The organism is Streptomyces sp. PH10-H1, assembly GCF_030063355.1.
In the GTDB taxonomy this organism is placed as follows: Bacteria; Actinomycetota; Actinomycetes; order Streptomycetales; family Streptomycetaceae; genus Actinacidiphila.
Genome location: NZ_JASISZ010000004.1, coordinates 56,358 through 112,952 on the forward strand (window position 1 = coordinate 56,358; position 56,595 = coordinate 112,952).

At 71.0% G+C, this 56,595-nt stretch carries 49 protein-coding genes and 3 pseudogenes (2 of these 52 running past the window's edge); 28 read left to right on the top strand and 24 right to left on the bottom strand.

Features of this window, described 5'->3' with window-relative positions; all coding sequences use genetic code 11:
- On the top strand, positions 1-966 hold the 3' portion of the coding sequence (locus QMK24_RS04060) for a bifunctional transcriptional activator/DNA repair enzyme AdaA (RefSeq protein WP_283463695.1). Its footprint begins 510 nt before the window's first position; only the last 966 of its 1,476 coding nucleotides appear in the window; its start codon lies off the left edge, out of view; its stop codon occupies positions 964-966.
- Positions 966-1,463, top strand: coding sequence for a methylated-DNA--[protein]-cysteine S-methyltransferase (locus tag QMK24_RS04065; RefSeq protein ID WP_283463696.1), 498 nt, complete (start codon positions 966-968; stop codon positions 1,461-1,463). Before QMK24_RS04060 ends, QMK24_RS04065 begins: the two co-directional genes overlap by 1 nt.
- On the opposite strand, the gene QMK24_RS04070 is transcribed toward QMK24_RS04065, so the two are convergent.
- From QMK24_RS04070 to QMK24_RS04080, 3 genes are all read right to left on the bottom strand, one after another.
- Positions 1,446-1,859: a PPOX class F420-dependent oxidoreductase gene (locus tag QMK24_RS04070; RefSeq protein ID WP_283463697.1), complete on the bottom strand. Its 414-nt coding sequence runs from the start codon at positions 1,857-1,859 to the stop codon at positions 1,446-1,448. The two genes, QMK24_RS04065 and QMK24_RS04070, sit on opposite strands and share 18 nt — an antisense overlap.
- A 155-nt stretch (positions 1,860-2,014) precedes the next feature.
- A complete protein-coding gene (locus tag QMK24_RS04075; RefSeq protein WP_283463698.1) occupies positions 2,015-2,497 on the bottom strand; it encodes a DUF456 domain-containing protein in 483 nt (160 codons plus the stop codon).
- Between the two features lie 108 nt (positions 2,498-2,605).
- Positions 2,606-3,589: a helix-turn-helix domain-containing protein gene (locus QMK24_RS04080; RefSeq protein ID WP_283463699.1), complete on the bottom strand. Its 984-nt coding sequence runs from the start codon at positions 3,587-3,589 to the stop codon at positions 2,606-2,608.
- A 241-nt stretch (positions 3,590-3,830) separates the two neighbouring features.
- On the opposite strand from QMK24_RS04080, the gene QMK24_RS04085 reads away from it, so the two are divergent.
- Both QMK24_RS04085 and QMK24_RS04090 read left to right on the top strand, forming a co-directional pair.
- Positions 3,831-5,264 carry a protein phosphatase 2C domain-containing protein gene (locus QMK24_RS04085; protein WP_283463700.1) on the top strand — a complete coding sequence of 478 codons (1,434 nt, stop codon included), beginning with the start codon at positions 3,831-3,833 and terminating at the stop codon, positions 5,262-5,264.
- A 223-nt stretch (positions 5,265-5,487) separates the two neighbouring features.
- Positions 5,488-6,635, top strand: a pseudogene (locus tag QMK24_RS04090) (thiamine pyrophosphate-dependent enzyme); the annotation flags it as partial.
- A 19-nt stretch (positions 6,636-6,654) separates the two neighbouring features.
- Here the strand turns inward: QMK24_RS04090 and QMK24_RS04095 are convergent.
- On the bottom strand, positions 6,655-9,774 hold the full coding sequence (locus QMK24_RS04095; RefSeq protein ID WP_283463701.1) for an alpha-mannosidase: 3,120 nt from the start codon (positions 9,772-9,774) through the stop codon (positions 6,655-6,657).
- A 186-nt stretch (positions 9,775-9,960) separates the two neighbouring features.
- On the opposite strand from QMK24_RS04095, the gene QMK24_RS04100 reads away from it, so the two are divergent.
- Positions 9,961-10,407: an ATP-binding protein gene (locus QMK24_RS04100; protein WP_283463868.1), complete on the top strand. Its 447-nt coding sequence runs from the start codon at positions 9,961-9,963 to the stop codon at positions 10,405-10,407.
- A 33-nt stretch (positions 10,408-10,440) separates the two neighbouring features.
- Here the strand turns inward: QMK24_RS04100 and QMK24_RS04105 are convergent, their stop codons facing one another.
- Together QMK24_RS04105 and QMK24_RS04110 are read right to left on the bottom strand one after the other, a co-directional pair.
- On the bottom strand, positions 10,441-11,505 hold the full coding sequence (locus QMK24_RS04105) for a DUF2637 domain-containing protein (RefSeq protein WP_283463702.1): 1,065 nt from the start codon (positions 11,503-11,505) through the stop codon (positions 10,441-10,443).
- Between the two features lie 133 nt (positions 11,506-11,638).
- Positions 11,639-12,475, bottom strand: a complete 837-nt coding sequence (locus QMK24_RS04110) for a (2Fe-2S)-binding protein (RefSeq protein WP_283463703.1) — start codon at positions 12,473-12,475, stop codon at positions 11,639-11,641.
- 119 nt (positions 12,476-12,594) lie between these two features.
- On the opposite strand from QMK24_RS04110, the gene QMK24_RS04115 reads away from it, so the two are divergent.
- The gene (locus tag QMK24_RS04115) at positions 12,595-13,374 is read left to right on the top strand and encodes a GntR family transcriptional regulator (protein WP_283463704.1); all 780 of its coding nucleotides are present in this window, start codon (positions 12,595-12,597) and stop codon (positions 13,372-13,374) included.
- Positions 13,375-13,530: 156 nt separating this feature from the next.
- Here QMK24_RS04115 and QMK24_RS04120 read toward each other — a convergent pair whose 3' ends face one another.
- Together QMK24_RS04120 and QMK24_RS04125 are read right to left on the bottom strand one after the other, a co-directional pair.
- Positions 13,531-14,286 carry a hypothetical protein gene (locus QMK24_RS04120; RefSeq protein ID WP_283463705.1) on the bottom strand — a complete coding sequence of 252 codons (756 nt, stop codon included), beginning with the start codon at positions 14,284-14,286 and terminating at the stop codon, positions 13,531-13,533.
- Positions 14,287-14,422: 136 nt separating this feature from the next.
- A complete protein-coding gene (locus QMK24_RS04125; RefSeq protein ID WP_283463706.1) occupies positions 14,423-16,093 on the bottom strand; it encodes a PucR family transcriptional regulator in 1,671 nt (556 codons plus the stop codon).
- Between the two features lie 264 nt (positions 16,094-16,357).
- Between QMK24_RS04125 and QMK24_RS04130 the strand changes: the two genes are divergently transcribed.
- The 6 genes from QMK24_RS04130 to QMK24_RS04155 all read left to right on the top strand — a co-directional run bounded on the left by QMK24_RS04130 (position 16,358) and on the right by QMK24_RS04155 (position 24,382).
- A complete protein-coding gene (locus QMK24_RS04130) occupies positions 16,358-17,245 on the top strand; it encodes an FAD binding domain-containing protein (RefSeq protein WP_283463707.1) in 888 nt (295 codons plus the stop codon).
- A complete protein-coding gene (locus tag QMK24_RS04135) occupies positions 17,236-17,859 on the top strand; it encodes a (2Fe-2S)-binding protein (RefSeq protein ID WP_283463708.1) in 624 nt (207 codons plus the stop codon). The genes QMK24_RS04130 and QMK24_RS04135 overlap by 10 nt, the downstream gene beginning before the upstream one ends.
- 1 nt (position 17,860) lies before the next feature.
- Positions 17,861-20,248, top strand: coding sequence for a xanthine dehydrogenase family protein molybdopterin-binding subunit (locus QMK24_RS04140; RefSeq protein WP_283463709.1), 2,388 nt, complete (start codon positions 17,861-17,863; stop codon positions 20,246-20,248).
- 281 nt (positions 20,249-20,529) lie between these two features.
- A complete protein-coding gene (locus QMK24_RS04145) occupies positions 20,530-21,996 on the top strand; it encodes an NCS2 family permease (protein WP_283463710.1) in 1,467 nt (488 codons plus the stop codon).
- Between the two features lie 15 nt (positions 21,997-22,011).
- Positions 22,012-23,178 (top strand): XdhC family protein, encoded by a 1,167-nt coding sequence (locus tag QMK24_RS04150; protein ID WP_283463711.1) that lies wholly within the window; start codon positions 22,012-22,014, stop codon positions 23,176-23,178.
- Between the two features lie 100 nt (positions 23,179-23,278).
- Positions 23,279-24,382, top strand: a complete 1,104-nt coding sequence (locus QMK24_RS04155) for a winged helix DNA-binding domain-containing protein (protein ID WP_283463712.1) — start codon at positions 23,279-23,281, stop codon at positions 24,380-24,382.
- A gap of 38 nt (positions 24,383-24,420) precedes the next feature.
- Here the strand turns inward: QMK24_RS04155 and QMK24_RS04160 are convergent, their stop codons facing one another.
- Together QMK24_RS04160 and QMK24_RS04165 are read right to left on the bottom strand one after the other, a co-directional pair.
- Positions 24,421-24,750, bottom strand: a complete 330-nt coding sequence (locus QMK24_RS04160; RefSeq protein WP_283463713.1) for an SAV_915 family protein — start codon at positions 24,748-24,750, stop codon at positions 24,421-24,423.
- A gap of 205 nt (positions 24,751-24,955) precedes the next feature.
- The gene (locus QMK24_RS04165; RefSeq protein WP_283463714.1) at positions 24,956-25,495 is read right to left on the bottom strand and encodes a flavoprotein; all 540 of its coding nucleotides are present in this window, start codon (positions 25,493-25,495) and stop codon (positions 24,956-24,958) included.
- 129 nt (positions 25,496-25,624) lie between these two features.
- Here QMK24_RS04165 and QMK24_RS04170 point away from each other — a divergent pair.
- From QMK24_RS04170 to QMK24_RS04180, 3 genes and pseudogenes are all read left to right on the top strand, one after another.
- A pseudogene (locus QMK24_RS04170) lies at positions 25,625-26,056 on the top strand (helix-turn-helix domain-containing protein); the annotation flags it as partial.
- Between the two features lie 130 nt (positions 26,057-26,186).
- Entirely contained in the window at positions 26,187-26,606 is a 420-nt protein-coding gene (locus tag QMK24_RS04175; RefSeq protein WP_283463715.1) for a recombinase family protein, read from the top strand.
- Positions 26,603-26,785 (top strand): hypothetical protein, encoded by a 183-nt coding sequence (locus QMK24_RS04180; RefSeq protein WP_283463716.1) that lies wholly within the window; start codon positions 26,603-26,605, stop codon positions 26,783-26,785. The genes QMK24_RS04175 and QMK24_RS04180 overlap by 4 nt, the downstream gene beginning before the upstream one ends.
- A 138-nt stretch (positions 26,786-26,923) precedes the next feature.
- Here the strand turns inward: QMK24_RS04180 and QMK24_RS04185 are convergent, their stop codons facing one another.
- Positions 26,924-27,385, bottom strand: a complete 462-nt coding sequence (locus QMK24_RS04185; RefSeq protein ID WP_283463717.1) for a hypothetical protein — start codon at positions 27,383-27,385, stop codon at positions 26,924-26,926.
- A gap of 456 nt (positions 27,386-27,841) precedes the next feature.
- On the opposite strand from QMK24_RS04185, the gene QMK24_RS04190 reads away from it, so the two are divergent.
- The 3 genes and pseudogenes from QMK24_RS04190 to QMK24_RS04200 all read left to right on the top strand — a co-directional run bounded on the left by QMK24_RS04190 (position 27,842) and on the right by QMK24_RS04200 (position 30,679).
- Complete coding sequence (locus QMK24_RS04190) at positions 27,842-28,192, top strand: MBL fold metallo-hydrolase (RefSeq protein WP_502989139.1); 351 nt, start codon at positions 27,842-27,844, stop codon at positions 28,190-28,192.
- Positions 28,099-28,833: pseudogene (locus tag QMK24_RS04195) on the top strand (SPASM domain-containing protein); the annotation flags it as partial. The gene QMK24_RS04190 and the pseudogene QMK24_RS04195, both read left to right, overlap by 94 nt.
- Positions 28,834-28,993: 160 nt before the next feature.
- A complete protein-coding gene (locus QMK24_RS04200) occupies positions 28,994-30,679 on the top strand; it encodes an AMP-binding protein (RefSeq protein WP_283463718.1) in 1,686 nt (561 codons plus the stop codon).
- Positions 30,680-30,717: 38 nt separating this feature from the next.
- Here QMK24_RS04200 and QMK24_RS04205 read toward each other — a convergent pair whose 3' ends face one another.
- Positions 30,718-31,374, bottom strand: a complete 657-nt coding sequence (locus QMK24_RS04205) for a TetR/AcrR family transcriptional regulator (RefSeq protein ID WP_283463719.1) — start codon at positions 31,372-31,374, stop codon at positions 30,718-30,720.
- 111 nt (positions 31,375-31,485) lie between these two features.
- On the opposite strand from QMK24_RS04205, the gene QMK24_RS04210 reads away from it, so the two are divergent.
- Positions 31,486-33,039 (top strand): FAD-dependent monooxygenase, encoded by a 1,554-nt coding sequence (locus tag QMK24_RS04210; RefSeq protein ID WP_283463720.1) that lies wholly within the window; start codon positions 31,486-31,488, stop codon positions 33,037-33,039.
- An 81-nt stretch (positions 33,040-33,120) separates the two neighbouring features.
- Here the strand turns inward: QMK24_RS04210 and gcl are convergent, their stop codons facing one another.
- The 5 genes from gcl to QMK24_RS04235 form a co-directional block, all read right to left on the bottom strand.
- Positions 33,121-34,902, bottom strand: a complete 1,782-nt coding sequence (gcl, locus tag QMK24_RS04215; protein WP_283463722.1) for a glyoxylate carboligase — start codon at positions 34,900-34,902, stop codon at positions 33,121-33,123.
- Positions 34,903-35,162: 260 nt separating this feature from the next.
- Positions 35,163-35,906, bottom strand: a complete 744-nt coding sequence (locus tag QMK24_RS04220) for a hypothetical protein (RefSeq protein ID WP_283463723.1) — start codon at positions 35,904-35,906, stop codon at positions 35,163-35,165.
- A 180-nt stretch (positions 35,907-36,086) separates the two neighbouring features.
- The gene (locus QMK24_RS04225; protein WP_283463724.1) at positions 36,087-37,544 is read right to left on the bottom strand and encodes a catalase; all 1,458 of its coding nucleotides are present in this window, start codon (positions 37,542-37,544) and stop codon (positions 36,087-36,089) included.
- Positions 37,545-37,773: 229 nt separating this feature from the next.
- Positions 37,774-38,694 (bottom strand): 2-hydroxy-3-oxopropionate reductase, encoded by a 921-nt coding sequence (locus tag QMK24_RS04230; RefSeq protein WP_283463725.1) that lies wholly within the window; start codon positions 38,692-38,694, stop codon positions 37,774-37,776.
- Between the two features lie 18 nt (positions 38,695-38,712).
- On the bottom strand, positions 38,713-39,534 hold the full coding sequence (locus QMK24_RS04235) for a TIM barrel protein (protein ID WP_283463726.1): 822 nt from the start codon (positions 39,532-39,534) through the stop codon (positions 38,713-38,715).
- Positions 39,535-39,656: 122 nt separating this feature from the next.
- On the opposite strand from QMK24_RS04235, the gene QMK24_RS04240 reads away from it, so the two are divergent.
- The 8 genes from QMK24_RS04240 to QMK24_RS04275 all read left to right on the top strand — a co-directional run bounded on the left by QMK24_RS04240 (position 39,657) and on the right by QMK24_RS04275 (position 46,180).
- Positions 39,657-39,908, top strand: coding sequence for a hypothetical protein (locus QMK24_RS04240; protein ID WP_283463727.1), 252 nt, complete (start codon positions 39,657-39,659; stop codon positions 39,906-39,908).
- Between the two features lie 53 nt (positions 39,909-39,961).
- Positions 39,962-40,282: a helix-turn-helix domain-containing protein gene (locus QMK24_RS04245; RefSeq protein ID WP_283463869.1), complete on the top strand. Its 321-nt coding sequence runs from the start codon at positions 39,962-39,964 to the stop codon at positions 40,280-40,282.
- Positions 40,283-40,383: 101 nt separating this feature from the next.
- Positions 40,384-40,890 (top strand): 2-oxo-4-hydroxy-4-carboxy-5-ureidoimidazoline decarboxylase, encoded by a 507-nt coding sequence (gene uraD / locus QMK24_RS04250; protein WP_283463729.1) that lies wholly within the window; start codon positions 40,384-40,386, stop codon positions 40,888-40,890.
- A complete protein-coding gene (gene uraH / locus QMK24_RS04255) occupies positions 40,887-41,297 on the top strand; it encodes a hydroxyisourate hydrolase (RefSeq protein WP_283463731.1) in 411 nt (136 codons plus the stop codon). The genes uraD and uraH overlap by 4 nt, the downstream gene beginning before the upstream one ends.
- A gap of 7 nt (positions 41,298-41,304) precedes the next feature.
- Entirely contained in the window at positions 41,305-42,228 is a 924-nt protein-coding gene (gene pucL / locus QMK24_RS04260) for a factor-independent urate hydroxylase (RefSeq protein WP_283463733.1), read from the top strand.
- Between the two features lie 167 nt (positions 42,229-42,395).
- Positions 42,396-43,769: an 8-oxoguanine deaminase gene (locus tag QMK24_RS04265; RefSeq protein ID WP_283463734.1), complete on the top strand. Its 1,374-nt coding sequence runs from the start codon at positions 42,396-42,398 to the stop codon at positions 43,767-43,769.
- Positions 43,770-44,040: 271 nt separating this feature from the next.
- On the top strand, positions 44,041-45,477 hold the full coding sequence (locus tag QMK24_RS04270; RefSeq protein WP_283463870.1) for a nucleobase:cation symporter-2 family protein: 1,437 nt from the start codon (positions 44,041-44,043) through the stop codon (positions 45,475-45,477).
- A gap of 94 nt (positions 45,478-45,571) precedes the next feature.
- Positions 45,572-46,180: a TMEM175 family protein gene (locus tag QMK24_RS04275; RefSeq protein ID WP_283463735.1), complete on the top strand. Its 609-nt coding sequence runs from the start codon at positions 45,572-45,574 to the stop codon at positions 46,178-46,180.
- A gap of 46 nt (positions 46,181-46,226) precedes the next feature.
- On the opposite strand, the gene QMK24_RS04280 is transcribed toward QMK24_RS04275, so the two are convergent.
- The 7 genes from QMK24_RS04280 to QMK24_RS04310 all read right to left on the bottom strand — a co-directional run bounded on the left by QMK24_RS04280 (position 46,227) and on the right by QMK24_RS04310 (position 54,970).
- Complete coding sequence (locus tag QMK24_RS04280; RefSeq protein ID WP_283463736.1) at positions 46,227-47,723, bottom strand: peptide MFS transporter; 1,497 nt, start codon at positions 47,721-47,723, stop codon at positions 46,227-46,229.
- Positions 47,724-47,886: 163 nt separating this feature from the next.
- Entirely contained in the window at positions 47,887-48,375 is a 489-nt protein-coding gene (locus QMK24_RS04285) for a GNAT family N-acetyltransferase (protein ID WP_283463737.1), read from the bottom strand.
- Between the two features lie 71 nt (positions 48,376-48,446).
- Positions 48,447-50,462, bottom strand: coding sequence for a phosphocholine-specific phospholipase C (locus QMK24_RS04290; protein WP_283463738.1), 2,016 nt, complete (start codon positions 50,460-50,462; stop codon positions 48,447-48,449).
- A complete protein-coding gene (locus QMK24_RS04295; RefSeq protein WP_283463739.1) occupies positions 50,459-51,919 on the bottom strand; it encodes an endonuclease/exonuclease/phosphatase family protein in 1,461 nt (486 codons plus the stop codon). Before QMK24_RS04295 ends, QMK24_RS04290 begins: the two co-directional genes overlap by 4 nt.
- Positions 51,920-52,081: 162 nt before the next feature.
- Positions 52,082-52,384: an SCO5918 family protein gene (locus QMK24_RS04300; protein ID WP_285369838.1), complete on the bottom strand. Its 303-nt coding sequence runs from the start codon at positions 52,382-52,384 to the stop codon at positions 52,082-52,084.
- A gap of 170 nt (positions 52,385-52,554) precedes the next feature.
- On the bottom strand, positions 52,555-54,183 hold the full coding sequence (aceB, locus tag QMK24_RS04305) for a malate synthase A (protein WP_283463740.1): 1,629 nt from the start codon (positions 54,181-54,183) through the stop codon (positions 52,555-52,557).
- Between the two features lie 127 nt (positions 54,184-54,310).
- On the bottom strand, positions 54,311-54,970 hold the full coding sequence (locus QMK24_RS04310; RefSeq protein WP_283463741.1) for a nucleotidyltransferase family protein: 660 nt from the start codon (positions 54,968-54,970) through the stop codon (positions 54,311-54,313).
- Positions 54,971-55,144: 174 nt separating this feature from the next.
- On the opposite strand from QMK24_RS04310, the gene QMK24_RS04315 reads away from it, so the two are divergent.
- On the top strand, positions 55,145-56,595 hold the 5' portion of the coding sequence (locus QMK24_RS04315; protein WP_283463871.1) for a serine/threonine-protein kinase. The gene runs 334 nt beyond the window's last position; only the first 1,451 of its 1,785 coding nucleotides appear in the window; its start codon is at positions 55,145-55,147; its stop codon lies beyond the right edge, outside the window.

Below are 56,595 nucleotides of genomic sequence, written 5' to 3' on the forward strand. Positions count from 1 at the left end.
CGCGAGGTCTACGCCCGCACCCCGAGCGAACTGCGCGCCGCCGCGCGCGCCACCAAGACCGGCAGTGCCACCAAGACCGGCAACGCCACCAAGGAAGGCAGTGCCACCAAGGCCGGCAGTGCCGCCGCCCGTGCGGCGGAGCCCGGCGGCCTGGCGCCCGGTTCGGCCCCGGGTTCCGGCGTGCCCCTGCGGCTCGCCTACCGGGGCCCGTACGACGCGGCAGGAGTCTTCGACTTCCTGCGCGCGGACCTGGTGCCCGGGATCGAGGAGATCACCGGTCAGCCCGGCCGGCGCACCTACCGGCGGACCCTGCGGCTGCCGCACGGCCCCGGCGTGGCCGAGGTCGACGAGCGAGGCCGATCCGGCTGGCTCGACTGCCGGCTCCGCCTCGCCGACCTGCGGGACCTGACGACCGCCGTACAGCGGGTGCGCCGGCTGTTCGACCTGGACGCCGACCCGTACGCCATCGCGGACTCGCTGCGCGGCGATCCCCTCCTCGGCCCGCTGGTCGCCGCCCGCCCCGGGCTCCGCTCACCGGGCGCGGCCGATCCCGACGAGCTGGCGGTCCGCGCCGTACTCGGCGGCCCGGCCGCCGCCGGGGCGCTCGTCACGGCGTACGGCGAGCCGCTCCCCGTCGCCGACGGCGGGCTCACCCACCTCTTCCCCGAACCCGCCCGTATCGGTGATCCCGCCCTGCGTCCGCTGACCGCCGCGCTGGCCGACGGAACCCTGCGGCTCGACCCCGGCGCCGACCGGGACGAAGCGGGCCGCGTACTCCTCACCTTGTCCGGCATCGACCCGTGGACGGCCGGTTACATCCGGCTCCGCGCCCTCGGCGACCCCGACGTCGCCCTGCCCAACGAACCACCGCTCAGTGACGCGTGGCGCCCCTGGCGCAGCTACGCCCTCCACCACCTCTGGGCCGCGGGCCACCGCGCCCGCCCCCGACTGGAGTTGACGACCTGATGACCAGCCCCGTGACCACTCCCGTGACCCTGTACACCACCTTCGACAGCCCCCTCGGCGAGCTCCTCCTCACCAGCGACGGCACCGCCCTCACCTCGCTCTCCGTCCCCGGCCAGCGCGGCGGCGCCACGATCCTGCCTGGCTGGCGCCACGAGCCGACCGCCTTCACTGAGGCCGAACGCCAGCTCAAGGAGTACTTCGCGGGCGACCGCCGGGAGTTCGACCTCCCCCTCGCCCCCACCGGCACCGACTTCCGCCGCAGGGTCTGGAACGCCCTCGACGCCGTCCCCTACGGCGCGACCGTCACCTATCGCGACCTCGCGGCAGCCGCCGGATCCCCCGGCGCGGTGCGCGCCATCGGCGGCGCGGTCGGCGGGAACCCGCTGCTCGTCCTCCGCCCCTGCCACCGCGTGATCGGCGCCGACGGCAGCCTCACCGGCTACTCCGGCGGCCTTGACCGCAAGCGCACTCTGCTCGCCCTAGAGGGCGTCCTCTGACACCGTGCGCCCGCGCATCCCGGACTCCCCGCCCTCGATCCCCCAGCTGATGATCCGGCGGGGCCGGATCCGGATCACCTCAGGACTGAGATGCGCCCCCAGATCGTGGGCCCCGGTCACCTGCTCCGCCTCACCCCGGATCTCGATCCCGCGCACCATCCACGGCTGATGGCTGACGATGTCATCGACGATCAGCGAGACCAGCGGATTCCCCGCGATGTTCCGCCACTTCTTCGTGGTCCCCATCGCATACCCGCCGATATCGATCGCACCGTCCTCGCGTACCACGAACCCCACCGGATTCGCCTGCGGCTGGCCCTTTCCGTCGACCGTCGCCAGCCGGCCCAGCTTCTGCCCGTCCAAATACGCCCGCTCGCCCGCACTGAAAGTCGCCATACAGCCAGCCTCACACCCGCCGTCCCCCCTGGCATCGGGCGCTGGGCCTAGGACCTGTCCGGCCGCTGGTCGCAGCGGTGCCGCGGTCTGTGGCGGCACGGGCTCCGGCGGCGCGTCGGGACGGGCCGGGCCGGTCGAGCCGCGTCAGGCCGCGTTCAGGCGAAGAGCACGGCGCCGAGCCAGGCGCCGGCCACGAGCAGGCAGGAGAACAGCTCGGCGAGGACGGAGCGGCCGATGGCGCGCATCGCGGTGCGGGTGGCGGTCCAGGCGGCGCCGTGCGTGCCGAGGCGGACGCGTTCCACGGCGTAGATGTAGGTGACGAAGCCGATGGGGGCGCCGATCACCGGGAGGACGACGAAACCGGCGATGGCGGCGGAACCGGCGGCGAACAGATTGCGCCAGCTGAGTCCCGAGTCGCGGATGCGGCGGGCGGGGAGCAGCCATTGGATCACCTGGTTGAGGGCGAGCAGTCCGGTGGCGGTGGCCAGGACCGCCCAGGTGAGCGTGGTGTGCAGATTGGTGGCCCACCACAGCACCGCGCTCCAGCACAGCAGCGACCCCGGTACGCCGGGCACCAGCACGCCGAGCAGGCCGAGCAGCATCACGGCGCCGATCAGCAACAGCTGTGGGGTCCCCATGCGCTCACCCTGCCGGAAAGCCGCGGTGGCCGCCCCCGGATATCGTCCGGGTGGCCGGTGGCCGGTGGGCGGCCATCGGGTGGCCGGAGTCCGGCCGAGGTGGGCCGGTCAGCCGTGGCGGGCGACCCAGTCGCGTTCGTAGGTGTGCCAGCCGAGCTGGAGCCGGGTGGTGACCCCGGCCATCTCCATGAGGTGTTTGACCCTGCGCTGCACGGTGCGCAGCCCGAGGTCGAGCTGTTTCGCGACGCTGGCATCGGTGAGTCCGGCGAGCAGCAGCGACAGGATCTGCAGGTCCAGGCCGTCGGGTTCGTGCAGAGGCTGCTCGTCGATCACGACGCCCTTCAGCCGCAGCGGCATGGCCTGGCGCCATACGCCCTCGAAGAGGCCCATCAGGGACTCGAGCAGGCCGCTGGCGTGCACCACCAGCGCGGCGGGCTGTCCCGCACGGCGGGTCAGCGGAACCATGGCGAGCGTGCCGTCGGCGAGGACCAGTTTCGTCGGAACCCGGTCGATCACCCGTATCTGTTCGTCGCGGCTCATCGCGGCGGACAGTTCCGTGATGCCGTTCGGGCTGGTGAGGATCTCACGTTCGATCACCACGCGGTAGGCGACGCCGCGTTCCGCGGCCTGCTCCTCGGCGCTGTTGTCCATGCCGCTCACGACGACCGGGTGGCCGGTGACCAGGGCGCAGACCTCCTTCTCCGCACCGAGTTGCAGTTGTAGGAAGCGCTGGGCTACGGCGTTCGCGCCGGTCACCACTTCCACCAGGTCGTGGACGGCGGGCTCGGTGGCCTCGGCCCGGAACTCCGAGGCGAGCACGGCGGCCGCCAGCTCCGCCTGTTCGAGTTCGTACCGCTGCTGGGTGAGGAGCGCGGCCAGGGCCACGCCCGGGGGAGCGGCCACCCAGCGGCCGGGCCGGGCCGAGGACTGGGCGACGAGTCCACGGCCCTCCAGCCGACGCAAGGTGCGTGCGGCGTCGTCCTCGGACGTGCTGAGGCGGTGCGCCAGATCGGATATTTCGGCGGCGCCCAGAGCGATCAACGCGCGGTAAGCCGACTCCTGTACGTCGTCGAGTCCTATGGCACCGAGCACGGCGCCCCCTCCCCAAGATGGCGGAAATGAGCCACGGCGGGTTCCCGCCGCGGACATCTTCGCTGCTCACCCGCCTGTTCTGCCAGTGTGGCGGCACTGCGGGAGTGACTTGACACCACTTGGGTCGTTTCGCTGAGGCGCCGTCGGCCGACCCCACCGTGGGGGGAGGGCCGGCCGACGGGCCGGGGTTCGGTCACGCATCCGCCGTTTCCGAAGGCCCTTCGCGGTGGACAATAAGGGCATGAGCCAGCAGGGGGAGACGCACCCTCGTCAAGAGGACGAGTGGTGGCGCGAGTTGTACGGGAGCCCGGAACCGGGCGTTCCCCAAGAGTCGGCCGACACCGTCGACGACCACTACGCCTCGGCCCTGTCAGCCGTGAGCACCCCGGAAGAACCACCCGTTCAGGACGAGCCACCCGTTCGGGACGATCCGTCAGCCCTCGACGATCCCGGCCCGCCGGACACCCTCCGCCTCCGCCGGACCGCACCGCCCACGGCCCCGCAAGCCGAACCGCCCGCCGCCCCGCCCGTCGTCCCGTCCCCGCAGCGGTCGCCCGAGGAGCTGCCACCGCGCGGCGGAGTGATCCCCGCGGCCGGGGAGGCATGGGGACCGCACCAGACGTACCAGCCGCAGCAGCCGCCCCAGCGGCAGGAACCGGAGCAGCCGCGGCAGCCGCAGGAGCCGGAGCAACCGCGGGAACCGGAGTGGCGCGGGACACGGGACGCGACCTCGTTCGGCGAAGGACCGGTGACCTGGAGCGATCCGGACCCCGGCCCCGCGCCGGATCTGCCGCCGGGGTGGGCCGCGGCGGAGCCGCTCGTCGAAGAGGCGGCACCGTTCGTGGGCGACGGGCCTCCGACGTACGCGGCGGAGCCGACGGCCTGGCCCGTGACGCACCCGGACGAACTCGACAACCTCGTACCCGACACCGTGCTGGACGGGGCGCACTACGGCGTCCTGACGCTGCGGACCGTGTCCGTGCGCGGGGACTCCGCCCGGTACCGGGGCCAGCCCCGCCGTGACGCGCTGCTGACGGCGCGCTTCGGGGCGGGGGACGACGGCCTGCTGCTGCTGGCGGTCGCCAGCGGGGCGCGGGCGGCCGATGACGCGCACCGGGCGGCGCAGGACGCCTGCCGGTGGATCGCGGGCGCGGTCGGCCGGAGCCAACTGCGGCTGTCGGAGGACATCCGCTCCGCCCGCCGGGGCTCGCTCAAATCGGGGCTGCACCGGCTCACCGACCGCTGCTACGGGCGGCTGCGGGCCCGGGGCGAGGATCTCGGGCTGGAGGAGGGCGAATACACGGCCTCCTTGCGGTGCCTGCTGCTGCCGGTCGACCCGTCCTGCCGCATCCGGCTGTTCTTCGGGGTCGGGGACGGCGGTCTGTTCCGGATCCGCGACGGAAGCTGGCAGGACCTGGACCCGCTGCGGAAGCCGTCCGAGCCAGAGGAACGGTTCCGCTTCCGCGCCTCGGTCGCGCACCCCGGCGACGCGCTGCTGCTGTGCAGCGCCGGCTTCGCGGAACCGCTCCGCGGCGAGCCGGCGCTCGCCGCGCGGCTGGCCCACCGGTGGGGGAGCGGCGAGCCGCCGGGCCTCACCGCGTTCCTGGCCGAGTCGCAGACCCGCGTCAAGGGCTACGCCGACGACCGCACGGCTGTCGGCGTCTGGGACGCCTAGGGCCGGGCGGGCTGAATTCAGCCCGCCCGGGGGTCCGGGTGGCGGACCCGTGCGCGTCATGCGGAGATGGAGTCAAGTCCCGCGACGAGCGATTGGCGCCCGATGGCGAAGCAGACCGTGGCCGAGCAGTTCGTCGATGTCCTGGTGCGTGCCGGGGTGGAGCGCATGTACGGCGTGGTCGGCGACAGCCTGAATCCGATCGTCGACGCGATCCGGCGCACCGGTGGACGACGCCGACAAGGTCACGCTGTTCTGCGGCAGCGGCACGGCCGGCGCTCACGACGAGGTGATGGCCTTCGCCGAGCGTGTGAAGGCGCCGGTGGGCCACGCCCTGCGCGGCAAGGAGTGGATCCAGTTCGACAACCCGTACGACGTGGGCATGAGCGGCCTGCTCGGCTACGGCGCCGCGTACGAGGCGATGCACGAGTGCGATCTGCTGATCCTGCTCGGCACGGACTTCCCGTACAACGCCTTCCTGCCCGACGACGTGAAGATCGTGCAGGTGGACGTCCGCCCGGAGCACCTCGGCCGCCGCTCCAAGCTGGATCTGGCCGTGTGGGGCGACGTACGCGAGACGCTGCGCTCCCTGACGCCCAAGGTGCGGGCCAGGTCGCAGCGCACGTTCCTCGACCGGATGCTGAAGAAGCACAGCGACGCCCTCGAGGGCATCGTGAAGGCGTACACCCGCAAGGTCGAGAAGCACGTCCCGGTCCATCCCGAGTACGTGGCGTCGGTCCTGGACGAGGAGGCCGCAGACGACGCGATCTTCACCGTCGACACCGGCATGTGCAATGTCTGGGCGGCGCGCTATCTGACCCCGAACGGCAAGCGCCGGGTGATCGGCTCGTTCACCCATGGGTCGATGGCGAACGCGATGCCGCAGGCGATCGGCGCGCAGTTCCTGGACCGCCGCCGGCAGGTCGTCTCGATGTCGGGCGACGGCGGTTTCTCGATGCTCATGGGCGACTTCCTGACCCTGGTGCAGCACGACCTGCCGGTCAAGATCGTCCTGTTCAACAACTCCTCGCTCGGCATGGTCGAGTTGGAGATGCTGGTGGCGGGCCTGCCCGCCTCCGGCACGACGAACCACAACCCGGACTTCGCGGCGGTCGCGCGGGCGTGCGGGGCCTACGGGGTCCGGGTGGAGAAGCCGAAGGAGCTGCGGGACGCGCTGCGCGGCGCGTTCCGGCACAAGGGTCCTGCGCTGGTGGACGTGGTCACCGATCCGAACGCGCTGTCCATCCCGCCGAAGATCACAGGTGAGCAGATCGGCGGCTTCGCGCTCTCGATGAGCAAGACCGTGCTCGACGGGGGCGTCGGCAAGATGCTGCAGATGCGCGCTCGAACCTGCGGAACGTACCGCGGCGGTGAGGAGCGGCGCACCGCCGTCCTAAGGACGCCCCGGCCCCGGCCGCAGCCGCAGCGTCAGGATCTGGAACGGCCGCAGCTCCAGCGCGACGCCCCCGCCGGCCGTCCGCTCCGCCGCCCGCAGCGGGCGTTCCAGCAGGTCCGTCACCTGGGCGTCCGCGACAGGGAACCCCGTCGAGAGGGTGCCGGCGGCTCGGCCGCCCCGCGACTCGTACAGCCGCACCATCACATCGCCCGAGCGGTCGTCGGCGAGCTTCACCGCCTCGACCGTGATCCCGGGATGATCCGCCGACACCAGTGACGGAGAGGCCGGCGCCTCGGCGATCAGCAGCGGCAGATTCAGCGCGAGCCCCTCGGCGACCGCGTCACCGGTCCCGGCGCCCGGCAGCAGCGCGTAGGTGAAGCGGTGGGTGCCCTGGTCGGTCTCCGGGTCCGGGCTGTGCGGGGCGCGCAGCAGGGTGAGCCGGACGGTGGTGGCCGCGCGTCCGGAGTGGACGGTGCGGTTCACATCGTGGCCGTACGTCGAGTCGTTGAGCACCGCGACGCCGTAGCCGGGCTCGGCGACGCGCACCCAGCGGTGCGCGCAGATCTCGAAACGGGCCGCGTCCCAGCTGGTGTTGGTGTGGGTCGGGCGGAAGACATGCCCGAACTGGATCTCGGACGCGCTGCGGTCGGCGTGCACATCGACGGGGAAGGCGGCCTTGAGCACCTTCTCGGACTCGTGCCAGTCCACCTCCGTGACGAAGTCGAGCCGCTTGCTGCCCGCGCGCAGCCGGATGTCCTGCCGCACCCGGGAAGCGCCGAACGCCCGGACGGTGCGCACGACCGCGAGCAGCGGTCCCGAGGCGGTCGCCCCGACCGATTCGGCGGCGGTCAGGTCGGTGCGCCGGCGCCGGTAGTGCCGGTCGATGTCCCAGGCGTCCCACTTGTTGGGGTGGTCGGGGTGCAGCTGCAGCAGATTCCCCCGGGTGCCGGGCGGCAGGACCTCACGCCCCGCCGGGCCCGCCGTCAGGTCGGTGACGGAGGCCAGCAACCCGTCCGGGTCGACGACCACCCGCAGCAGGCCGTTGTCGAGGATGTGCGAGCCGTCGCGGACGGTGACGGACACCGGGGCGGGTTCCGGGCCGGCCTCCGCCACGGTCGCGGAGCCGAGCGCGGGCACCCGGACGGCGACGGCCGCCCGCCCACCCGGCAGGGGCTGGGCGGCGGCGCCGTCCGGCAGTGCGGCGGCGTCGAGTTCGACCACCTCGTCCCGCCCGTACGGGGAGGCGTTGAGGACGGCGGCACCGCCGCCGCCCAGCGCCCGTACGGCAGAGGCGGTGATCTCCGACAGCTCGGCGCGCACCCGCTCGTAGGTGTCACGGGCCTCGCGGTGCACCCAGGCGATCGAGCTGCCCGGCAGGATGTCGTGGAACTGGTGCAGCAGCACCGTCTTCCAGATCCGGTCCAGGCCGTCGTACGGATAGCCGTACGACGGGTTGTGCAGCGCGGCGGCGGTGGCCCACAACTCGGCCTCCCGCAACAGGTGTTCACTGCGCCGGTTGCCCTGCTTGGTCTTGGCCTGGGTGGTGTACGTCGCCCGGTGCAGCTCCAGGTACATCTCGCCGGACCAGACCGGCGCCTCGCGCGCGTACTCCCGTTCCGCCGCCGCGAAGAAGGCGGCCGGCTTCTCGATCTCGACGCGCGGCGAACCCTCCAGCGACCGCAGCCGGCGGGCCTTCTCCATCATCTCGCGGGTCGGGCCGCCACCGCCGTCACCCCAGCCGAACGGCACCAGGGAGCGGGTGGCGCGGCCCTTCTCGGCGAAGTTCCTTACCGCGCGGGAGAGTTCGTGCCCGGCGAACCGCGAGTTGTAGGTGTCGACCGGTGGGAAGTGGGTGAAGACCCGGGTCCCGTCGATGCCCTCCCACCAGAACGTGTGGTGCGGCATTTTGTTGGTCTGGTTCCACGACAGCTTCTGGGTGAGGAACCAGCGGACCCCGGCGAGTTCCGCCAGCTGCGGGAAGGCGGCCGTGTAGCCGAACGAGTCCGGCAGCCACACCTCCTCGGTCTCCACCCCCAGCTCGTCGAGGAAGAACCGCTTGCCGTGCACGAGCTGCCGCGCCAGCGCCTCGCCGCCGGGCATATTGGCGTCCGACTCGACCCACATCGACCCGACCGGCGCCCAGGAGCCGTCGCGTACGGCCCGCTGGATGCGCCGCCAGATGTGCGGCTGGTGTTCCTTGACCCAGGCGTACTGCTGGGCCTGCGAGCAGGCGAAGACCAGCTCGGGGTAATCCTGGGCGAGCGCGGTGACGTTCGCGAAGGTACGGGAGGCCTTGCGGACCGTCTCGCGCAGCGGCCAGAGCCACGCCGAGTCGATGTGGGCGTGCCCGGTGGCGGAGATCCGGTGGGCACTGGCGTGCGCGGGGCGGGACAGCACCTCGACCAGCTCGGCGCGGGCGGCGGGCGCGGTGCCGTGCACCTGGTGCAGATCCAGGGTGTCCAGCATGGTCTCCAGCGCGCGCAGGATCTCGTGCCGGCGCGGTTCGTGCGGGGCCAGCTCACCCATCAGCTCGGACAGCACCTCGATGTCCAGCAGCAGATGCCAGACCTGCTCGTCGAGGACCGCCAGATCGGCGGAGGCGAAGCGGTACAGCGGCCGATCGCCCGCGGTCAGTACGTCGCCGAGCAGGGTGGGGGAGAAGTCATGGAGTACGGCCGGGTTGGCGGCCGCCTCCAGCAGCAGATGCACCGGCTCGCCACCGAGCGCGAATCCGGTCACCGGGACATGACGGTTGGCGGGATGGATGCCCTTGATGGGCACGCCTCCGGCGTCGTAGACCAGCCCCTCGGCCTGGAAGCCAGGCCCGTCGCCGCTGAACCCGGGGTCGATGACCGCCTCGACGCGCTGCCCTACCCAGCTCTGCGGCACCGTGCCCTCCAGCCGGAACCAGCTGGTCGACCAGGGGGTGCCCCAGTCGGTGCCGGGCGCGAAGGGTTCGTAGCCGCCCTTCAGCGCCTGTTCCACCGGTACCGGTTCGCCGGGGACGTGCCAGACGGACAGGGACAGCGGGACCCGTGCGGCGTACTGGGCAGGCCGGATGAACTGGGCGACCGCCCGGTCCAGACGTCCCTCGACCAACTGCCGGTCGTCGTGCATTCAGGCTCCCGCGGGGGTTCGGGGGTGGAATCGGCTCATCCGATGGATTCCCCGTTCAGCCGCTTCCGCAACTGACCTCGCGAAACCCGGCACCCATGACTGCACCGATGACTGGAAGGCCGTCCGGTGGGCATGCATCCCGACAAGGTGTTCGACGGGGATGACGGCGGCGGCCGGAGCGGAGCGATGGAGCGTCAGCCAACAAGGAAGAGTGGCCACAGAAGTGGGGACACTGTTGAGGTGCGGGAGTTACGGCACTCATTACGCCATGCGGACTTCTCGGCCATAGCCGAGTCGCGCAGGCTGCTGCGCGAGCAGCTGCGCCACTGGGGCGTGCCCGGTCTGGCCGACATCGCCGAGCTCCTGGCCAGCGAACTCGTCACCAACGCACTCCAGCACACCGACAGCGGAGCCGTACTCACCGCGACGCTGACCGGGGGCCCGGTTCACCGGCTGCGGATCGAGGTGCACGACCACGCCACCAGGCACCCCCGGCTGCGCGCCCCGGGGGGGGAGAACGCCACGTCGGGCCGCGGGCTGCTGCTCGTCCAGGCGCTCGCCGATTCGTGGGGCGTGCGCTCGATGGGGGCCGGCAAGGTCGTCTGGTTCGAACTGGACGTCGACACCGCGTGACGTCCCATCGCCCGTGCGTCCGCCGCCTGACGTTCAGCCGAACTGCCGTTCCAGATCCTGGAGTTTGCGTTCCAGCGAGTCCAGCCGGGGGATCGTCAGCGTGTCGTCCTCGGCGGTGAGATCGACGGTGCGTGACTCCTCCTCCGGAGCCGGCCGCTCGGAGCGCTCCGACTGGAAGGCCGGCCGGGGGCGTACCGGAAGTTCGGCCGTCCCGGCGGCTATGACGGGCTCCGTGCCGGTCTGGCCGCCACCGGAGCCGCCGCTGGGCAGTGCGGGGCGCGGCCGGCCCCGGTCCCGGCTCCAGCCGCGGTGCTGGCGGTTCATCGCACGGACGCGGGCCCGCTCCAGCCGGTTGTGATCCCGGCGGCGGACATCGTTCTGCTCCTTCTGCTTCCGGTCCTCGCGGACCTCCTCGACCGCCTCGTCGAGCGAGCGCACATTCTCCAGCAGCATCAACGACCAGGCGCCGTAGGTCTCCAGCGGAGCGCGCATCCAGCGGACCATCCGGATCTGCGGCAACGGGCGTGGCACCAGGCCCTGTTCGCGCAGCGCGGCCCTGCGGGTCTGCTTGAGCGCCCGATCGAACAGCACCGCGGCCGACAGGGACATCCCGGCGAAGAACTGCGGGGCCCCTGCGTGGTCGATCCCGCGTGGCGCGTGCACCCAGTTGAACCAGGCGGCGGCCCCCGCGAACATCCACACCAGCATCCGGGAGCCGAGCGCCGCGTCGCCGTGGCTGGCCTCGCGTACCGCGAGCACCGAGCAGAACATGGCGGCGCCGTCCAGACCGAACGGCACCAGGTACTCCCAGCCGCCGTCAAGGTTCAGATTCTGCCGGCCGAAGCCGACCAGTCCGTGGAACGAGAGGGCCGCGGCGACCGCCGCGCAGCAGAAGAGCAGGACGTACGACGCGCTCCCGTACACCGCCTCTTTGCGGCGCCGGCGTTCCTCGCTGCGTTCCCATGAATCGCTGCCCGGCACGTTCTCATCGCCGCCGCGGGTGCGGTGATTGCGGAGCGCGACCGCCGAGGCCGCGAGGACCGCCAGGCCCACGGCCCCCGAGAGCGTCCAGTCCAGCGATATGTCCGTAAGTCTCATGTGCGATTCCTAGCGTCGCTTCCGTCGCGCTCGGGCCGCGGGACGGCTTACGGGCGCCATCTTGGCGAACGGCGCAAGGGCGTGAAGAGGTTTCGACGGAATAGCACGCCTATGGATGGAAAGGTCGAACTGGTCAGCCGACGGCGGCCAGACGTTCGATACGGTCGGCGTCGCACGTGCGCGGGCAGGTGGCGCAGGTCTCCGCCGGCCGCAGCGTATAGAAGAGGCAGCACGCGATCCGGTCCCGGGTGCGGGCCGCCACGCCGGCCGGGAGCCGCCCCGGAGCCCGCAGATCCCGGAACCCCGCGCCGCCGGTGTACGGGGCGGTGGGTGTGGTGTCCGGCAGCAGCTCGGTCAGCTCGGACATCGCGCGGCGGCCCTCGCCGAGCAGGTGCCCGACCCGCCAGAGTCCCTCGGTGACCTCGTCGGTGGCCATGCCCCACAGGGCGCGCCTGCCGCGCCGCAGCCGGGGCCGGAAGCCGTCCAGCAGGGGGCCGAGGTGTTCGGCGATCGCGGAGCGCAGCTCCAGCCGCAGCGCTTCCTCGGTGCGGACGACCCTGGCGCCGGGGAGCGCCGCCGCCGGGTCGCCGGGCAGGCAGCTGAACGTGCGGGTGCGGACCGTCAGCCGGCCACGGGTGCGGTGGAACGAGACATCGGACACGGGAAGCCGGGGGACCCTGCGGTGCAGGAACCACGGGACGGTGAACAGCAGGCAGGCCGGCCAGGCGTAGCGGTGCAGCCCGAAACCGGCGATCACGTCGGGGCGGGCGTACTGGCCGTGGTCGCGCAGCACCTGATGCTCGTCCCAGGCCAGGAACGCGTCCAGAGCCGCCCCGCCCGCCGCCAGTTCATGGGCGCCGACCCAGCCGTCCCCGCTGCGCGGGGCTTCCTCCGTCACGCGCAGCGCAGGGAACGCCTCGGTGAGGCGTGCGTACGCGGGGCCGGTGGCGGTGGCGGGCATGGCGGGCATGGCGGACCGTCCAAAAAGCGGTTCCAGAGAGGTAAGGCTTACCTTATCCGATGGGAGGGGGGTTTAACCTAGCGGCACTGCGCCACACGAGTGGTGCCACCTGAAGAGGGAAGGACCCGGTGAACGACGCCGACGCCGCCGCCGTGCGCCCTGCCGCTGCCCCGTCCGTACCCCCGCCCGGCCGCCCCGAGCGGGTCCGCGGAACGCACCCGCATGCCGGGCCGTTCGAGTCGGCGTCCGACGGCGAGGCCGCGGCCGGCCGGCGGCTGCCCGAGCGCTTCTCGGTCCGCGACCAAGTGCTCAGGGCGCTGCGCAGCGCCCTGGTCAGCGGCGAACTGCGGCCCGGCGACGTCTACTCCGCGCCGCTGCTCGCCGAGCGCTACGGGGTGTCCGCCACGCCGGTCCGCGAGGCGATGCAGCTTCTTGCCCGGGAGGGCGCCGTCGCGGCGATGCCGAACCGGGGGTTCAGGGTCGCCGAACGCAGCGCGCGCGACCTCGCAGAACTGGCGGAGGTACGGGCACTCATCGAGGTCCCCATCGTCCTCGGCCTCGCCCGCACCATCGCCCCCGAGCGGTGGGAAGCGCTGCGCCCGCTCGCCGCCGCCACCGTCGCCGCCGCGGCGCGCGGCGACCGGGCCGCCTACGCGGAGTCGGACCGGCTCTTCCACCGCGCCATGCTCGAACTCTCCGGCAACCTCCAGCTGGTCGCTGTCGCGGACGAGCTGCACCGGCGGTCCCAGTGGCCGGTGGCCGGCCCGTCCCGCACCGTTTCGCGGCCCGCGGAGCTGCTCGCTGACGCCACCGAGCATTCTGTGCTGCTGGAGGCGCTCGTCGCCGGTGACGTGGTCACCGTCGAATCGCTCGTCCGCGAACACTTCTCCGGCTCCGCCTGGGGTTAGCGGGTCCCGCCCCCGGCGGGCACGGTGGCCTCAAACGCCGGCCGGGCTGATTTTGGCGGATGTCGGTCTGCCCGTGCCGGGCGGTGGTGTGCCTCAAGCGCCGGGCGGGCTGGTTTTGGCGGATGTCGGTCTGCCCGTGCCGGGCGGTGGTGTGCCTCAAGCGCCGGGCGGGCTGGTTTTGGCGGATGTTGGGTGGGGGAGCCAGACCGGGATTCCTCCCAGGAGGGCTTGGAGGCGGGCGGCTTCGGCGCGGAGGGCGGTGGCGGCGGGTTCGGGTTCCACGTCGGCCAGGGCGACCATGGCGGGGGCGGTGCCGACGAGGTAGCCGATGTCGACGCGGATGCGGAGGGATTCGGTGAAGCCCTGGTGGGCCTCGGCGAGGTCGCCGTCGGCGGCGGCGAGGCCGGCGAGGTGGCGCCAGGGGAACGAGGTGAGGAGCGCGTCGCCGTGGGCGACGGCGCCCGCGTGGGCGCGCCGGTAGGCGGCACGGGCGGCGGTGGGGTTCTCGGCGAGGTTCTCGGCGAACAGGCCGCGGCGGAAGTCGAGCAGCGGCCGCCCCGGCGACACCTGGCTGAAGAGCGCCGCGCTGCGGCCGAACGCGGCCCGGGCCTCGTCGGCGCGGTCGCGGACGGAGAAGAGCGTGGCGGCGTAGGCGAGGTGGCCGCGTTCGCACGCGGCGGCGCCCCGCTCCTCGTCGGTCCCGGCCAGCGCCTCCGCGGTGCGCAGCGCGTCCTCCGCCTCGGACCAGCCGTCGAGGGTGAACATGCAGCCCTCGACGAGCAGCGCGGCGCGGCGCAGCGCGGTGTCCGGGCTGTCGGCGCAGTACGGGGCGAGTATCGCCGCCGCCTCCGCCCAGCAGCCGCGGGCCCGCAGCCGCCACACATCGGGCGTGCCCACCACAGATTCCGGCATGGCGGTATCCGCCACAACCCCTCCCCCAAGCGCATCGTCGAGCCAGTGGCCGAAGTCCAGCACGCCGCGGGGGTCCGCGCCAAGGGGGCGGTGATCAATTGGTGTTGATCTCAGTGATCGGTCCGCCAGGAGGGCGTCAGCTCATGCGCAGCGCGAGGAAGAAGTCCAACTTGTCTTCCAGGCGCGCGAGATCACGCCCGGTCAGTTGCTCGATCCGGCCGATACGGTACCGCAGAGTGTTCACGTGGAGATGCAGCCGGGTCGCGCAACGGGTCCAGGAGCCGTCGCACTCCAGGAACGCCTCCAGGGTCGGGATGAGCTCGGCGCGGTGCCGCCGGTCGTAGGCGCGCAGCGGGTCGAGGAGGCGCGCGGTGAAGGCGCGCCGGACGTCGTCGGGGACGAAGGGCAGCAGCAGGACGTGCGAGGCGAGCTCCTCGTGCCCTGCCACGCAGACCCGCCCGGGGCGGGCGGCGGCGACGCGGCGGGCGTGCCGGGCCTCCTCCAGGGCGCCGCGCAGCCCCTCGGCGGAGTGGACGGTGGCGCTGACGCCGATGGTGAGCCGCCCGTCCTCGGCCAGACCCCGGCCGAGCGGGCCGCGCAGGGTGTCGAGCAGGCCGTCGGCGCGCCAGTCGTCGGTGAAGCCGCCCGCGGCCGGGTCGCCGGGCGCCAGCGGTACGAGGGCCATCGCCTCGTCACCCTCATGGGCGACAGCGATCCGGTCGGCGGGATCGGGGCCGATCGCGGCCGGGTCGACCAGCGCCTCCTCCAGCAGGGTCTGGGCGGCCGGTCCCGCGGGCACCTCGCCGCCCAGCCAGTCGACCCGGGCGACGACGACCTGCCAGTGTGGCGCGGTGCCGAGCCCGGGGACCAGGACGGGGGCGGCGACCCGCAGCCGGGCGGCGATCTCGGCCGGGGGCGAGCCCGCCTGGACCAGTTCCAGCACCTCGTGGGCGAGCCGGCGGCGCACGGTGCGCGCGGCGTCGCGGCGGTCGCGCTCGACCGCGATCAGCTGGGTGACGCCCTGCAGCAGATCGAGCCGTTCCGCGGGCCAGTCCCCGGCGTCGGCGTCGACCGCGAGGAACCAGTCGGAGAGCAGGGTGGCCCGGACGTCGGGTACGGGGCCGGTGCCGCCGCTGCGGATCGGGAAGAGCGAGTACGTGTGGCTGGCGCCGCCGGAGACGATCGCGGTGCGGTGCGGTGAGGGCCGGGCGGTGCGCATGGCCGCCAAGTGGGCGCCGGCGAGTTCTGAGCGGATAGTGGTGGACAGCGGATGCTCCGAGCCCGCGATCTGCCGCCCGGTGGCGGACAGCACCCAGGCGCGCAGATCCAGGTCGGTGCCGAGCAGGTCCAGTACGGCGTCGGGGCCGCCGCCCGAGGGACCCGACGACATCAGCCGCCGGTGCCGGTCCACGACCGCGGCCAGGTCGCCGGCCCGCTCGGTGGAGACCTGGCGGACCACGTGCTCGGTGATCGAGGCGAAGGCGACGTTCTCATCGACGGCGAACAGCGGCAGCCGGTGCCGGAAGCAGGCCGCCACCAGATCGTCGGGGACCGAACCCAGCTCGGCCTCGCCCGCCGCGAGCCCCGCTACACCGGCCGAGGCGAGGATTCGTACGAACCGCTCGGAGTCGTCCGGTTCATGCCGCCAGGCGAGTCCAGTGAGCACCAGCTCACCGCCCGTGAGATAACGGCTCGGGTCGCGCAAATCCGTGGTCATCACACCACGGACGGCGCGGTCCAGTTCGTCCTCGCCGCCGAGCAGTCGCAGGCCCAGAACATCGGTGTCCAGCAGTGTGCGCAACCGCATCGTCGTCGCCTTGTCTCGAACGCTTGCCTGGTCAAAGCCCTACCAGGGTGGCGCCTGGTTCGTTCCATTGGTGTTGCCGGTCGGAAGCCGCGAGGTTTCCGAATCGAGCCTTTCATAGGAATCTACAAGACATGAGTGCTGGCCAGCCAAGTCCTTCATGTTTTCCGTGACTGCACCCGGACCGCCGGTGGGCCGTGTACTGGGCCCCACGCAGGGTTAACAACACGTGAACAGCCCCGCTCGAGATTCGAGAAGAGAACCCCCATGGACTTCCTGCGCCCCGCAAGCTGGGAGGAGGCGCTCGCCGCAAAGGCAGAGCACCCCACAGCTGTGCCCATCGCGGGCGGCACCGACGTGATGGTCGAGATCAACTTCGACCACCGCCGGCCCGACGTGATGCTGGACCTGAACCGGATCGGTGAGCTGCAGGAGTGGGAGGTGACCGAGGAGACCGTGCGCCTGGGTGCCTCGGTCCCGTACACCCGGATCATGGAGCACCTGCGCACCGAGCTGCCCGGTCTGGCACTCGCCGCCCACACCGTCGGCTCCCCGCAGATCCGCAACCGCGGCAGCGTCGGCGGCAACCTCGGCGCGGCCTCCCCGGCCGGCGACTCGCACCCGGCCCTGCTGGCCGCGGGTGCCGCGGTCGAGGCCGTCTCCGTCCGCGGCACCCGGCTGATCGCGGTCGAGGATTTCTACACCGGCGTGAAGCGGAACTCGCTCGCCGCCGATGAGCTGATCCGCGCCGTGCACATCAAGAAGGCCGACGGGCCACAGCAGTTCTCCAAGGTCGGCACCCGCAACGCGATGGTCATCGCGGTCTGCGCGTTCGGCCTGGCGCTGCACCCCGAGACCAGGACGGTCAAGACCGGCATCGGTTCGGCCGCGCCGACCCCGCTCCGCGCCCGGGTCGCCGAGGACTTCCTCAACGCCGCGCTCGAAGAGGGCGGTTTCTGGGAGAGCGGCAAGATCATCACCCCTTCGGTGGCCAAGCAGTTCGCCGAACTGGTGTCCGGGGCCGCCAGCCCGATCGACGACGTACGCGGCACCGCCTCGTACCGCCGCCACGCACTGGGCGTCATGGCCCGTCGCACGCTCGGCTGGACCTGGGACGAGTACCGCGGGAACGAGAGGACGCAATCATGCGCGTGACCTTCAATGTCAACGGCCGCCCGCAGGAGGCCGACGACGTCTGGGAAGGCGAGAGCCTGCTCTACGTCCTCCGCGAGCGCATGGGCCTGCCCGGCTCGAAGAACGCCTGTGAGCAGGGCGAGTGCGGCTCCTGTACGGTCCGCCTCGACGGTGTGCCGGTCTGCGCGTGCCTGGTGGCCGCGGCACAGGTCCAGGACCGCGACGTCGTGACCGTGGAGGGCCTGGCGGACTACGCCAGGGACCGCGCGGCCGGCCGCTGCGGCACCGGTGCCTGTGGCACCCCGCTCGGCGAGGCCCAGAAGTGGGCGGCCAAGCCGTCCGACGGGCAGACCGGCGAGGCCGCCGAGCTCTCCCCGATCCAGGCGGCGTTCATCGACGCCGGCGCCGTGCAGTGCGGTTTCTGCACCCCCGGCCTCCTCGTCGCCGCCGACGAGCTGCTGGAGCGCAACCCGTCGCCGTCCGACCAGGACATCCGCGAGGCGCTCTCGGGCAACCTGTGCCGCTGCACCGGCTACGAGAAGATCCTCGACGCGGTCCGCCTCGCTTCACTCCGCGCTGGGGTCTCCCCGCCGGAGGCAGGGGAAGAGTCCGTCACGGCCGGAGAGGGCGTCTGACATGGGCGTTACCAGAAATCCCACGAGCATCACCCAGGGCACGAAGACCAAGGGCGGTCTCGGTGAGTCCACGCTGCGCCCCGACGGCACCCTGAAGGTCACCGGCGAGTTCGCGTACTCCTCGGACATGTGGCACGAGGACATGCTGTGGGGCTTCACGCTCCGCAGCCCGCACGCCCACGCCAGGATCCTCTCGATCGACACCGGCGAGGCGCTCGCCACCGCCGGCGTCTACGCCGTCATGACCTACGACGACCTGCCGGCCTTCACCCGCTACGGGCTGGAGTACAAGGACACCCCCGTCCTCGCCGACGGCGTCGTGCGCTACCACGGTGAGCCGGTCGCCATCGTGGCCGCCGACCACCCGGAGACCGCGCGCCGCGCGGCGGCCAAGATCAAGGTCGAGTACGAGCCGCTGCCGCTGGTCATCGACGAGGAGACCGCGCTCGCCGAGGGCGCGCCGATCCTCCACCCGAACCGCGACGACCACCACGCGGGCCACGTCAGCCACCCGAACATCGTGCACCGCCAGCCGATCATCCGCGGCGACGCGAACGAGGCCGCCAAGCGTGCCGACATCGTCATCAGCGGTGAGTACGAGGTCGGCATGCAGGACCAGGCCTTCCTCGGCCCGGAGTCAGGCCTGGCCGTGCCCGCCGAGGACGGCGGCGTCGACCTGTACATCGCCACCCAGTGGCTGCACTCGGACCTCGGTCAGCTCTCCCCGGTCCTCGGCCTGCCCGAGGACAAGATCCGGATGACGCTCTCCGGCGTCGGCGGCGCGTTCGGCGGCCGCGAGGACCTGTCGATGCAGGCCCACGCCTGTCTGCTGGCGCTGCGCACCGGCAAGCCGGTCAAGATCGTCTACAACCGGTTCGAGTCCTTCTTCGGCCATGTGCACCGCCACCCGGCGAAGCTCTGGTACGAGCACGGCGTCACCAGCGAAGGCAAAATCACGCACATGAAGTGCCGGATCGTGCTGGACGGCGGCGCCTACGCCTCGGCCTCCCCGGCCGTCGTCGGCAACGCCTCCTCCCTCTCGGTCGGCCCGTACGTGATCGACGACGTCGAGATCGAAGCCGTCGCGCTCTACACCAACAACCCGCCCTGCGGCGCGATGCGCGGTTTCGGAGCGGTCCAGGCGTGCTTCGCCTACGAGTCGCAGATGGACAAACTCGCCGCCGCCCTGGACATGGACCCGGTCGAGTTCCGCCAGCTCAACGCGATGAGCCAGGGCACGCTCCTGCCGACCGGGCAGAGCGTCGACTCCCCGGCCCCGGTCGCCGAACTGCTGCGCCGCGTCAAGGCGCTGCCGCTGCCGCCCGAGCAGCAGTGGCTGGCCGGCGACTCCGCAGGACAGTCCACCGACGTCCGCGCACTGCCCGGCGGCCTGTCCAACACCACCCACGGCGAAGGCGTCGTGCGCGGTGTCGGCTACGCGGTCGGTATCAAGAACGTCGGCTTCTCCGAGGGCTTCGACGACTACTCCACCGCCCGGGTGCGGCTGGAGGTCATCAACGGCGAGCCGGTGGCGATGGTGCACACCGCGATGGCCGAGGTCGGCCAGGGCGGCGTCACCGTGCACGCCCAGATCGCCCGTACCGAGCTGGGTGTCACGCAGGTGACGATCCACCCCGCCGACACGCAGGTCGGCTCCGCCGGCTCCACGTCCGCCTCCCGGCAGACGTACGTGACCGGCGGCGCGGTGAAGAACTCCTGTGAGGCCGTCCGCGAGAAGGTCCTCGAGCTCGGCCGCGCCAAGTTCGGCAGTTACCACCCCGCGTGGGCGACCGCCGAGCTGCTCCTGGAGGGCGGCAAGGTCGTCACCGACGGCGGCGAGGTGCTCGCCGAACTGGTGGACGTCATCGAGGGCGAGACCATCGACCTCGAACGGGAGTGGCGGCACCGCCCGACCCAGGCGTTCGACCTGGTCACCGGCCAGGGCGACGGCCACGTCCAGTACTCCTTCTGCGCCCACCGCGCGGTCGTCGAGGTCGACACCGAGCTGGGCCTGGTCAAGGTCATCGAGCTGGCCGCGGCCCAGGACGTCGGCAAGGCGCTCAACCCGCTGTCGGTCATCGGCCAGATCCAGGGCGGCACCACCCAGGGCCTCGGCCTGGCCGTCATGGAAGAGATCATCGTCGACAAGAACGCGAAGGTACGGAACCCGTCCTTCACGGACTATCTGATCCCCACCATCCTCGACACGCCGACCATCCCGGTCGACGTCCTCGAGCTCGCCGACGAGCACGCCCCGTACGGGCTCCGCGGCATCGGTGAGGCCCCGACGCTGTCCTCGACGCCGGCCGTCGTCGCCGCCATCCGCGCGGCGACCGGCCTGGCCCTCAAGCGCGTACCGGTCAGGCCAGAACACCTCACCGGCACGTGATGTCTTCCGGGCGGGGCGGGGGAGCACGATCCTCGCCCCGCCCGGGGCCACACCGGGCGCCACCAGGCGGCCCACGTGGCAACCGGCACCCGGCAGGACCGGCCGCACCCGCGGCCGCCGGCCGCGTGTCACCCGGCTCGTGCCCGGCATCCCGCCGGCCGCACCGGCCACCGCAGCATCCCGTCCGTCTCGGGCCGTCCCCCGGGTCGTGCAGCCCACGCACCATCCCAAAACTCGCGCACCACGCGCGAGTGTCCCATTGAACCTTGGGAGTCGGCACCATGACCCAAACCCCTGTAGAGCTGAAGACCACGGCGGAGGACGCCGGCGCAGGATCGCGCCCGCCCTCCGGCCGGTCTTGGCTGGATCGGTACTTCCACATCTCCGAAAGAAAGTCGACGATTCCCCGCGAGGTCCGCGGCGGCATCACGACCTTCATGGCGATGTGCTACATCCTGCTGCTCAATCCGCTGCTGTTGTCCGGCCCGGACGCGAGCGGGCACAAGCTCAGCCATGCGGGGCTGATCACCGCGACGGCCCTCGCCGCGGCGGTCTCCACGCTGCTGATGGGATTCCTCGGCAAGGTGCCGCTCGCGCTCGCCGCGGGCCTCAGCGTCTCCGGCGTGCTGGCCACCCAGGTGGCCCCCAACATGACCTGGCCGCAGGCCATGGGCATGTGCGTGATCTACGGCGCGATCATCGTGCTGCTGGTGGTGACCGGGCTCCGCGAGATCGTCATGAACGCGATACCGCTGGCCCTCAAGCACGGCATCACCATCGGCATCGGCATGTTCATCGCCCTCATCGGCCTGGTGAACGCCGGATTCGTCGGCAAGGGCGCGGTGCAGGGCACCGCCCCGGTCACGCTCGGTGCCGGCGGGCAGCTCTCCGGCTGGCCGGTCCTGCTCTTCTGCGTCACCCTGCTCCTGATCTTCATGCTGCAGGCCCGCAACATCCCCGGCGCGATCCTGATCGGCATCGTCGTCGGCACGATCCTCTCGGTCGTGGTCAACTCCGCCGGCGGCCTCACCGACAAGGACTGGGGAGGCGCCGCACCCAAGCTGGAGGGCAGCGCGGTCTCCATGCCCGACTTCGGGCTCTTCGGACACGTCGAATTCGGCGGCTGGGGCTCCATCGGCGGCATGACCGTCGGCGTCATCGTCTTCACCCTGGTCCTGGCCGGCTTCTTCGACGCGATGGCCACCATCATCGGCGTCGGCACCGAGGCCAAGCTCGCCGACGAGCAGGGCCGGATGCCCGGCCTCAGCAAGGCGCTGTTCATCGACGGTGCGGGCGGTGCGATCGGCGGAGTCGCCGGTGCCTCCGGCCAGACGGTCTTCATCGAGTCGGCCACCGGCGTCGGCGAGGGCGCCCGTACGGGTCTGTCCAGCGTCGTCACGGGTCTGCTCTTCGCGGCCGGCCTGTTCTTCACCCCGCTGGCCCAGATCGTCCCGGGCCAGGTCGCGGCGGCGGCGCTGGTCGTCATCGGCGCGATGATGATGAGCAACGCCCGGCACGTCGACTGGTCGGACCGCTCGGTCTCGGTCCCGGTCTTCCTGACCGTGGTCCTGATGCCCTTCACGTACTCCATCACCGCCGGTGTCGCCGCGGGCGTCATCTCCTACACCGCCATCAAGGCGGCGCAGGGCAAGTGGCGCGAGCCCGGCATCTTCATGTGGATCCTCGCGGCGGTATTCGTCATCTTCTTCGCTCTCCACCCCATCGAGAGCTGGCTCGGCGTCAAGTAGAGGAGAATTGTCACCATGCTGGACATCGCTGACGAGCTGCACCGCTGGTGCGAGCAGGGGCGTCCGTTCGCTGTCGCGACCGTTGTCGCGATCAGCGGCAGCGCGCCCCGGCAGCCCGGTGCCGCGCTGGCCGTCGACACCGACGGTACCGCGATCGGCAGCGTGTCCGGAGGGTGCGTCGAAGGGGCCGTGTACGAGCTCTGCAAGGAAGCGCTGGAGTCGGGGGACTCGGCGGAGCCCGTGCTCCAGCGCTTCGGATATTCGGACGAGGACGCGTTCGCCGTGGGCCTGACCTGCGGCGGCGTCATAGACATCTTCGTCCAGCGAGTGGATCCCGGCGTGCGGCCGGAGTTCGTGACCGCCCTGGCCGCCGCCGCCGCGGGGGAGACCGCGGCGGTGGCCAGGATCGTGGAGGGGCCGGCCGGACTGCTCGGCCGGGCCCTGACGATGCGGGCCGACGGGAGCCACGAGGGCAGCCTCGGCGACCCCGAGCTGGACCGTACGGCCGCGGCTGAGGCCCGCGCCCTGCTGGAGGCGGGACGTACCGCCATCTTCGGGATCGGCGCCGACGGCAGCCGCTGCGGCGAGCCGCTCACCCTGCTCGTCGAGTCGAGCGTGCCACCGCCCCGCATGATCGTCTTCGGTGCGATCGACTTCGCCGGGGCCGTCGTCAAGGTCGGCAAATTCCTCGGCTACGAGGTGACGCTGTGCGACGCGCGCCCCGTCTTCGCCACCTCCAGGCGCTTCCCGGAGGCCGACGAGGTCATCGTCGACTGGCCGCACCGCTACCTGGACGCCACGACCGCCGCGGGACGGGTGGACGGCCGCACGGTCATCTGCGTACTGACCCACGACGCCAAGTTCGACGTACCGCTGCTGGAGCGGGCGCTGCGGCTTCCGGTCGCCTTCGTCGGCGCCATGGGCTCGCGCCGTACCCACCTGGACCGCCTGGAGCGGCTGCGGGAGGTCGGCGTCACCGAACTCGAGCTGGCCAGGCTGCGCTCCCCGATCGGCCTCGACCTCGGCGCGCGCACGCCCGAGGAGACGGCCCTGTCGATCGCCGCCGAAATCGTCGCCCACCGGCGCGGCGGCAGCGGCGTACCCCTCACGGGCGCGCACACCCCGATACACCGCGAGGCCACCCCGCCGATAGGCCGGCGGGTCGGCACCTCGGCGGCGTAGCGCCTGGTCCGGCTCCGGTCCGCCCCGGCTCCGGTCCGCCCCGAGTGCCCGTGTTCGTCGCGGACTCATTCTGTCCGCATGGCGTCGTAGCGTAGGCGGCATGCCGACGACGACGCTGGACCGCCGTGCGCTCAACCGTGCCCTGTTGGAGCGCCAACTACTCCTGGAGCGGGCGAAGATGCCCGCGATCGAGGCGGTCGAGCGGTTGCTCGGCATGCAGTCCCAGGCGCCCGGCGCCCCGTACATCGGCCTGTGGACGCGGCTGCGGGACTTCTCCTTCGACGAGCTGGCGCAGCTGATGAAGGACCGCGGGGTGGTGCGGCTGACGCTGATGCGCGGCACCGTGCACCTGGTCAGCGCGGCCGACGCGCTGCTGCTGCGGCCGCTGCTGCAGCCGGTGCTCGACCGGATGGTCAGGGGCGCCGGCTGGGGAGGAACGCATCTGAAGGGTGTGGACCGCGACGAGCTGGTGGCGGCCGGCCGCGAGCTGCTCGGCGAGCGCCCGCGCAGCCCCCGTGAGCTGCGCGAACTGCTCGCCGAACGGTGGCCGGACACCGACCCCGATTCACTGGAGAAGGCCCTGCGCAGCTGGGCGCCGCTGGTGCAGCTGCCGCCGCGCGGCCTGTGGGGCGAGAGCGGACAGCCCACGTACGCCACCGCCGAGGACTGGCTCGGCGCGCCGCTCGCCGCCCCCGACCCGGGCCCGGTCGTCGAGCGCTACCTCGCGGCGTTCGGCCCGGCGACCGTCGCCGACATCCAGAAGTGGTCGGGTCTGACCGGGCTGCGCCAGGTCGTGGCGGGCTTGGACCTTCGTACCTATCGGGACGAGGACGGCCGGGAGCTCCACGACCTCCCCGGCGCGGTGCTCCCGGACCGGGACACCCCGGTCCCGGCCCGCTTCATCGCCGACTTCGACAATCTGCTGCTGTCGCACGCCGACCGCACCCGGATCGTCGCCGAGGAGTACCGCGGGCGGGTGATGACGGTCAACGGCATCGTGCACGGCACGATCCTGGTCGACGGGTTCGTCGGCGGCACCTGGCGGTTCGACCGTACGAAGGGCAGCGCCGCAGTGTTCGTCACGCCCTTCGCGCCGCTGACGGCCGGCGACCGCGACGCCCTCGGCGAGGAGGGCGCGCGGCTGCTGGCCGCCAGCGATCCGTCGGCCGGAAGCCACGAGGTCCGGATCGAGCCCGCGGTGTGAGAGCGCCCCGGTGGCACGGTCGGTGTCGTCGGTGCCCGTCAGCACAGGGCGGCGACGGCCTCCGGATCCCGTGCCCGGCGCGCGGTGAGCAGCGGATCGACCGTCACCGTGACAGCGCCCAGCGGCGCCGCCAGCGCCCGTACCGCGGGCTCGGAGAGCCGGATCCACGCCTGCTCGGGGCCCATGACCGACCGCAGCCACCGCTCGCTGGTGAACGCGACGGCGGTTCTCGAACCGAGCGGCGTACGGCACAGCCGCAGCGTGTATCCGGCAGGTCCTGGCCGTACTGGAACGTACAGCGGGCCTTCCGGACGGTCTTGCCCGGCATTCCCGACTTTCCCGGGCTCTTCTGCGCGGCTGCGCGGCATTGCGGTCCTCCCGTGGAGCGGGACGAATAATCCCGGCTGCTTCCCCGACGGTACCGCCACGGGCTCCCGCACTCACCTCGCGGACCGGTCGATGATGTCCCATTGGCCGTCAACCGGAGTGAACTGACACATCGTCGACATCTGTCGGCGGGGTACGGATCAGCGGTAGTTCAACTCGGCAAGCTCGGTGGCCAACTTGGTGCGGCTACTGGCCGGCCTCCCGGGCTGCGGCGAGCGCCAGATGCCACGGGTACTCGCCTGGCCGCCCCTGACCTGGCTCGTTCGGGACGAAGCCGCCCTCCCCGTACAGCACCGTCACCCCGGCGCCCCGGAGTGTCTCCACGGACCGCTCGAATTGCGGGTGCTGCACGAACGCCGCGTTCACGCACGGCATCGTCACCATCGGAATCCGCTTGCCGATGCCCTCGGTGACGACGCCCACGACGAAATGGTTCGTGATCCCGAGCGCCCACTGGTTGAGCGTGTTGAACGTGGCCGGCGCAAGCAGCACCACGTCCGCCGGCGGCCATACATCCGCTTCGCCGGGCAGCTTGTACTCGCTGCGCACCGGGTGCCCTGTCAGCGCGGCGAGGCCGTCGAGGTGGTCACCGAGCCAGCGGGCCGCGGTCGGCGTCAGCCCCAGGCACACATCCCAGCCGTCAGCCTGCGCGTCCTCGATCACCCGGGCAATGTCGACCACCGGCGGGGCAGCCGAGCCGAACAGGTACAACACGCGAGAGTCCATGGCTCCATCTGATCCCGCGAAGACGATCACATGCAACCGCCCCCGAACCAGACGGCGTCGGGGCGATTCCAGTTCCCGCACACGGCTGCACGGGTACCGTTCCAAGTGCGAGCAAGGAACGAGGCCACTATGCCGAGACGCGACGATGAACACACCGGCTCCCGCATCGCCTACCACCGGAAGCTTGCCCGACTCCGGCAGCGCGACCTCGCGGACCGCATCCCGCACTCCTACAGCCTCCTCACCCAAGTCGAGGCCGGGCACAAACCCGCCTCCCCGGATCTGATCGCGGCCGTAGCGCAGGCTCTCCACATCGATGTCACCAGCCTGACAGGACAGCCCTACGTGACCGAACTCCAGCAGGACCGCCTCGACGGCCTGGTCCGGCCCATCCGCGAGGCCCTGGACCTGTACGACCTCGGAGCCGACCCCGCCATCAGGCCCCGGCCGGCCGGCGAACTCGTCACCGCGGCGGAGGAGCTGTGCCGGCATGTGCGGGCGACGCGGCTCAACAAGGCCGCGGAGAAGCTCCCAAGGAGAAGGGCAATATCAACCACCTCGCCGCGTGGATCGGTCTCTGAGCGGTTTTCACCCTCCCGCCTGCGGAGTTTCTCCGTCAAGTGAAAGTTAGGGCCCTACGGCGTCGTCACGCTGGTCACAGACCTGATCGACGACCCCGGGGGATGATCCCGTGAGCACCAATAACCAGCCGCTCGCCTTCTTCTACGACCGGCACGCCACGCCGTCGACCGGCATCCTGCAGGTACGCCTGGAGGCGTGCCGCGAGTACGCGGCGGAGCTGCGGTACGAGGTCGCGGGCGAGTGGATCGACAGGGGCGACGATGCCCTCAGTGACGACCGGCGCCCGCAGTTCGACGCAATGCTCGACGCTCTCGCAGGCGCCTCCGTCGATCGCACGGTGTTGTGCCTCATCAACGGCTGGGACCGGCTGAGCCGCGACCCCGGACGCTGCGGCCACTTCCGGTACCGGATTCACATGGCGGGTGGCTGGACGGAGACCACGACCGGCGAAGACGACCGGCCCGGCAGTACCCGCCCGAGAGCGTTGACAGCGTTCCCCTTCGCCGTGGTCCCGGAGGCCGCATCATGACCGCCCCGTCCGTGGCCCGGCTGACCGGCGTGTGCCAGGCCGCGAAGAGCGACCCGGAGTTGCAGCGGTTCTGCAACGGGAACCGGGACGTGTACGCGCACAACGCGCCCAAGGGCGAACCGCCGGCGGTACGGGACCGGTGCGGCTGCACCTGCCACGCGGCGGACGTGCATGCCTGACCGTTCCCGCTGCCTGGCCGCGCCCTCGGTGATCGGACTCGCGTTCATCATCCGTTGCCCGAGGAGCCAGCCGAAAGGTGGCGCCGGCCGCGGTCCCGAAAACCGTCGGGGTGCGATCGGGATGCGATACGCCACCGCTCAGCGCTTGATGCTGTGGCCGCCTATCCCCGTCAGGCGGCCGGGTCCGCGGACGCCGTCCTCGTGCCACCAGAAGCTGAGGCCGGTGGCGGCGACGATGAAGCCGCCGACGGAGCCGAGGGCGAGCAGGCCGGTCATGCCGCCGCCAGGATCACTGCGGTTCTGTTCGCCGAGATGGTGGATCGTGAGCACCGATAAGAGCACCGAGGCGGCCCCCGCCAGGGTGGCCAGCAGCCATGCCCAGCGCCGGGCCCTGGTCGCGGGGATGCTGAAGACCGTGTACGTGAGCGAGGTGCGGCAGGTCTCGCACGCGAGGGTCGTCGACTGGCAGCCCTTGACGGGGCGTTCGACGGGGATCGCGAAGGTCGCCGGCCGGTGCTGCGTGTAATTGCTGTGGCGCTCGGACGAGAGTAGATGCGTGTACCGGGACCGGGGATGCCGCCCCAATTGGCGATTGCCCACCACAGCTCCTTGACGTCTTGTGCCGGTGGATCACAGTAGGCGTCAACTTGCTTGTGGCATAGGCATGTTGAGGGTTGCCATCCGAGGCTGGACGGGTATGGGCGGACACGCGCGATATCACGGTTATGCGCGGGCGCCGGATTAATCGTCAAGAAACTTTACAGATAGGAGATTGGACGAATACCCCCCATTGGGTGGCGGATCCGCGGCACATCGTGGATCTCTCGCTGCATGGCAGAGAACTGATCGGATCTATAGACCCACGGGACGGGTCAGTAGCCCGTCCTCCTCGATTGCGGCTCGATTGACTGCGCGTGCCCCGGGTGCTCCGGGGCACGCCTCCACCCGGGGTGGCGCCGCCGCCACGCATCGCTCGCGTTCCGCGCGGCCGGGGGCCGCTGGTACGTCATCAACGCGACACCGGACATCGGCGACCAGATCGAGGACTGCCCGGAGCTGTGTCCCGGGCCCGGAGCGCGGCAGACCCCGCTGGCCGGGCTCGTCCTCACCGACGCCGAACTCGACCACACCCTCGGCATCGCCCGGCTCCGCGAAGCCCGCGGCCTCGAGGTGATCGCGACCCGGCCCGTACGCCACGCGCTGCTCATTGGACTGCGGCTGGGTGCGGTGCTGTCGCCCTACACCGACCTGGAGTGGCGGGATCTGGGGGCCGAAGCGGAGCCGCTCGCCGAGGGATCGGCCGTGGAGATCAACGCCATTCGGACCGGATCGCCGGGCGGCGCTCCTTCGCCGCGAAGGAACGCGCGGCCGGACTGGTCCGCGTCGGCGGCCTGCCGCTCGGCCTGAACGTCGTCCTGCACCGCGACAACCTGGACGCCCTGGACGCCATCGTCGAACTGGGCCTGGCCTGGGGCGTCGACCGCATCGAGCTGGCCAACGCCCAGTTCTACGGCTGGGGCCTGCTCAACCGGGCCGCGCTGCTCCCCTCCCGCGAGCAGCTCGCCCGCGCGCGGGACGCCGTCGGGCGGTGGCGTGAGCGGCTCGGCGGGCGGCCCGAGCTGGTGTGGGTGGTGCCCGACTACTTCGACGGTGTCGCGAAGCCGTGCATGGGCGGCTGGGGCGCGGTCTCGCTCACCGTCGCCCCGGACGGCACCGTTCTGCCGTGCCCGGCCGCCGCCACCCTGCCCGGTCCGGACGCGCCGAATATCGGTGACCACACGCTGGAGTGGATCTGGGACCGCTCCCCGGCCTTCAACCGCTACCGGGGCACCGCGTGGATGAGCGATCCCTGCCGCTCCTGCTCCCGCCGCGAGGAGGACTTCGGCGGCTGCCGCTGTCAGGCCTTCGCCCTCACCGGCGACGCCGCGCGCACCGATCCGGCCTGCGGCCTCTCCCCTGACCACGGCCTGGTCCGCGCGTTCGCCCAGGAGGGCGGCGCGGCCGCATCCGCTCCGTACGTCTACCGGTACCCCGGACGGGTTTTCTGACGGGACCGCCGCATGCGCAGGAGCGCCGCCCGTATGTCGACGGCTTCGCCGGATTCGGTCACGGTCACTCCTTCAGCCCGCCGCCCCCCGCTCGGGGGTGGTGAGACCCGGGACACTGGATGGACGATGCTACTCAGCGGTCAAGCACTGAGGAGGACACATGGCGGTGACCGGCGCGACGACCGGCGCGACCGAGGAGTTCCGGGCGGCGCGGGACTTCCTGCTGCGGAACCGTGCGGACTACGCGACGGCGTACGCGGGATTCCGCTGGCCCGGGCCCGAGTACTTCAACTGGGCGCTGGACTGGTTCGACCGGATCGCCGAGGGCAATGACCGCCCGGCACTGTGGATCGTGGAGGAGGACGGCACCGAGGGCGTGTTCTCGTATGCCGAGCTGGCCGACCGGTCCGACCGTGTGGCCGGCCACCTGCGCGGCCTCGGCGTACGGGCCGGTGACCGTATCGTGGTCATGCTCGGCAACCAGGTCGAGCTGTGGGAGACCGCGCTGGCCGCGATGAAGTTGCGCGCCGTCGTCATCCCCGCCACCCCGCTGCTCGGGCCGCTCGATCTGGCGGACCGCATCGAGCGTGGCGGCGCCAAGCATGTGGTGGTCCGGGCCGAGGACGCCGCCAAGTTCGACGAGGTGCCGGGGGAGTACACCCGTATCGTGGTCGGCGGTGAGGCCCCGGACTGGCACCCGTACGAGGAGGCCTACGCGAGCCCGGCCGGCTTCGAGCCGGACGGTCCGACCCGGGCGGACGATCCGCTGATGCTGTACTTCACCTCCGGTACCACCGCCCGCCCGAAGCTGGTGGAGCACACCCACGCCTCGTACCCGATCGGCCATCTGTCGACCATGTACTGGATCGGCCTCAAGCCCGGGGACACCCACCTCAACATCTCCTCGCCCGGCTGGGCCAAGCACGCCTGGAGCAACCTCTTCGCGCCCTGGAACGCCGAGGCGACCGTCTTCATCTTCAACTACACCCGCTTCGACGCCGGCCGGCTGATGGCGGAGATGGACCGGGCCGGGGTGACCAGCTTCTGTGCCCCGCCGACCGTGTGGCGGATGCTGATCCAGGCGGACCTGAGCGCGCTGCGCACCCCGCCGCGCGAGGTGGTCGCGGCGGGGGAACCGCTGAACCCCGAGGTCATCGAGCATGTCCGGCGGGCGTGGGGGGTCACGATCCGGGACGGCTTCGGGCAGACGGAGACCGCGGTGCAGGTGGCCAACAGCCCCGGGCAGCCGCTGAAGACCGGCTCGATGGGCCGTCCCAGCCCGGGTTACGTGGTGGCGCTGGTGGATCCGCTGACCGGGAAGCCGGGTGACGAGGGAGAGATCTGCCTGGACCTCTCCCACCGGCCGGTGGGGCTGATGACCGGCTACGCGGGCGACGAGGAGCGCACCGCGCGGGCGATGGCGGACGGCTACTACCGCACGGGTGACATCGGCTCGCGGGACGCCGACGGCTACATCACCTACGTCGGCCGCTCCGACGACGTCTTCAAGGCGTCGGACTACAAGATCTCCCCGTTCGAGCTGGAGAGCGTGCTGCTGGAGCACGAGGCGGTCGCCGAGGCCGCCGTCGTCCCTGCGCCCGATCCACTGCGGCTCGCGGTGCCGAAGGCGTACGTGGTACTCGCGGCGGGCTGGGAGCCGGGCGCGGAGACCGCAAAGGCGATCTTCGCCCACTCCCGCGCGTCACTCGCCCCCTACAAGCGAATCCGCCGCCTGGAGTTCGCGGACCTGCCCAAAACGGTGTCCGGCAAGATCCGCCGCATCGAACTGCGCGAGGCCACCGCCCGGGACAGCAGCGCCGAATACCGCGAGGAGGACCACCGGTGAACCGGGTGAACCCGTCGGCGGGGTCGATGGCGCCGGGGTCACCCGAAGTGCGCGGCGAGGCCGCTGCCCAGTAGCGCGAAGGCCCGGTCCAGGTCCGCGACCGCCTCGGGGTGCACCTCGGCCGCGCTGCGGCCGTCCGACAGCTTCCGCCAGTTGTCCATGGCGAGAACCTGGTGCGCGGCGATGATCTGCGCCGCCGCCAGCTGCGGCGTCACATCGCCCGGCGGGGCCGAGGCGGCTTCGCGCAAGGCAGCGGCCAGGGCCTCCTGGTCGCGGGTGGTGTACTGCGTCAGCCGCGCGATGAGGCTCGGGGCCGAGTACAGCAGGGCGAGGAACGCCAGCACCTCAGGTGTGTCGTTGAGGCCGGTGACGGGCTCACGGGCGTCGAGGCCCGTGGCACAGTGCCGGTACAGGGCCGCCAGCGGCGCCTCGTGGACGCGGCGGCCGCGCACCACCCGGGCGAACTCGCCCTCATGGTCGGCGAACCGGTGCAGCGCCAGGTCTTCCTTGCTGGGGAAGTACCGGAAGAGCGTCGGCTTGGACACCTCGGCCGCCGCGGCGACCTCGGCCACGGGCACCTGGTCGAAGCCGCGTTCGAGGAACAACGCGATGGCCGCGTCGGAGATGGCCTGACGGGTCCGGTTCTTCTTCAGCTCCCGCAGCCCGGTCGCCGGTGATCCGTGGCGTTCGTTCATGCCGCAGATCCTAGCAGAAATGCAACCTGGCATCGAATGTGACTCGGTTGTGTTTGGGACTCGGTCATGCTTTTCTATGTCTCCCAGCGAATGCCGAGGAGAGGACAGCAAATGACCAGCGTGCTGATCGTGGGAGCGGGACCGACGGGACTGACCCTGGCCTGTGAGCTGGCGGGGCGTGGCACCGCCGTGCGGATCATCGAGAAGTCCCCGGAGTTCCACGTGGGTTCGCGGGGCAAGACGCTCAACCCGCGCAGCCTCGAAGTCTTCGAGGGCATGGGGATCCTGGACCGGATCCTGGGGATCGGACGCACCGACCTATTCCTGCGCAAGTACCGGGGCGGCGAGATCATCGCCGACACCGACCCGTTCACGGCCGTTGAGCAGGCGCCCGGAACTCCCTACGTCCGGGGGCTGTTCGTCGCGCAGGGGAACGTCGAGCAGGTGCTGCGGGACCGGCTCGCCGCATGGGGAGTGAGCGTCGAACTCGGCACCGAGCTCACCGGGTTCGAGCAGAGTGACGGCGGGGTGACCGCCACCACCGCGGCGGGCAAGCGCATCGAGGCCTCCTATCTGGTGGCCTGTGACGGCGGACGCAGCGGCATCCGCAAGGCGCTGCCGGTGACCTTCGAGGGCACCACGCTCCAGACCCGGACGATGGTCATCGGCGATGTCGAGGCCGACGGCCTGAGCCGGGACTTCTGGCACCAGTGGATCGACGAGGACGGCGCGATCATGCTCTGCCCGCTGCCGGGCACGAACTTGTTCCAGCTCCAGGCCACCCCGGAGCGGAACGCGGCGGGCGAACCGGTCGAGGCATCGCTGGAGAGCTTCCAGTGGCTCTTCGACCGGCACGCCAGGATGCCGGGCGTACGGCTGGCCAACCCGGCCTGGATCTCCACCTACCGGGTCAACGAGCGCATGGCCGACCGCTACCGCGTCGGCCGGGTCCTCCTCGCGGGGGACGCCGCGCATGTGCACTCGATCGCGGGCGGCCTCGGCATGAACACCGGTATCCAGGACGCCTACAACCTGGGCTGGAAGCTCGCGCTGGTGGCCGCAGGACAGGCGGGGGACGGCCTGCTCGACACGTACGAGGAGGAGCGGCTGCCGACCGCCGCGTGGACGATCGACACCACCGGTGAGCGGTGGCGCGAGGTCCAGCGGACGATCAAGGAGGCCGGCAGCGGGACGGAGGGCGTGATCACGAGTGACGTCCTCGGTCTCGGTCTGGGCTACCGCTGGAGCTCACTGGCCGTCGAGCGCGACGGGCGTGACGGGTGCGACGGGCGCGGCGGGCGCGGCGACGACAGCCGGGTGCGCGCCGGTGACCGGGCGCCCGACGCCCCGCTCCGGGACGCCGACGGCGCGCCCGTCCGGCTCTTCGAGGTCTTTGCCGGAACTCACTTCACCCTGATCGGCTTCGGAGCGGACAGCGCCGAAGCCCTGCGGGAGAGCGAGGACAAGCACGGCGGCACCGTACTGGCCTGCCTGATCGGGGCGGGCCCCGGCGGGCTGGAGGACCACGAGGGCCACGCGGCGCGCGAGTACGGCGTCACCGGGGACGCGCTGGTGCTCGTACGCCCCGACGGCCATATCGCGCTCACGGCGCTGGCCGGTGACACCGAAGCCGTGCACGAGTATCTGAGCGCCCTGGCGCGTTAGAGCTCCCGCGCAGCACAGCGCCCCCGGCCGGGGAAACCGGCCGGGGGCGCTGTGGTGTTCCGGGCCGGGGCCCGGGACGGATCAGACGAGCTGCGAGATCGCGGTCGGGGCGTGACCCGGCTCGGTGGCGATCTCCTCGAACTCGACGACCGCGCTGATGTCGTTGGTCTTGCTCATCGCGATGTTGGTGATCCGCTCGAGGATCGCCTCGACGACGACCGGCACGCGGTATTCGGCGGCGAGCTTCTTGGCTTGCTCGAAGGCGGGCAGCAGCTGGTCGGGCTCGGTGACCCGGATCGCCTTGCAGCCCAGGCCCTCGACGACCTTGACGTGGTCCACGCCATAGACGCCCAGCTCCGGCGAGTTGATGTTCTCGAACTCCAGGTTGACCTGGAAGTTGATGTCCAGGCCGATCTGCGCCTGGCGGATCAGGCCGAGGTAGGCGTTGTTCACCAGGACGTGGACGTAGGGGATGTTGTGCTGCGCGCCGACGGCCAGCTCCTCCAGCATGAACTGGAAGTCGTAGTCACCGGAGAGGGCGACCACGGACGCCTCGGGGTCGGCGGTGGCGACACCCAGCGCGGCCGGGATGGTCCAGCCGAGCGGGCCCGCCTGGCCGCAGTTGATCCAGTGGCGCGGCTTGTAGACGTGCAGCATCTGCGCGCCGGCGATCTGGGAGAGGCCGATGGTGGTGACGTACCGGGTCTCCGGGCCGAAGGCCTTGTTCATCTCCTCGTACACCCGCTGCGGCTTCATCGGCACGTTGTCGAAGTGGGTGCGACGGTGCAGCGTGGCCTTGCGCTCCTGGGCGGAGGCGGCCCACGTGCTGCGGTCCGGCAGCGTGCCCGCGGCCTTCATTTCGCGGGCGACCTCGACGAAGAGTTCCAGTGCGGCCCTGGCGTCCGAGGCGATACCGAACTCGGGGGCGAAGATCTTGCCGATCTGGGTGGGCTCGATGTCCACGTGGACGAACGTGCGGCCCTTGGTGTAGACATCGACGTTGCCGGTATGGCGGTTGGCCCAGCGGTTGCCGATGCCGAGGACGAAGTCCGACTCGAGGAACGTCGCGTTGCCGTAGCGGTGCGAGGTCTGCAGGCCGACCATGCCGGCGTTCAGCTCGTGGTCGTCGGCGATGATGCCCCAGCCCATCAGGGTCGGGATGACCGGGGTTCCGGTCAGCTCGGCGAACTCGACGAGCAGCTCCGAGGCGTCGGCGTTGATGATGCCGCCGCCGGCGACGATCAGCGGGCGCTCCGACGCGTTCAGCAGCGAGATGGCCTTCTCGATCTGCTTACGGGTCGCGGCCGGCTTGTAGACCGGCAGCGGCTCGTACATCTCCGGGTCGAACTCGATCTCGGTCAGCTGGACGTCGATCGGCAGGTCGATGAGGACCGGGCCCGGACGGCCGGAGCGCATCAGGTGGAACGCCTGCTGGAAGACGCCGGGGACCTGCGCGGCCTCCAGGACCGTGGTCGCTGCCTTGGTGACCGGCTTGGCGATCGAGGCGATGTCGACGGCCTGGAAGTCCTCCTTGTGGAGCACTGCGGTCGGGGCCTGGCCGGTGATGCAGAGGATCGGGATCGAGTCGCCGATGGCCGAGTAGAGGCCGGTGATCATGTCGGTGCCGGCCGGTCCCGAGGTGCCGATGCAGACACCGATGTTGCCCGGGTTGGCGCGGGTGTAGCCCTCGGCCATGTGGGACGCGCCCTCGACGTGCCGGGCGAGCGTGTGCTTGACGCCGCCGGCGGCCTGGAGGGCCTTGTAGAAGGGGTTGATCGCCGCACCCGGCACGCCGAACGCGACGTCAACGCCCTCAAGCTTGAGGATTTCCACGGCCGCACGAGCGGCAGTCATACGAGGCATCGAGTACTCCAGTGTCGGACTGTCGGGGTGGGCTCTTGCTGCGAGGCCAGGGCGCCCGGTTTCCACAGTGCTTGTTTCCGCAATACGGAAGTGTAGTTCTGCTATATGGAAGTAATCTAAGACGCCGTCATCCACGCGTCAAGGGAGCACCCGCGCAGGCCCCCGTACGGGCCCTGCACACCCACGCGCCCGTGCACCCGCCGCGGACGCGAAAGAGCGGGCCGCCAACCGGCAGCCCGCTCTCGGTGGTTACGACATCGCTAGGGAATGACGGGTCCCGATCGCATCAGCGCGTCGGCCGCGTCGTTGACCGGCTGCGGGGTGCCGGTTAGATCCATCACGAACAGCGGTACCTCCAGCTGGTCGGCGCGCAGCCGGGCGTCGTGCGCGTAGCCGGCCAGGGAGAAGAAGGCGCCGACGGCGTCCTCGTTGAGGCAGTTGAGCCACAGGCACTCGATGTCGCGCAGCGTGGTGGGCTGGGTGGTGGGGTCGATCTGGGCCACGAGGCCGTCGCCGCGCAGATCGATGCCGTTGGCCGCGTGGTCGCCCGCCGGGCGCACCCCGGCGAAGCCGAGCCACTTCAGGTACTGGGCGGCGGCGGTGAGCGCGTCCCGGCCGGTACGGATGGTGACCGGGCGGAACGGCGGACGGGGCGCGGGCGCCGGCGGACCGGAGGCGGGCACGGAAGGGGTGCCGGAGAGCGGGCGCAGGGCGGCGGTGGCCGGCCCTGGAGGGGTGAGGGCCGCGGTGTCGACCGGCAGCCGGATCACCGAGCCGCACTCGCAGCCGAATTCGGGCTGCGGCCACTGGTCCAGCCGGCCGCAGTCGGGGCAGCGCATGCTCACCCAGGAGTCGTCCCACGAACGGTGGCGTATCTCGACCGGGACTCCGCCGCGCAACAGCGGGAGCGTCAGCGGCGTGCCGCAGGCGCAGGGGTAGGTGGTGGTGCTGAACGCGTGCTCGCGGCGGCAGGCCGGGCAGCGCACGGGCACACTCTCTGCCATGGTTCGACTCCAAGGCGGGCTCCGGCGACGGTCGTTACCCCATCTTGCAGGAGATTGGACCCGCCCGGCGACGCAGTTGGCGCGACAGGACAGTCGTCGCGCCGCCGGGCGGAACCCATAGCCCGCACTGCCGTGACCTACCCCTCAGAAGTTCACGGCGGTGCGGGCCGGCTTGGTGGGTCAGCCCTCGCGCAGTGCGCGGACCGACGCTTCCAGTCGCGTGCCGTACTCGGTGTCGGCGGCGTGGAAGTGGGCGAGGTTCCTGTCGACCACGTCATCACGGGTGACCTGCGAGAGGAAGCCCGCGATGTTGGCGATCAGACGGGACTTCTCGTCGTCCGACATGAGCCGGTACAGCTCGCCGGCCTGGAAGAAGTCGTCGTCCTTGACGTGAGACGTGGCCTCGTGGGTGCCGGTGTAGCCGGACACGGCCTGCGGGGCGGACAGCGCCAGGTCGGTCTGGGACGGACCCTCGTACGAGTTGGGCTCGTAGTTCTTCAGGCCGCGGCCGCCGTTGCGGGTCGACATCAGACCGTCACGGCCGTAGTTGAGGGCTTCGGTCGCCTTCGGCGCGTTGACCGGCAGAAGGGTGTGGTTGATGCCCAGGCGGTAGCGCTGCGCGTCGGCGTAGGCGAAGAGCCGGCCCTGGAGCATCTTGTCCGGGGACGGGCCGATGCCGGGCACGAAGTTGTTGGGGGAGAACGCGGCCTGCTCGACCTCCTGGAACACGTTGTCCGGGTTCCGGTCCAGCACGAGGCGGCCGACCCGCTGCAGCGGGTAGTCCGCGTGCGGCCACACCTTGGTGACGTCGAACGGGTTGAAGCGGTACTCCGCCGCGTCGGCCGCCGGCATGATCTGCGCGTGCAGCGTCCAGGACGGGTTCACACCGCGCTCGATCGACTGCACGAGGTCGCGCTGGTGGCTGTTGGCGTCCTTGCCGACCTGCTCGGCGGCCTGCTCGGAGGAGAGCGAGCGCACGCCCTGGTTGGTCTTGAAGTGGTACTTGACGAAGAAGGCCTCGCCCTGCGCGTTCGTCCACTGGTACGTGTGCGAGCCGTAGCCGTTCATGTGACGGTACGAGGCGGGGATGCCGCGGTCGCCGAAGAGCCAGGTGATCTGGTGGGTCGACTCCGGGGAGTGCGACCAGAAGTCCCAGACGTTGTCGGCTTCCTGGATACCGGTGAACGGGTCGCGCTTCTGCGAGTGGATGAAGTCCGGGAACTTGATCGGGTCCTTGATGAAGAACACCGGGGTGTTGTTCCCGACGAGGTCGTAGTTGCCCTCTTCGGTGTAGAACTTCAGCGCGAAGCCGCGCGGGTCGCGCACCGCGTCGGCGCCACCGAGGTTGTCGGCGACGGTCGAGAAGCGGATGAACGTCTGGGTGCGCTTGCCGACCGTGTTCAGGAAGTCGGCGCGGGTGAAGCCGGTGACGTCGTCGGTCACCTCGAAGTAGCCGTACGCACCGGAGCCGCGGGCGTGCACGACGCGCTCCGGAATGCGCTCCCGGTTGAACCGGGCCAGCTTCTCGATGAGCTGCTGGTCCTGGATCAGCAGAGGGCCGCCGAGGCCGGCGGAGGCGGAGTTCTGGTTGTCGGCGACTGGTGCGCCGGACTCAGTTGTCAGCGTGTGCTTGGGCATGGCGGCCTTCCGTAACTACCAAGGGAAGCGAAAGCTTGTATCGGTATGCCGGACATTAAGGACCGGCCCCGGGAAATGTCAACAGTTTGTTGAAGTTGCTGATGGGGTGCTGAGTGGTGCCGCCCGGCGGTGCGTTTGGGCGCGACAGGACAGGTCACGCACCGCCGGGCGGAATCTGGGGGCGAGGCGGGGCCTCGCGGCCGACCGGATGCCGGTCAGCGGGTGCCGGTCAGCTGATGACGGGCAGGCCGGACAGCCGCTCGACACCGCGCAGCAGCGCCGAGTGGTCCAGGCCGCCGTCACCCTGGGCGCGCAGCGAGGCGACCAGGTTGGCGACGACGGAGCCGACGGGCAGCGCGGCACCGACATTGCGGGCGGCGTCGGTGACGATGCCCATGTCCTTGTGGTGGAGGTCGATCCGGAAGCCCGGGGCGAAGTCGCGCTTGAGGAAGTTGTCCTTCTTGCGGGTCAGCACGGTGGAGCCGGCCAGACCGCCGTTGAGGACCTCCAGGGCGGCTTCCAGGTCCACGCCGGACTTCTCCAGGAAGACCACGGCTTCGGCGCACGCCTGGATGTTGACCGCGACGATGAGCTGGTTGGCAGCCTTGACCGTCTGGCCGGAGCCGTGCGGGCCGCACAGGACGATCGTCTTGCCGAGCTTGTCGAGGATCGGCTTCGCGATGTCGAAGTCGGCCTTCTCGCCGCCGACCATGATCGACAGTACGGCCTCGATGGCTCCGGCCTCGCCGCCGGAGACCGGGGCGTCCAGCACGCGGATGCCCTTGGCGGCCGCGGCCTTCGCCAGGTCGACGGAGGTCTGCGGGGTGATCGAGGAGGTGTCGATCAGGAGCGCGCCGGACTTCGCGTTCTCCAGGATGCCGTTCTCGCCGTAGGCGATGGCCTCGACCTGCGGGGAGGCCGGCACCATCGTGATGATGACGTCGGCGTCCTTGACGGCCTCGGCGATGGAGGCCGCAGCGGTGCCGCCGTTGGCCGCCAGGCGGTCCAGCTTGTCCTGCTCAAGGGTGTAACCGGTGACGGAGTAACCCGCCTTGACCAGGTTCTCGGCCATGGGGGAGCCCATGATGCCGAGGCCGATCCAAGCGATCGCCGGGCGGGTTGGGTGGGAGGAACCCGTGAGGGAGCTCATGATCTGTGACCTTTCGGATCAGTGGGCGGAGAGCCACTGGAAGTTGTCGGCACTCGGGCCGGTGGGCTTGTATTCGAGGCCGATCCAGCCGTCGTAGCCCGCCTTCTGCAGGCGGCCGACGAGGTCGTCCAGCGGCAGCGAGCCGGTGCCCGGAGCGCCGCGGCCCGGGTTGTCGGCGATCTGCACATGGCCCGTCTTGCCGGCGAAGCGGTCGATGACCTCATTGAGGTCCTCGCCGTTCATCGACAGGTGATACAGGTCCATCAGGAACTTGGCGTTGCCCAGTCCGGTGGCCGCGTTCACCCGGTCCACGACCTCGATCGCGGAGGGTGCGCTGACCAGCGGGTACAGCGGCGACTCGGGCTTGTTGAGCGCCTCCACCAGGAGGATCGCGCCGACCCGGTCGGCGGCGCGGGCCGCCAGTACCAGGTTCTCCAGGGCCAGGGCATCCTGGACCTCGGGGGCGACGCCCTCGACCCGGTTGCCGTACAGCGCGTTGAGCGCCGTGCAGCCGACGGAGCGGGCGAAGTCGGCGGCGACGTCGATGTTCGCGCGGAAGCGGTCCGACTCCTCGCCGGGGAGCGACAGCGCGCCCCGGTCGGGGCCCGGCAGCTGCCCGGCGTAGAAGTTCAGGCCCACCAGCTGGGTGCCGGCGTCGTTCAGCGCGTTGCGCAGTGCGTCGAGTTCGGCCTGGGTGGGGGTGGGTGTTTCGATCCAGGGCCACCACAGCTCGACCGCCGTGAAGCCGGCCGCGGCGGCTGCCGCGGGACGCTCCAGGAGCGGGAGTTCCGTGAAGAGGATCGAGAGGTTCACATCGAAGCGCGCGTCGGAGAGGCTCACTAGCGTTGCGCTCCTTCCGTATTGCGGAAGTTAGTTTCTGCTTAACGGAAGAGTGAATGAACTGGGCGGCGGCTGTCAAGTGGGGATGTCCCCCCGGGAGGCCGACCGGTTAGGTTGGGCCCGTGAGATTGAGGCTTGAATTCACGACGGAGCCGTTCGACCTCGACGAGGCCCCCGGCCATGCGCTGGTGGCCCGCGAGGTCGTCGAGACGGCGAATCTGGACGCGGTGGACGTCGGACCGTTCGGCAACACCGCGGAAGGCTCTCCCGAGGCGGTGGTCGCCGCGGTGGCGGAGCTGCTCCGGCGCACCCTCGCGGCGGGCGCCACTCGGGTCTCGCTTCAGGTGAACGTCATCGGGGAGGGCGATAAGTGACCGCAACCGGGGGGCACCCGTTCGCCGAGGCGGTCAAGCCGCTGGTGGACGCCATGGGAGCCGAGATGGTCGCGCCCGATCAGGCGCGGGGCGATGATGTGGTGCTCAGCTGGGAGGGCGAGGACGTGGTCGCGGTCCGGCTCCCCCATCTGGCCGATTCGCTCGATCACATTCTGGCCGACCTCCAACGCCGGCACGGAACGCTGTCCGAGCTGGACCGCAAGGACAAGCAGGGTGTGGTCAGGATCCTCGAGGAGCGCGGCGCATTCTCCGTGCGGCACGGGGTCGAGACGGTCGCTTCCGCCCTGGGCGTGAGCCGCTTCACCGTCTACAACTACCTGAACAGGGAGAACGCCGCGAAGGCCGCCGAGTGATCATCGGGGGACCTCGCCGGCAACCTCACGGCCACCTTTTGTTACGGGAAGTTTTCAACAAAGTGTTGACGTGGCCGGATCCCGGCTCGTAGCTTGCGGCTGTGACTTCCAGCGCTTCGCCGGGCCTCGCCCGGCTCAACTCAGCCACCGCGTCCGACGCGGCCGGACTGCTGCACGAGGTGTGCGCCAGCCGGTCGTGGGGCGCGGCGGTGATCGCCGGCCGGCCGTACCAGGACCTCGGCGCACTCTTCGCGGCGAGCGACGCGGCCATGGCGGGACTGACCGCCGACGACCTCGGCGAGGCGATGGCCGGACACCCGCCGATCGGCCGCCCCAAGCCGGGCGACCCGACCTCGGAGCGGGAGCAGAGCGGCGTCCAGGAATCCGTCCGCGAAGAGCTCCTGCAGCTCAATCTCGCGTACCAGGACGCCCACGGACATGTCTTCCTGATCTGCGCCACCGGCCGTACCGGTGACCAGATGCTGGCCGCCCTCAAGGAGCGGATCGGCAACGACGCGGACACCGAACGTGAGATCGTCCGCGCCGAACTGGGAAAGATCAACCGTATCCGGCTGACCCGCCTCGCAGAAGAAGGAGACCCGGCATGACGGAGACCTCCGTGTCCACGCACATCCTGGACACCAGCGTCGGCCGCCCCGCCGAGGGCGTCCCCGTGGAACTGTCGGTCCGCAAGGGCATCGACGACCTGTGGGCACCGCACGGCGTCTCCAAGACCGACGCCGACGGCCGCTGCAAGGATCTGCCGGCCCTGCCGGAGGGCACCACCCACGTACGGCTCGACTTCGCGGTCGAGCAGTACTTCTCAGGTTTCACCAGCACGTCTTCCACCAGCACAGCCATCTCAGCCGAGGCACAGCAGGACGCCCCCCGCGTAAGGGACAGCGGCGCTTTCTTCCCGGAGGTGGCGATCACTTTCGCCGTCGAACCGGGTGAGCACTACCACGTACCGCTGCTGCTCAACCCGTTCGGCTACTCCGTATACCGAGGGAGCTAGCACCGACATGCCCACGATTCTCGGCCAGAACCAGTACGGCAAAGCGGAAAACCGCGTCGTCAGGATCACCCGTGATGGCGACACCCATCACATCAAGGACCTCAACGTCTCCGTCGCCCTGTCCGGCGACATGGAGGACGTGCACTACTCCGGCAGCAACGCGAACGTCCTGCCGACCGACACCACCAAGAACACCGTGTACGCCTTCGCGAAGGAATACGGGATCGAGTCGGCCGAGCAGTTCGGCATCCACCTGGCGCGGCACTTCGTGACCAGCCAGGAGCCGATCAAGATCGCGCGGATCCGGATCGAGGAGTACAGCTGGGAGCGCATCGCGACGTCCGACGCCAGCTCCCGGTTCATCGGGGCCGACGAGGTCAACCACTCCTTCGCGCGCACCAACCAGCAGACCCGCACCACCCAGATCACCTTCGACGGTGAGAAGTGGGAGGTCATCTCGGGTCTGAAGGACCTCAAGGTCATGAACTCCACCAACTCGGAGTTCTGGGGCTACGTCAAGGACAAGTACACGACCCTCAAGGAAGCGTACGACCGCATCCTGTGCACCGAGGTGTCGGCCAAGTGGCGCTTCAACTGGTCCAGCGACGACGAGCGCATGCCCAACTGGGAGAAGTCCTTCGAGCAGACGCGCAAGCACATGCTCCAGGCGTTCGCCGAGACCTACAGCCTCTCCCTCCAGCAGACGCTGTACCAGATGGGCTCGCGCATCATCAACAGCCGTTCGGAGATCGACGAGATCCGCTTCTCGCTCCCGAACAGCCACCACTTCCTGGTGGACCTCGAACCGTTCGGCCTGAAGAACGACAATGAGGTGTATTTCGCCGCCGACCGGCCCTACGGCCTGATCGAGGGCACCGTCCTCCGTGACGGTGTCGAGGCGCGGATCCCGGTCGATCTCACCAACCTGTAGTACCTCTGCTGTATCCCCCGACGCGCGCGCCGGCGTCACGGTCCCCGCATCCGATGCGGGGACCAGGGGGAGAGCGGGGGCATCTGCGCAAGCAGCACTGCGGACCCGGTCGTCACCCCGCTCGACCCCCGGGTTCGTCCATCGAGAAGGAAGCAAGAGGGACTGCCATGGCAGCACCGCGCATCGTCATCGAGAACTGCGCTATCGCCACCGTGGACGCGAACGACACCGAGTACGCCTCGGGCCATGTCGTCATCGCGGGCAACCGCATCGAGTCGGTAGGCGCCGGCGCTGCCCCCCAGGGTCTGGAGAACGTGGTCCGCCGCGTCGACGGCACCGGCCATCTGGTCACCCCGGGCCTGGTCAACACCCACCACCACTTCTACCAGTGGCTCACCCGGGGTCTCGCCCAGGACAGCAACCTCTTCAACTGGCTCGTCGAGCTGTACCCGACCTGGGCGCGCATCGACGAGGAGATGGTCTACGCGGCCGCGCAGGGCTCCCTGGCGATGATGGCCCGCGGCGGTGTGACCACCGCGATGGACCACCACTACGTCTTCCCCAAGGGCGCGGGCGACCTCCTCGGCGCCGAGATCCGCGCCGCCAAGGAGATGGGCGTCCGCTTCACCGCCGCCCGCGGCTCCATGGACCGCGGCCAGTCGGACGGCGGCCTGCCGCCGGACTTCGCCGTCGAGACCCTCGAAGGCGCGCTGGCCGCGACCGAGGAGGCCATCGACAAGCACCACGACGCCTCGTTCGACTCGATGCTGCACATCGCCGTCGCGCCCTGCTCCCCCTTCTCCGTCTCCACCGACCTGATGCGGGAGGGCGCGCTGCTGGCCCGCCGCAAGGGCGTACGCCTGCACACCCACGGCTCGGAGACCGTCGAGGAGGAGAAGTTCTGCCATGAACTCTTCGGCATGGGCCCGACCGACTACTTCGAGTCCACCGGCTGGCTCGGCGACGACGTGTGGATGGCGCACTGCGTCCACATGAACGACTCCGACATCGCCGCCTTCGCCCGGACGAAGACCGGCGTGGCGCACTGCCCGTCCTCCAACGCCCGCCTCGCGGCCGGCATCGCCCGCGTCCCCGACATGCTCGCCTCCGGCGTCCCGGTCGGCCTCGGCGTGGACGGCACCGCCTCCAACGAGTCCGGCGAGCTGCACACCGAACTGCGCAACGCGCTCCTCATCAACCGCCTCGGCGGCGGTGAGAAGGCGCTCAACACCCGCCAGGCGCTGCGGCTGGGCACCTACGGCGGTGCGCAGGTGCTCGGCCGCGCCGACCAGATCGGCTCCATCGAGGCCGGCAAGCTCGCCGACCTGGTGCTGTGGAAGGTCGACGGCATCGGCCACTCCTCCATCGCCGACCCGGTCGCCGCGCTGGTGATGGGAGCGGCCGCCCCGGTCACCCTGTCGCTCATCAACGGCAAGCCGGTCGTGGAGAACAGCAGACTCACCACGGTCGACGAGGACGCCATCGCGCGTCTCACCCGGGCCCAGGCCCAGCGCCTCGCGAAGATCGCCGGCCTCGTCTGACCCACCCAGAGCAACCGGTCAGGGAGGGACGGCCCCTGACCGGCCGCTGGATCCCGCGCTCGCGCGGGTTCCGGCAGCGCCGCCCCCGGACCGTGGACCACGGTCGGTCCCGGACTCCCCGGGGGCGGCGTTTTTCGTACCCGCTCATACCCCTCTGCTTGATGGTTTGACCCCGTACATGCACCCCGTACACGCACCCCGTACATGCACCTCCCTGAAACCCGCAGTGCGCTTCGCGTAACCGACAGGAGGAACCGTGGTCGCTCAATCCGTGGAACCCGCAGAGCCCGCCGAGCCCGTAGAACCCGTAGAAGTCCCCGTGCACGCCGCGCATCCCGTGGACCAGACCCTGCCCGCCGGCAAGCTCATCACCAGCGGCCTGCAGCACGTCGCCGCGATGTACGCGGGTGTGGTGGCGCCGCCGCTCGTGGTCGGGGCCGGGATAGGTCTCTCCACCGCTGACATCACCTTCCTCATGGGCGCCAGCCTCTTCACCGCGGGTCTCGCCACCCTGCTCCAGACCCTCGGCATCTGGAAGATCGGCGCCCGGCTGCCCTTCGTCAACGGCGTCTCCTTCGCCGGGGTGGCCCCGATGCTCGCCATCGGCAAATCCGCGGCGCCGGGGCACGCGCTGCCCGTCATCTACGGCGCGGTGATCGTCGCCGGGGTGCTGGGATTCATCCTCGCCCCGTACTTCTGCAAGCTCATCCGCTTCTTCCCGCCGGTCGTCACCGGCTCGGTGATCACGCTGATCGGCCTGTCCCTGCTGCCGGTCGCCATCAACTGGTCACAGGGCGGCGTGGCCAGCTCGCCCGACTACGCGTCGACCTCCAACATCGCGCTCGCCGCCGCGACGCTGGCCATCGTCCTGGTACTGCGCCGGGTGCTCACCGGCTTCCTGCAGCAGGTCGCCATCCTCATCGGCCTGGTGCTCGGCACACTGCTCGCCATCCCGATGGGCAAGTCCGATTTCAGCTCGATCGGCGACGCGGGCCTGGTCGGTTTCCCCGACCCGTTCCACTTCGGGGCGCCCGAGTTCCAGATCGCGGCCATCATCTCGATGTGCGTGGTCATGCTGGTCTGCATGACGGAGTCGACCGCCGACATCCTCGCCCTCGGCAAGATCGTCGACAAGCCGGCCGACGAGAAGATGCTCGCCGCCGGCATCCGCGCCGACGCGCTCGGCTCGGCCATCAGCCCGGTCTTCAACGGCTTCATGGCCAGCGCCTTCGCGCAGAACATCGGCCTCGTCGCCATCACCAAGGTCCGCAGCCGTTTCGTCGTCGCCGCGGGCGGCGGCATCCTCATCCTGCTCGGCCTGTGCCCGGCGCTGGCCTCCGTCATCGCCCTCGTCCCGCAGCCCGTGCTGGGCGGTGCCGGTCTCGTCCTCTTCGGCTCGGTCGCCGCCAGCGGTATCAAGACCCTCACCGAGGCGGACCTCTCCGACGGGAACAACCTGCTGATCGTGGCCGCCGCGCTCGGCGTCGGCATCATCCCGGTCGTCTCGAACACCTTCTACGAGCACTTCAACGACCATCTGAAGATCATCCTCGACTCCGGCATCAGCACCGGGTGCCTGGTCGCGGTCGTCCTCAACCTCGCCTTCAACCACCTGGGCCGCAAGCCGGCGGCGGAACCGTCCGCACCGGGCGAACCGGCCGAACCGGCGCAACCCGCAGCGGAGTCCCGGTCCGTGCCGGTGCACTGACGTCACGCCGCAAGCGGGAGGGCGGCCTAGATCCTCCCCGGCCGCCCCTCCGCATGTCAGGATGTGCCGGTCGTGGCATGCGGAGGGGGACGCAATGAATGAGTCGGGTCGGGTCGAGGCGTTCAGCGACGGGGTGTTCGCCATCGCGATCACCCTGCTGGTGCTGGAGATCAAGGTGCCGCCGCACGCGGACGGGAACCTGTGGTCGGCGCTCGGCCGCATGTGGCCGTCGTACGCGGCGTACGCGGTGACCTTCCTGGTCATCGGCATCATGTGGGTCAACCACCACACGGTCTTCGGCTTCATCGCGCACGTGGACCGTGCGCTGCTCTTCCTCAATCTGCTGCTGCTGATGGGCGTCGCCGCGCTGCCCTGGCCGGCCGCGCTGATGGCCGAGTATCTGCGCAGCGGCCATGCCTCGCACGCGGCCGCGGCCGTCTACAGCGGTTTCATGGTCGCGCACGCGCTGACGTTCCAGGCGGTGTGGTGGCATCTGACGAAGACCGGTCACCTCTTCGACAGCCGGGTCGACGTGGCCGCCGCGCGTGCCACCCGGTGGCGGTTCGCGGTCGGCACCGTCGTCTACCCGATCACGGTCGGACTGGCCTTCGTCTCCGCCCCTCTCACCCTCGCCGTCCATGGACTGCTGGCCGTCTACTACGCCTTCAACCAGGTTCCGGTGCCGACCCGGGCCGCCGCCTGAGGCTGCCCGGCCGGCCACACCCCCCGCCGGTCACATCCCCATCCGGTCACACCCCCAGCCGCTCGCGCAGCCTGCGGCTGCCCAGGATGAGCGCGGCGCCGGCGAGCAGCGCCGGGATGCCCAGCGCCAGGTAGTAACCCGCCCCCGGGGTGCTGGTCTTGGACAGCTGAACGGCATGCCCGCCGACGCCCGCGCCGAGGGCAGCGGCGAGCCAGAAGAGGCCGATCATCTGGCTGACGAACGTCCTGGGCGCCACCTCGGTGGTGACGCTCATGCCCACCGGGGCGAGCGCCACCTCGCCGCACGCCTGGAGCGCGTACGCAGCCACCAGCCACAGCGGGGACACCCGGTGGCCGTCGGAGGCGACCACCGTGGCCAGCGCCATCAGGAGCAGACTCAGCCCCATCAGGCCCAGCCCGATGCCGAACTTGGCCGGCGCGGCGAGCCGGTCGCCCAGCCGGAGCCACAGCCAGGCGGAGACCGGCGCGGCGGCGAGGATGAACAGCGGTACCGCCGCCTGGAACCAGCTGGCGGGCACCGTGAAGCCGCCGATGGTCCGGTCCGTCTGTACCTTCGCGAACAGGCTGAGCACCGTGCCGCCCTGGATGTAGAGCATCCAGAAGAACGCGGCCGACAGGAAGAGCCAGATGTACGCCCGGATCCGCTCCCGCTCGCGCGCGGTCACCACCGGATTGCGCAGCAGCCGCCGGAAGCAGACCACCGGCAGGACGATGGAGAGCAGCCCGCCCAGCGCCAGCGCATGACGCAGTTGGAAGGTGCCGGCGGCGGCGTCGGCGCCGAACACCACGGTCACCACGGTCACGGCGACGGCGGTGCGCCGGGTCACCCGGCGGCGTTCCTCCGGGGTGGCCGGGCGTTCAGGGCGTTGCCCGATGTCCCCGAAGTACTTGGTGCCGCGCACGAATTGGGCCAGCCCGAGGATCATGCCCACGGCGGCCGCGCCGAAGCCCAGATGCCATTCGACGGATTCGCCGAGCGCGCCGCACACGATCGGCGCGGCGACGGCGCTGACCTGGATGCTCATATAGAAGATCGCGAATCCGGCGTCCCGTTCCGCCCGGGATTCACGCGCGTAGCAGGCGGCCAGCACCGTAGCCAGATTCGGTTTCAGCAGACCGGTGCCGGCGGCGATGAGGGCCATGCCGATATAGACGGACGGCACCGTAGGCAGCGCCATCGAGCAGTGGCCGAGCGCGATGAGGACGCCGCCGTAGAGCGTCGCCCGGCGCGCTCCGAGGATCCGGTCACCGAGCCAGCCGCCGGGGACCGAGGCGAGGAAGACCGACGCCAGATAGACGCCGAAGAGCGCGGTGGCGGTGTCCTCCGACAGGCCGAGACCGCCTTCGGCCTTGGAAGCGGAGGCGTAGAGAAACAGGATCGCGGCCATCCCGTAGAAGCTGAAGCGCTCCCACATGTCCAGGCCGAAGAGCGTGGTGAACCAGCGCGGCCGGCCCAGGAAGGTACCGCCGAGAGGGCCGGCGGTCTCCTCTCCCGCAGTGACCGTCGTGGTCGGCGCCGCCATGGGACCTCCTCCGGGGCAGGGCCGGGCGGAGGCGCGGCCACTGTGTCCAGCGAGGTTGCCAGCGCCCGATCGGGGACGGCTCAAGAACGTTTGAGCCTCCCCGGCCCGACCTGATCCGGCCCGACCCGGCGCGGCCCGGCGCGGACCCCGGGGGGAGCGCGCGTCACAGCCCCCGGTACATGATGTGCAGGCCGACATAGCCCTCTTCCGGATGCAGGAAGCCCTCCGGGATCGTGCCGAGCACCGCGAAGCCGAGCGACTCGTACAGGCCGACGGCCCGGACGTTCGAGGCCACGACGGCGTTGAACTGCATCCCGCGGTACCCCTGGGCGCGGGCCCAGCGCAGGGTCTCCTCGGCCAGTGCCCGGCCGGTGCCGTGTCCCGAGTGCTCGGGGGCGACCATGAAGCTCGCGCTGGAGATATGGGCGGAACCGCCCATGTGATTGGGGTTCATCTTCGCGGTGCCGAGGACTTTGCCGTCCTCGTCCACGGCGACGACGGTGCGCGAAGGAGCCCGCAGCATCCACATGTCGCGCGCGACGTCCTCGGACAGATCGCGGGGGTAGGTGAAGGTGTCCCCGCGGGCCACGATGCCGTGCAGGAACGGCCAGATCGCGGACCAGTCGCCAGGGGTCACATCTCTGATGAGCATGACGGACAGCATGGAGTGCGGGGCGGCCGAACGCCACTGGATTTCGGCCGCCCCCTGGTGCCGCCCCGAGGTCAGACCGGGTGCACGGTCCCCGCGTAGCGCTGCGCGAAGCGGGTACCAGTACCGGCCGTGGCGGTGATGTCGTAACGCCCCTGGCTGGTGGGCCACAGGATCTCGCCGCTCTGGCCCGGGTCCACCCAGGCGGTGCGGGCGGCGCCACCGAAGTCGTTCGGGGCGACGGTGAACAGGACGGGCTCCCTGCCGTCGTTCGTGAGGGTCAGCGCGACGGAGGTGCCGCGCAGGGCGGCGCGTACGGACGGCACGGCCACATCGTCCTGGCCGGCCGGGACGACGGTGCCGGCGAAGCGCCGGACGAACCCGTCGGCGCCGTGGACGGTGAAGTCGTAGCGGCCGTCGGTGTGCGATGCGTCCCAGGTGTAGATGGCGGTCGCGCCCGGCGCCACGGTGAACGGCGTTCCGGAGAAGGCCAGTTCGATGTTCGGGTACACGGTGTAGTGGAAGGCCGCGGAGCCGGTGTTGGCCAGTGTGCAGCTGACCTTGCCGCTGGAACGGTCGACGACGGCGTCCGCCCAGGGCCGGTAGGGCAGCAGCCGGTGGGGGCGCCGGCCCGGCTCCTGGGACGGCATGCTCTGCGCGCCGGTGGCGGGCAGCTTCACCGCCGGCAGCGACTTGTTGGCGTCGGCCTTGGCCATCAGCGCGACGGTGTCCGGCAGCACGGGGATCGAATAGTCCGGGCTGGTGAAGTCGAAGCAGCTGGTCAGGTCCCCGCAGACGGAGCGCCGCCAGGCGGAGATGTTCGGCTCCTGGACGCCGGTGACGACTTCGAGGAAACGCAGCACGGACGTGTGGTCGAAGACCTGGGAGTTGACGTAGCCACCGCGCGACCAGGGCGACACGGCCCACAGCGGTACGCGGTTGCCGAGCCCGATCGGACGCCCCTGGGCGAACTCCTCCGCCGTGCCGGATTCGGGAGCCGGCGGGACGACATGGTCGAAGTAGCCGTCGTTCTCGTCGTACATGACGAGGAAGACGGTGTTCTTCCAGACCTCGGGATTGGCCATCAGCGACCGCAGCGCCGTGTTCACGTAGTGCGCGCCGTAGTCGGGACTGGCGTCCGGGTGCTCGCAGAACAGATACGGCGCGACCAGCCAGGACACGGTCGGCAGGGTGCCGTCCTTGCAGTGCTGGTCGAAGGCGGTGAGATCCCACTTGGTCATGGCGTTGACGTAACGGGGGTCGTCCGCCGCGAACTTGTGGAACTGCGAGAAGTAGGCGAGCGCGTTGTCGTCGTAGTCCCCGTACCGCTCGTCCAGGCTCGGGTTGTGGTAGACGCGCCAGCTCACGCCGTGGGCGGACAGCCGTTCGGCGTACGTCGTCCAGTCCGCGACCGGGTTCTCGGGCAGCGGGGTGTTGTCGATCCACGGGCCGGTGGTGCCGTCCTTGCCGGGGCCCGCCGTGCCTGACCAGAGATAGAGGCGGTTGGGGTCGGTGGGCCCGGCCATCGAGCAGAAGTACGCGTCGCAGAGGGTGAACGCGTCGGCGAGCGCGTACTGGAAGGGGATGTCCGCACGGGTGAAGTAGCCCATCGAGCGCTCGCCCTTGGCGGCGACCCATTTGTCCATGGCGCCGCCGTTGATGGCCTGGTGGCTGGTGCTCCAGTCGTGCGCGAGCCCGCCCGCGTTCTGGGCGTTGTACTTGGTGGTGTCCATCCGGAAGGGCAGCATCGCATTGCCGTCGCTGCGGCCCGCGTCGGGCTGCCGGAAGACGGAATCGCCGCCGGGGAAGACCAGCCCCTGCTTGTCGTCGAAGCCGCGCACCCCGTTCAGGGCGCCGAAGTAGTGGTCGAAGCTGCGGTTCTCCTGCATCAGGACCACGACGTGCTTCACATCGGCCGGAGTGCCGGAGGCCGTGGCGCCGGCCGTGGCGGACGCGGTGCCGGATGCGGTGCCGGATTCGGCGGCGGATTCGGCGGCGGCCGTCCCGGTGGCGCCGGGCAGCCCCACCGTGGCGGCCGCGCCGGCGGCAGCGGTGGCGCCCACGAAGGAACGGCGGCTCAGCGAGGTCATCGGGATTCCTTCGGGGTCGGAGCGGCCAGGGTGAGGGTCGCGACGGCGGCGGCGCTGTCGGAGGGCCAGCCGTTGGCGGCGGTGCCGGGAGCGGGCTGCGGCCAACCGGTGACCAGGGTGTGGGCCTCGACGAGCGTCAGCGGGCCCGCGAACTGGACCTGGTCGATACGGTCCTGCGGCTCCTGGCCGCTGCCGCGCACCTTGCGCACCGGCGACCAGGTGTTCCCCGGGTCCTTCAGTGGGTCGGGACGTGCGGCCCTGAAGGCGTCGGTGAGGCCCGCCTGCTGCAGCGCGACCGTGACCGGCCAGCGCACCGGACCCACCCCGCTGTGCTGCGCGGCGGTGGCCGCCGTCCAGTCCAGATGTGAGGGCGAGGCTAGCCCGGCGGCCAGCACCACCGGGGTTCCGGAGGCCAGATCGGCGTTCATCGCGGCGGTCAGCGCCTGCGTCTGCCGCAGCCGGACGCCCGACTGCTCGGCGGCCTCGGCCTGCGAGGCGGAACGGCCGTCCTGCACCGCGTAGGGGCCGTAGTCGCTCTCGTCGAGCTGCGCGGCCCACAGCCGCACGGTGTGGCCGGCGGCGAGCTGCACCGTGACGGCGGCGGCCGGCAGAGCGGTGGTCGGAGCCGTCACCCCGCTCAGCGGGTAGCGGCTGATGACGCCGAGGCTGCCGTTGGACTGGTACGACGACCAGCCCAGCGCGTCCGCGAGCGCCTTCGCGGCGCTGCCGCCGGTCTCCTGCAGGGCGACGATGTCCAGACCCTGGGTGAGGACGGTGCGCAGCTGCTTCTCCAGTGCGCCGTCGACATGGGTGCCCGCGTCCCACAGGTTCCAGGACGCCACCTTCAGCCGCTGAACGGCCGTGGGGTTGCGCACCGGTACCTGCACCGTGATGGTGTCGCTGCCGCCCGTGCTGTCCTTGACGGCGACGGTCAGCACTCCGGGCCGCGCGGGGGCGGTGGCGGGAGCGGTGCCGGTGACAGTGCCGTCCGCGCTGACGGACAGCCAGGAGTCACCGCCCGTCCGGCTGAATGCGGCACTGCCGGACGGGGTGCCCTGCGGACGGATCCACAGCCCGCCGAGCTTGACGGAGACGGCGCCGCCGGCGGTGACGGGCGCGGTGGTGAGCGCGTCGACCACGGCGTGCGGGCGCGGGACGGCCGGCTTGGGGCGGAACGAGAAGGCGGGGGTCTGCGCCAGGATGCCGTAGCCGTCCTTGGCCAGCAGATAGCCGGTGTAGGGGCCGCCGGTCAGGGTGGAGGTGTCGAGGACGACGTCCCCCGAAGCGCCGGGCACGTACTTCCACACGATCGAGGAGCCGGTGCCGGGCTGCCGGGCTCCGTCGTAGACGCCGACCCAGTTCTTGGCGTCCGGCGTGTCGGTGCTCCAGTGGAACGTGAGCCGGTCACCCTCACGGGGGTCGGCGGGGGAGGCGAGGGCGAGAGTACTGGGTGGCACGGGGGAGGTTCCTCTCCGCCCGGTGGGCACGCCAGCCTCACGGGCCGACCGGGCTGCACAAGTTGGCTGAACAACTTGGGCTATTCAGTCGGCCCGCGGCACACGCGTCAAGAACGCCGGATGGCCGGTGAAGGACGTCCGGCAGAACTCACGCCGGTGCTGTCAGGTCCAGTACGGAGGGGACTGCGGCAGTACGTCCGGAACCTCCGCCGGCGGTGCGGGCGCGGGCTTCGGGAAGCACTTGAACTCGAGCTTCTCCAGGGCGCGGACCATCTGGGCGGCACTGAAATCCCGGGGGTCCTGCCGGGTGATAATCGCCCCCACCTGCTTGACGGGGTAGGTGCGGTTTCCGATCTTCACAGACTCGCCGGTGATGGGTTCGGGCTTGATCCCGCTCATCTTCTGCTCCACCTCGCTTGCCTGCAGATAGAAGGAGACTCCAGCGATGGTGCAGCGGATCATCATGCCTCAGCAAGGGCAGAAGGGGTGTAACAGGTACTCCCACGTTGTCACATACCGGCACGATGGCACAGCTCCACCGGATAACGAAGCGGGCCCCGACCCGTGGGATCGGGGCCCGCCCGGCCATGTGCGCGGGTGTGGGAGCAGGTGTGAGGGCGGCTGTGGGGCGGGTGTCAGCCCAGCAGCTCGTAGGCCGGGAGAGTGAGGAAGTCGACGTACTCCTCGTCCAGCGCGGTCCGCAGCAGCAGGTCGTGCGCCTCGGTCCACTTGCCCGCCGCGAAGGCGTCGTCGCCGACCTCGGCGCGGATCGCGGCCAGCTCCTGCGTGGCGACGCGCCGGACCAGCTCGCGAGTGGCCCGCACCGCCTCCCCGTCGTGCTCGAGGACGACACCCGCGTTGATCCACTGCCAGATCTGCGAGCGGGAGATCTCCGCGGTGGCGGCGTCCTCCATGAGGTTGAAGATCGCGACGGCGCCCAGGCCGCGCAGCCACGCCTCGATGTAGCGGGTGCCGACCTGCACCGCGCTCACCAGGCCCTCGTAGGTCGGTTTGGCGTCCAGCGAGTCGATGGCCAGCAGCTGGCCACTGGTGACGTGGACGTCCTCGCGCAGCCGCTCCTTCTGGTTCGGCCGGTCGCCGAGGACCGCGTCGAAGGAGGCGCGGGCGATCGGCACCAGGTCCGGGTGGGCGACCCAGGAGCCGTCGAAGCCGTCGCCGGCCTCGCGGTCCTTGTCGGCCTTGACCTTCTCGAAGGCGACCTTGTTGACCGCGGCGTCGCGGCGCGAGGGGATGAACGCGGCCATGCCGCCGATCGCGTGCGCGCCGCGCTTGTGGCAGGTGCGGACCAGCAGTTCGGTGTAGGCGCGCATGAAGGGCGCCGTCATGGTGATCGCGTTGCGGTCCGGCAGGACGAACTTCTCGCCGCCGTCGCGGAAGTTCTTCACGATGGAGAAGAGATAGTCCCAGCGGCCGGCGTTCAGGCCCGCGGCGTGGTCGCGCAGCTCGTAGAGGATCTCCTCCATCTCGAACGCGGCGGTGATCGTTTCGATGAGGACGGTCGCGCGGACGGTGCCCTGCGGGATGCCCGCATAGTCCTGCGAGAAGACGAAGATCTCGTTCCACAGCCGCGCTTCGAGGTGCGACTCGGTCTTGGGCAGGTAGAAGTACGGACCCTTGCCCTTGGCGATCAGGCGCTTCGCGTTGTGGAAGAAGTACAGCCCGAAGTCGACGAAGGCGCCGGGAACGGCCTCGCCGTCGACGGTGAGGTGCCGCTCCTCCAGATGCCAGCCGCGCGGGCGCATCACGACGGTGGCCAGTTCGGCCTCGGCCTTGAGCGCGTACGACTTGCCCTGAGCGGTCGAGAAGTCGATCCGCCGCTCATAGGCGTCGATCAGGTTGATCTGCCCGCTGACGACGTTCTCCCAGGTGGGAGCCGAGGCGTCCTCGAAGTCGGCGAGCCAGACCCTGGCGCCTGAGTTCAGCGCGTTGATCGTCATCTTGCGGTCGGTGGGACCGGTGATCTCGACGCGCCGGTCGTTGAGCGCGGCCGGGGCCGGAGCCACCTGCCAGTCTCCCGCGCGGACATGTGCGGTGTCCGCGAGGAAGTCCAGGGTGGCGGTACGGGCGATCTCGGCGCGGCGCTCCTTGCGGAGCGCGAGCAATTCGGCTCGGCGCGGGGCGAAGCGTCGGTGCAGCTCGGCGATGAAGGTCAGAGCCTGCTGCGTCAGCACCTCCTCCGCGCGGGGGACGGGGGCTGCGTCGCCGGCGACGACGGCCGCCGAGGACGGCACTGCTGCGGACATGACTGACTCCTCTAGGGGACAAAGGGTGCTGGGCGCCGCCGGGTCGAGACCCTGGCACGGAGTGCCGGGTCGTACCGGGATAGGGGCGATTCTGCAAGGTGGAGCATAGTATCCGCATTGCGGAAGATCAACGTTTTGTGGCACGCGGTGCAGCGGACGTCCCGGCGGGCTTCAGAAGGTGCAGGTCATCAGGGGTATCGATATCGGCGGGGTCGGCGACGTCACCGCACTCGACGAGCGTGAGCGCCTCCCTGTGGAGTTTCAGGTAGTCACGGGCCCCCTGATCGCCCGACGCGCCGTCCGCGATGCCGGCCCAGCGCTCCGCGCCGAACAGCACCGGATGGCCGCGCCGCCCGCCGTACGAGGCCGCCGCCAGGCTCGACGGGGACCGGTACGCGGAGATCACCCGGGCGATCGCCGCGGCGCCGATCCCCGGCTGGTCCACCAGCGCCACCACGACCCCCTGCACGCCCGTGCCCGCCAGCGACCGCAGGCCCGCGCGCAGCGACGAGCCCATGCCGTCGGCCCAGTCCGGGTTGTCGGCCAGCACACAGTCCGCCAGATCGGCCCGCTCTCGGACCTCGGCCGCCGCCGCCCCGAGCACGACGTGCACCGGTCCGCAGCCGGCCTCGCGCAGCCCGCGTACCGCGTGCTCGACGAGCGGGCGGCCCGCGTACTCCAGCAGCGCCTTCGGGCGGCCGCCCAGCCGCCGCCCGCCGCCCGCCGCGAGCAGCAGGCCGGCGATAGCGGGAAGGGTCGCGTCGTCGCTCGGTGCGATGGGTTTCATGGTTACTGCCTACATCACCCGGCGGCCGGAGGCGAAGAGGTGGATACCGGTGGTTTGGGCGCACGGCGGCGGGCGGGCCGCCGGTTTCGGTAGGCTCAGCGCCGTAAGGGACGGGTATCCGCAGGCCAAGGGGCAGACTTGACGAACCATCAGCAGGGCCCGGTGCCCGTCACCGTGCCGGACGCCAAGACCCCGTCCCCCGAAGTGTTCCAGCCGCTGGCGGACGACGACCCGCGGACCGTCGCGGGCTATCTGCTCAGCGCCCGGCTCGGCGCGGGCGGCATGGGCAAGGTGTACCTCTCCTACACGCCCGGCGGGCGGCCGGTGGCGATCAAGGTGATCCGTCCCGAATTCGCCGAGGACCCCGAGTTCCGCCGCCGGTTCAAGCAGGAGGTGCAGGCCGCGCAGCGGGTGCAGGGCCTCTACACCGCGCCGGTGATCGACAGTGACACCGAAGGCGCCCGGCCCTGGCTGGCCACTGCCTACGTGGCGGGGCCCTCGCTGCACGTGGCGGTCGCCGACCACGGCGCGATGCCGGTGGCGACCGTGCTGCTGCTCGTCGCCGGGATAGCCGAGGCGCTGCAGGTCATCCACCACGCGGGTATCGTGCACCGCGACCTCAAGCCGTCCAACGTGCTGCTCGCGGTCGACGGGCCGCGCGTCATCGACTTCGGCATCGCCCGGGCCGCCGACACCACCGCGCTCACCGGCACCGGCGTCTCCATCGGCACCCCGTCCTTCATGTCCCCCGAGCAGGCGGCCGGGACGAGCTGCACCCCGGCGACCGACATCTTCGCGCTCGGCCAGATCGCGGCCTTCGCCGCGATGGGCGGCGCCGCCTTCGGCGACGGGCCCTCGCACGCCGTCCTCTACCGGATCGTGCACGAGGAGCCGGACCTCTCCGAGCTGCCGGGCGAGCTGCGCGAGATCGTCACCCGCTGCCTCATCAAGGACCCGGCGCTCCGGCCGTCCACCGCCCAGATCATCGCGATGTGCGGCCAGGCGTCACAGGACCCGGCGCTGCGCCGCCCGGACGGCTGGCTGCCGACTTCGTACGCCGCCGATCTGACCCAGGCGGCCGCCCCGGCCCCGCAGCCCGCCCCGGCCCCGCAGCCCGCGTATCCGCCGGCGCCGGCGGTGGCGCCGGCGGCGCCGCCGCTCCACCCGCCGACGCAGCCGGTGCACCAGCCGCCGACCCAGCCGCCGACCCAGCCGCCGACCCAGTCCGTGCACCAGTCGCCGCAGCCGCCGCAGCCGATGCACCCGCAGCCGATGCACCAGCAGGCGCAGCCGGTCCGGCCGCCCGGGGGCGGCTATGCGTATCCGCCGGTCGGGCCCGGTGGCCGCCCGGGGTGGCAGGTGCCGCCCCAGCCGCCGCGCAAGAACCGTACGGGCCTGATCATCGCGGCGGTCGTGGTCGCCGCGCTGATCGGCGCCGGCGCGTACGCGGCCGGCCACGAGGGCGACACCACTGACGCGAGTAAGAACACCGGTGCCGACAAGGGGACGCCCTCGCAGTCCGGCGGCGGGACCGGCGGCAAGAGCAACGCGCCCGCGGCGGGTCCCAAGGCCGCCGTGTACAACGGCATCAACATCCCGTCGGGCTACAGCGTGGTCCTCTCCGA

Excerpts from the sequence above, each read along its gene's own strand:
- QMK24_RS04065 (WP_283463696.1), top strand. The coding sequence starts at position 966 with ATGACCAGCCCCGTGACCACTCCCGTGACCCTGTACACCACCTTCGAC.
- QMK24_RS04070 (WP_283463697.1), bottom strand. The coding sequence starts at position 1,859 with ATGGCGACTTTCAGTGCGGGCGAGCGGGCGTATTTGGACGGGCAGAAG.
- QMK24_RS04075 (WP_283463698.1), bottom strand. The coding sequence starts at position 2,497 with ATGGGGACCCCACAGCTGTTGCTGATCGGCGCCGTGATGCTGCTCGGC.
- QMK24_RS04085 (WP_283463700.1), top strand. The coding sequence starts at position 3,831 with ATGAGCCAGCAGGGGGAGACGCACCCTCGTCAAGAGGACGAGTGGTGG.
- QMK24_RS04095 (WP_283463701.1), bottom strand. The coding sequence starts at position 9,774 with ATGCACGACGACCGGCAGTTGGTCGAGGGACGTCTGGACCGGGCGGTC.
- QMK24_RS04100 (WP_283463868.1), top strand. The coding sequence starts at position 9,961 with ATGGAGCGTCAGCCAACAAGGAAGAGTGGCCACAGAAGTGGGGACACT.
- QMK24_RS04105 (WP_283463702.1), bottom strand. The coding sequence starts at position 11,505 with ATGAGACTTACGGACATATCGCTGGACTGGACGCTCTCGGGGGCCGTG.
- QMK24_RS04110 (WP_283463703.1), bottom strand. The coding sequence starts at position 12,475 with ATGCCCGCCATGCCCGCCACCGCCACCGGCCCCGCGTACGCACGCCTC.
- QMK24_RS04120 (WP_283463705.1), bottom strand. The coding sequence starts at position 14,286 with ATGCCGGAATCTGTGGTGGGCACGCCCGATGTGTGGCGGCTGCGGGCC.
- QMK24_RS04125 (WP_283463706.1), bottom strand. The coding sequence starts at position 16,093 with ATGCGGTTGCGCACACTGCTGGACACCGATGTTCTGGGCCTGCGACTG.
- QMK24_RS04130 (WP_283463707.1), top strand. The coding sequence starts at position 16,358 with ATGGACTTCCTGCGCCCCGCAAGCTGGGAGGAGGCGCTCGCCGCAAAG.
- QMK24_RS04135 (WP_283463708.1), top strand. The coding sequence starts at position 17,236 with ATGCGCGTGACCTTCAATGTCAACGGCCGCCCGCAGGAGGCCGACGAC.
- QMK24_RS04140 (WP_283463709.1), top strand. The coding sequence starts at position 17,861 with ATGGGCGTTACCAGAAATCCCACGAGCATCACCCAGGGCACGAAGACC.
- QMK24_RS04145 (WP_283463710.1), top strand. The coding sequence starts at position 20,530 with ATGACCCAAACCCCTGTAGAGCTGAAGACCACGGCGGAGGACGCCGGC.
- QMK24_RS04150 (WP_283463711.1), top strand. The coding sequence starts at position 22,012 with ATGCTGGACATCGCTGACGAGCTGCACCGCTGGTGCGAGCAGGGGCGT.
- QMK24_RS04155 (WP_283463712.1), top strand. The coding sequence starts at position 23,279 with ATGCCGACGACGACGCTGGACCGCCGTGCGCTCAACCGTGCCCTGTTG.
- QMK24_RS04160 (WP_283463713.1), bottom strand. The coding sequence starts at position 24,750 with ATGCCGCGCAGCCGCGCAGAAGAGCCCGGGAAAGTCGGGAATGCCGGG.
- QMK24_RS04165 (WP_283463714.1), bottom strand. The coding sequence starts at position 25,495 with ATGGACTCTCGCGTGTTGTACCTGTTCGGCTCGGCTGCCCCGCCGGTG.
- QMK24_RS04180 (WP_283463716.1), top strand. The coding sequence starts at position 26,603 with ATGACCGCCCCGTCCGTGGCCCGGCTGACCGGCGTGTGCCAGGCCGCG.
- QMK24_RS04200 (WP_283463718.1), top strand. The coding sequence starts at position 28,994 with ATGGCGGTGACCGGCGCGACGACCGGCGCGACCGAGGAGTTCCGGGCG.
- QMK24_RS04205 (WP_283463719.1), bottom strand. The coding sequence starts at position 31,374 with ATGAACGAACGCCACGGATCACCGGCGACCGGGCTGCGGGAGCTGAAG.
- QMK24_RS04210 (WP_283463720.1), top strand. The coding sequence starts at position 31,486 with ATGACCAGCGTGCTGATCGTGGGAGCGGGACCGACGGGACTGACCCTG.
- gcl (WP_283463722.1), bottom strand. The coding sequence starts at position 34,902 with ATGCCTCGTATGACTGCCGCTCGTGCGGCCGTGGAAATCCTCAAGCTT.
- QMK24_RS04220 (WP_283463723.1), bottom strand. The coding sequence starts at position 35,906 with ATGGCAGAGAGTGTGCCCGTGCGCTGCCCGGCCTGCCGCCGCGAGCAC.
- QMK24_RS04225 (WP_283463724.1), bottom strand. The coding sequence starts at position 37,544 with ATGCCCAAGCACACGCTGACAACTGAGTCCGGCGCACCAGTCGCCGAC.
- QMK24_RS04230 (WP_283463725.1), bottom strand. The coding sequence starts at position 38,694 with ATGAGCTCCCTCACGGGTTCCTCCCACCCAACCCGCCCGGCGATCGCT.
- QMK24_RS04245 (WP_283463869.1), top strand. The coding sequence starts at position 39,962 with ATGGGAGCCGAGATGGTCGCGCCCGATCAGGCGCGGGGCGATGATGTG.
- uraH (WP_283463731.1), top strand. The coding sequence starts at position 40,887 with ATGACGGAGACCTCCGTGTCCACGCACATCCTGGACACCAGCGTCGGC.
- pucL (WP_283463733.1), top strand. The coding sequence starts at position 41,305 with ATGCCCACGATTCTCGGCCAGAACCAGTACGGCAAAGCGGAAAACCGC.
- QMK24_RS04265 (WP_283463734.1), top strand. The coding sequence starts at position 42,396 with ATGGCAGCACCGCGCATCGTCATCGAGAACTGCGCTATCGCCACCGTG.
- QMK24_RS04275 (WP_283463735.1), top strand. The coding sequence starts at position 45,572 with ATGAATGAGTCGGGTCGGGTCGAGGCGTTCAGCGACGGGGTGTTCGCC.
- QMK24_RS04280 (WP_283463736.1), bottom strand. The coding sequence starts at position 47,723 with ATGGCGGCGCCGACCACGACGGTCACTGCGGGAGAGGAGACCGCCGGC.
- QMK24_RS04285 (WP_283463737.1), bottom strand. The coding sequence starts at position 48,375 with ATGCTCATCAGAGATGTGACCCCTGGCGACTGGTCCGCGATCTGGCCG.
- QMK24_RS04290 (WP_283463738.1), bottom strand. The coding sequence starts at position 50,462 with ATGACCTCGCTGAGCCGCCGTTCCTTCGTGGGCGCCACCGCTGCCGCC.
- QMK24_RS04300 (WP_285369838.1), bottom strand. The coding sequence starts at position 52,384 with ATGATGATCCGCTGCACCATCGCTGGAGTCTCCTTCTATCTGCAGGCA.
- aceB (WP_283463740.1), bottom strand. The coding sequence starts at position 54,183 with ATGTCCGCAGCAGTGCCGTCCTCGGCGGCCGTCGTCGCCGGCGACGCA.
- QMK24_RS04310 (WP_283463741.1), bottom strand. The coding sequence starts at position 54,970 with ATGAAACCCATCGCACCGAGCGACGACGCGACCCTTCCCGCTATCGCC.